The sequence below is a fragment of the Ligilactobacillus saerimneri DSM 16049 genome, assembly GCF_000423265.1.
In the GTDB taxonomy this organism is placed as follows: domain Bacteria; phylum Bacillota; class Bacilli; order Lactobacillales; family Lactobacillaceae; genus Ligilactobacillus; species Ligilactobacillus saerimneri.
On record NZ_AUHQ01000016.1, the window covers coordinates 1 to 45,607 of the forward strand.

Genomic DNA, 45,607 nt, shown 5'->3' on the forward strand with positions numbered 1-45,607 from the left:
AATTGATTCAGATTAACTGGTATCTGAATTCACGGCCACTCAAATGTTTGAACTGGCGAACTCCAATTGAGATCTTTTTGCTTAATCTGCGTCATTAAATTTGTTCAAGTTATTTATTGCAATCTACCATATTGATAATGTTTTTACAGACGTCCCTGTTTTAACAATTCTATTTCATCATGCTTTAATTCCCGGTACTCACCAGAAGTTAAACCCTTAAGCGTAAGGAAACCATATGTTTCTCGCTTCAGCTTCTTAACTGGATGTCCAATTGCTTGAAGCATTTTTTTCACTTGGTGATTTCGACCTTCATGAATTGTCAACGATACAATAGCTGTTTGCTTCTTCATGTCAGTACTCAATACCTTACTTTTAGCTGGGGCTGTCTTGCGCCCATCAATGATTATCCCATGCCGTAACTTTTCTAACTCGTCATTGGTAGGGATTCCCGCAACCTTAGCAACATAGGTCTTGTTGACCTTATACCGTGGATGCATCAACTTATTAGCTAAGTCGCCATCATTGGTCATCAAAAGTAGACCTGAAGTATCATAATCTAGACGTCCTACTGGGTAAAGGCGTTGCTGATAAATATCTTTAAAAAAGTCAGTTACTACTTTCCGCCCCTTATCATCTTTAGCTGCGGAAATGACCCCGCGTGGCTTATAAAACAAGATGTATACTTTTTGTTCGCGCTCAATTAACTGCCCATCGACAAGCACAACGTCCGCACCAGTTACTTTTGTACCTAGTTCCTTGACTACTTGTCCGTTAACTTGTACACGCCCTGCCTTGATCATCCGTTCGCTTTCACGCCGTGATGCCACACCGGCTCTAGCCATTACTTTCTGTAGTCTCTCTGCCATTCTTTTCTCCTTCTGTTTGTTCCAAAGAACTATTGAATAACTTCATAAAATCAGTAGAATTATTCCCCTCAGTCTGTAAAACTTGTTCCTCATCAACTGCTGGTAAATCCCTTAGACTTGTGAGTCCAAAAAAATCTAAAAAATGATCTGTTGTCCCGTACTTAAAAGGTCGTCCGGGAATATTTAATCGTCCCTGTTCGGTAATCAGATCATATAATAATAACTTTTGAATCACACCTGCAGACTGTACTCCACGAATTTCTTCAATTTCCACCCTGGTAACAGGTTGTTTATAGGCAATGATCGCTAATGTCTCCAATGCCGCCTTAGATAAAGTCGTCATTGCTGGCGATTCAAAATATTCTTTAACTACTGTTGCTAAGCTTTTTTTAGTTGCTAGGCGATAGGTTTCTCCCGCAGTTAATAGACACAAGCTTGTGTCAGGATCAGCGGCATACTTCGCCTCTAACGCCGCTAATTGCTCCTTGACTGCTGGCTTCATCATATTGGTGAGTTGGGATAACTGTCCTAACGTTATCCCTTCACTCCCACTCACAAACAGCAAACTCTCAATTTTTGCTTTATTTGATAACATTATTACCCTCACTAGTAATCATAATCGGTTCAAAGTTTGCCGCCTGTTGTACTCCAGCTTCACCTATTTTTACCAACTCCAGCAAAGCCAAGAAAACCGTTACCAGGTGTTCGACAATATTATCTGGAAACAACCCTTCAAAAGCGACAACACGCTCCACCTTCAGACGTTGTCTAATGGTATTCATCTCAGATTTAATATTGTAACGTTCTGGATGTACCTGTGGTTGTGCAAACTTCACGAACTTTTTTCGTTGTAAGATTTTAACAAAGGCTGTTTGTAACTGTTCAACTGTTGTTGACTCTGGGCACAGTTGCCCTAATTGAGCATCAAGAGGTGGCGCAGCCTGTTCACGCGAATAACTAAGTTCTCGTTCAGATGCCAAATCAGCCAACTTAACGCCTATTTCCTGATATAACTGGTGCACTAATAATTGTTGAACCAAATCATTCCGTGGATCCTCCTCATCTACATCAGCAGATGATGCCTCTTGCTCCTGCGGTAATAAAAGCCTACTCTTGATATTCATCAAAGTAGCTGCCATTACCAGATATTCACCTGCAATATCCAGACGTAATTCTTTCATTTGGTGAAGATAATCCATATATTGCGATGTGATCGCTGTCATTTGAATATCATAGATATTCATCTCGTTTTGGCGAATCAAATGTAATAGCAGATCTAATGGTCCTTCAAAACTGGTTAATTTGAAGGTTAACTTCTTTTCGTGGGATTCCAGTTTATTCACTACGCTTCTGCTCCCATTTAGTAACAAACGATGCTGTCTCCATATTACCCATCAATTTTAAATTAGGGAGACGTTCGCTCAAGGCAGTTAACATCTTATAAGTTACCCCTTCATTCCGTTGTGCTGGTGAAACAGCGATCTGCCGCACAATAATAAATTCATCGTTTAATTCGACCCCAATAATCCCTGTGAAATCTTCATCTTCGTTTTTCCACAAAAACAATGCCCGATTATCTTCAGCCTGATACCAGTCGATTTCTTGCTTTAGTCGTGCAAAATCTTTCAAATCTGGGATAAATGACAATAACCCCATCGCAATTTTTTGGTAGTCATTTTTATACTTATACAGCATTTTGACCTCCATACCCCGTTCATTAGTCAATATATAGTAATGTAACATAACTTTGCATCTCGAACCAGTTAAGCTCTGGGATGCGTCTCTTTATAAATCTCTGCTAGTCTCTTATGCGATAAGTGTGTATAGATCTGAGTAGTTGAAATATCAGCATGTCCTAGAAGTTCTTGAACAACCCGCAAATCAGCTCCATTTTCTAAAATATGTGTTGCAAATGAATGTCGCAACGTATGTGGTGTAACATCCTTCGTTATTCCAGCTTGCTGTGTATACTCCTTTATTTTTTTCCAGATTCCCTGCCGACTTAGCTTATTACCATGAAAATTAACAAATACGTATTCACTATTTTTATTCTTCAACAGCTGCGGGCGCGCATCCTGTAAATATTTTTCAACCCAAGCACAAGCAGCATCTCCGATGGGAACGATTCTTTCCTTGTTCCCCTTTCCTAACGTTTGCAGTAATTGCAACGGCAGGTGCAAATCACTGAGTTTGAGATTAACTAACTCGCTTACCCGTAAGCCGGTTGCGTACATCAACTCCAAAAGTGCGCGATCACGCACGCCTAATGTTCGGTTAACATCCGGCATTGCTAATAATTTATCCACTTCATCCGGTGATAATACAGCTGGCAAATGTTTTTGCTTTTTAGGTAAGTCCACTAGTACCATCGGATTAGTGGTAATTTTTTCTTCCTGAATCAAATACTGAAAAAAGCGTCGCAGACTGGTTGTACTCCGAATAATAGAAGAATTAGCCTTTCCTTGTTCTTGTTGCCTTTGCATGTAATCAACCACATTATGATTGGTCACTGCTTCGAAAGTAGTTATTTTTTGCTGTTGTAAATAAGTAGCAAATTCTGCTAAATCATGTCCATAACTAGTTACAGTGTTGGTAGTTAATCCCCGTTCAACCAGTAAATAGTGCAAGTAATCTGCAATAATATCTGTTAGCGCATCATTGTTGCTCATTAAGAATCAACTCGCCTTCACGTTGCTGAACCAATCCAGCTTTCATCAGGTGACCAACACTCCGCTTAAATTGCCCCTTACTAATACCAAAGTAAGCTTTGATAGCAGCAGGAGTACTCTTATCTGTATATGGTAGATGGCCTTGATTTTGCTTTAAGGCAGCCAGTATCATCTGTGCATCTTCACTAATCGCCTCATAAGCCCGGGGTTGAAGTGATAAATTGAGCCGCCCGTCAGCGTGAACATCAATTACCCGTGCCTGAACAACTTGCCCCAAATACGGCTCTTGTTCCCGTTCTCCATGATAAATAAAACCTAAGTAATAATCACTAGTCAACACCAGGGTCCCTGCACGCTTAAGCCGGTATACCGTCGCTGTAACTTCACGATTCATCATCCGTTTATCGGCCTGCACACTTACTTGGCGGATCAAATCATCCGTTGCCAGTTTACCCCAAATACGATCCTTGTCATCAACTGTCAATGCTAACAGTAACCGACTCCCCTTCTGAGGCCATAAATGCCGTAGAAGTGGCAAATCATCACTAGAAATAGCAATATCCTTATCAGGTAAACCAATATCAACAAAGACACCCAAGTCACCATGGCTTCCTACAACTGTCCCCCAAGCATATTGGTCACGCCCAACTTTAGGGACCTGTTTAGTCATCACCAATTGGTGGTGTTCATTTTGATAAGCAAATCCTGAAATAACTGCTCCCGGTCGCGGAACTTTCTTTAGTTCTTTTTTTGCAATTCGAAAAGTATGCCCATCAACCTGGGCGAAAACATAATTATCATTTTCATCCGTCACAGTTGCCCGGACCGTTCGTGCCAAATAATCTTTTAGCATCTTATCCTCCCTATGTAAAGCTCAAATGTAAAAAAGTAACAATATAGTAGGTGATTCCCGCTGCGATAATTGGTCCAGCAGCTACTCCCTTTAAAAAGACTACCCCGATGATAGTCCCTAAAACCAGGGCCACGGTCACTTGCGGTGTATCAGTTAATAGGTTTACTCCATGCCGTGAGAGAATAGCAACGGCAATGCCACATCCCACCGCAATCCATCCCGCTGGTGTTTTCATTGCATGCAAAAGATCAATAAAACGAATCTTTCCCGTTGCAATTGGAATTAATATTGCTATTGAAATTAACGTCACACCCCAGTTAATACCCTTACTTTGAATAAGTGGAAATAGCTTAGAACTTAACGGAGGTAATAACTTAATCCCCAGTACAATAAATGTGGCAATCAATAGGGAATTATTACGGCCAACAAAAGCTATCCCTAATATTGCCAGCAAAAATAACCAACTCTCCATATTTTTCCTCGCAATCATAATACATATGTTTTTATCATACCAAAAATATCCCTTAAAATCAGCTATCCAGTACGGATATAAATAAAAATGGATGGCAGATAAATCTACCATCCATTTATTTTTAGTGTTGCTAATGAGCCAAACTCATTGATTCACTTCTAAAAATTAAAGTGTGTTAGATACACCGTTGTAAACAATACCACGACGACTATCAACAGTGATAGTTTCACCGTTACCGATCAAGCTAGTAGCGTTCTTTGCCCCAACGATAACAGGAATACCCATGGAAATACCTACAACTGCAGCGTGAGAAGTCAAGCCACCGTTTTCAACAACTAAAGCAGCAGACTTTTGAATAGCTGGAGTGTAGTCCTTATCAGTTGTTTCAACAACTAATACGCCACCTTCAACAGCATTTTCGTTAGCTTCTTGTGCTGAATGTGCAATAACTGCCTTACCAATAACAGTTTCATCACCAACACCTTGACCTTCAGCAAGCTTGGAGCCGATTAATTGGATCTTCATGATGTTAGTAGTGCCCTTTTCACCCACAGGTACACCAGCAACGATCAAGATCAAATCGCCTTCCTTAGCGAAACCAGACTTCTTAGCTTCTTCAGTAGCTAATTCGAACATGTCGTCAGTAGAAGCTGGAGTTTCAGCGATAACAGGGTGAACACCCCAGTTAACAGTCAAGCCACGTTGAGTCCGTTCATCGAATGTAACTGCTAAAATGTTAGCATTTGGACGATACTTGGAAATCATCCGTGCAGTGTGACCAGACTTAGTTGCAGCAACAATTGTCTTGATGTTCAAGTTGTCAGCAGCTTCAGCAACAGCACGACCGATGGCTTCAGTAACATCAGTCTTGTCAAAGTCGTTCAAGCTGATCCGTTGGTTGTGACGCAAAGCATTTTCAGCCTTGATGTCGATCCGTGCCATAGTAGCAACAGACTTAACTGGGTAATCACCGTTAGCTGATTCACCAGAAAGCATCGTTGCATCAGTACCATCCCAAACAGCGTTGGCAACGTCAGAAGCTTCGGCACGAGTTGGACGTGGGTTTTCTTGCATAGAGTCTAACATTTGTGTTGCAGTGATAACTGGCTTACCAACAGCATTACACTTTCTGATCAATTCCTTTTGTACCAAAGGAACGTTTTCAGTTGGAATTTCAACACCCATGTCCCCACGAGCAATCATCAAACCATCAGAAACCTTAATGATTTCATCAAAGTTGTTGATACCTTCTTGTGATTCAATCTTAGGGAAGATTTGCACGTGTTCCATGTGCTTTTCTTCTAAGAGTTCACGAATATCTAAAACGTCTTGAGGCTTCCGTACGAATGAAGCAGAAATATAGTTGATTTCGTTGTCCAAACCGAAGCGAATATCACTAGAATCTTTTTCAGTGATACCAGGCAAGTTGATGGAAACGCCAGGAGCATTAACACCCTTACGTGAACCTAAAGTCCCTTCATTAAGAACCTTAACAACTAATTCACGATTAGCTTCGTCCTTTTCTTCAACTTGCATATCAAGCAAACCGTCATCAAATAAAACGTGGCCGCCTACATGAACGTCATCATAAAGACCTTCATATGTAACAGCAATCTTTTCCTTAGTAGTTTCAAGGGATGAGTCCATTGAAATACGTACTACATCACCAATAGCATAAGTTACGTTACCATTAGCTTGCTTAGTAGTCCGAATTTCAGCACCCTTTGTGTCAAGCATCAAACCTACAGTCTTGCCTGTCACTTTTTCAGCTTCATGAACTAACTTCATCCGACCTAAATGTTCTTCGTGGTCCCCGTGTGAGAAGTTAAAACGGAATACGTTAGCACCTGCTTCAATCAATTTAACAATTGTATCAAGATCGGAACTAGCTGGTCCTAATGTACTAACAATTTTGGTTTTCTTCATGAGTAAAACCTCTCCTTTGAAAAATATTAAAGATGACTTTTATGTCGCTCTTTACAAAAAATTAAAAACGTTAATCAAACCGCTGTTTATTTAAAACGTAAACGGTCATTCAAGTCTAACAGAGTTGTATCTGTATGATGTTTGTGATTTTCAAGCGTATCGATAATATCATGTGCTACAAGTTGGTTATCCTTGATACCAATTGCTAAACCACCCTTGCCTTCAAGTAATAACTTGATAGCATAGTCGCCTAAACGAGCAGCTAATACACGGTCCTTAGCAGTTGGTACACCCCCACGTTGAACGTGAGCCAAAGTGATTGCCCGACTATCGAAATCACCGTATTGGTCAAGTTGTTCCTTGAAGTCAGCAGCAGACATCACACCTTCTGCAATGACAATGATACCATAATCCTTGCCGTGCTTACGGTTTTCTTCCAAGTGTTCAGCAATTGCTTTGATATCATATTCACGTTCTGGGATAACAATTGCATCAGCAGCTGTGGCAACCCCAGCCCATAAAGCAATATCGCCGGCACCCCGACCCATCACTTCAACAACGAAATGACGTTGGTGAGAACGAGCAGTATCAGTAACCCGGTCCAATGCATCAACACAAACGTTAACAGCTGTATCGAAACCGATAGTAAAATCAGTCCCTGGAATATCATTATCAATAGTCCCTGGGATCCCGATAGAGTTGAACCCTAACTTAGTTAGCTTTTCAGCACCGTGGTATGAACCATCGCCACCAATCACAACTAAGGCATCAATTCCAAATTTCTTTAACTGTTCGATCCCTTTCAATTGTGTTTCTCTTTCAGCAAATTCAGGGAACCGTGCAGAGTATAGAATTGTACCACCACGGTTAACAATTGTATCTAAATCCTTTAAAGAATTCATGTTAAAGATATTACCTTCAACTAAGCCCTTGTAACCGTAGTTAATCCCGAATGCTTCTAACCCTGCATCCATTGCAGCCCGTGCGATCGCACGAACAGCTGTATTCATACCAGAGGAGTCGCCACCGCTGGTCATAATACCAATGCGTTTCATATTGTCCACCTCAAAAATTATTATTCTCTAATTTCTTTTCTTGTTCAAAAGTAATATTATCACTTTTATACGGAATTGTCTTGTATTTTTTATTCATAGTAAGCAGTTTTTCTGATTTATCTATCATTTATCCTTATTTCAAGACAACATTAGTTTCTCCTAAGATTTCTCTAAGCGCTTTCTGGGTTAAATGACTGGGATTCAACCATAATTTTCGCGCTAAAACTTGTTGCCGTTTACTTTGCTGGTCAACAACAATAACTGGTGTTTTCCCCCTATTTTCCTTCATTTTTGCAAATAAATATTGCCGTTGCTGCAAGCTGAAATCGGCTGGAAGCCGTAAATAATATACTTGTGGAACAACATTAGCTGCTAATTGAATATCATTAGCCACTAGCTTAAGACCATAATGTTGTTCTGCTTTACCTTCTATTAGATACACTTGATTAGCTTGCAAGTTCATCCCGATTCTTCGGAACAAATTAGGGAAAACTGTCACTGAAATATTGCCACTGCTATCACTTGCAGTTAAAAAGGCCATTTTCTCCCCCTTTTTAGTCAGAATTGTTTTAATTTGTTGTACATATAACAAAACCGACTGCTTTTGACCTACTATCAACTCAGTAATTGATACCAATGGATAAAATAAGCCCAAACGTTTGAACTCATCAACTGGATGTGCTGAAAGATAGACACCAAGATAATACTGCTCCTTAGCTAACTTTTCATTCAATGATAGGCGTTGGAAATCGGTCCGTTCTTTAGGACGCAAAGTTTGACTGTCAATTCTTTGCGCCTGAGGACTACTTTTATCGTGAATCATAATACTGCTGTTATCGACCAATTGTTGCAACCGTACTAGGAGCTTTTCACGTAATGGTTCATTACTATCAAATGCTCCACTGTAAATCAGTGGCGTTATTGTCTCAACTTTCTGAAAATTCTGGTCAATTCGGTGGAAAAAGTCATCAAAATCCCGATACTTTCCCCCTGCTTTTCGCTGACTAATGATTTCGGTAATAAAATCACGACGTAACCCCTGAATTGCTCCTAAACCAAAATATACTTGCTGGTTACGAATCACAAAATACATTTGCGATTGATTGATATCTGGCCCGTGCAATGGCACTCGTTGCTTACGCGCGGCAGTCACATATTCACGCATCTTTGGCCCTGAACCAAGTGCTGTATTCATAATTGAGGCATAGAAAGCCTGGGGAAAATGTACTTTAATGTACGCTAACTCAAACGCCATCTTGGAGTATGCCAAGGCGTGGGACTTGTTAAACCCATAATTAGCAAATTGTTCAATATATGAATATACATGTTCTGCTTCAGTGGTTGAGTACCCTTTTTTAGTTGCCCCCTCAATAAATTGGTTTTTCATTTGCGCAATCAAGTCTTTGTTCTTTTTGCTCATTGCACGCCGCAGAATATCCGCCTGACCTAAAGAAAAACCACCCATTGTGGCTGCCACAAGCATTACTTGTTCTTGATAAACAATAATGCCATATGTTTCACGCAAGATTGCTTCCAAACTAGGAGCAGGATAAGTTATAGGTTTTTGCCGGTGCTTACGAGCCACAAATTCTCCAATGTTTTCCATTGGTCCAGGACGATAGAGTGCATTAACAGCAACAACATCCTCAAAACTTGTCGGATGAACTTGACGTAAAACACTCCGAATACCATTCGACTCAAACTGAAAAACTCCGGTCGTAGCTCCCGCTTGGAACAAGTCCAGCGTTTTTTCGTCGTTGAAGTCAATCATATTCAAATCGAAATCAGCTTGGTAATTTCGTTTAACTAATGTCAGAGCATTATCCAAAATGCTCAAGTTCTTCAAACCTAAAAAGTCTATTTTGAGCAAACCTACCTGTTCAACCCCCAGCTTGGTATACTGGGTTAACAAAATACCATCACTGCCCAGTTGCAAAGGAACTGATTGCGTTAGCGGATAATCACTCAAAATCACTCCGGCAGCATGTGTTGAGTAGTGCCGTGGAAGTCCTTCAATCATCATTGCCACCGTATACATCAGTTTATTTTTGTCGGTAGCGTTAACTAAATTTTGTAACGCTTGCGAATGCTGATACGCTGTTTGTAAATCTGTTGCGTTACGTACAGGTACTGCCTTGCTCCACGTTGCTAACTCGTCATTGGTCATTCCCATCACACGTCCAACATCGCGTAAAGCCTGCTTTACCCCGAATGTCCCAAAGGTAATAATTTGTGCAACATGGTTATGCCCATACATTTGATGAACGTGGTCGATTATCAAACTCCGCTTCATATCAGGAATATCCAGATCAATATCCGGCATTTGCGCTCGTTCTTCGTTCAAAAAACGTTCAAACAGCAAATGATAACGTAAAGGATCAACATCCGTAATCCCTAGTGCATAAGCCACCAATGATCCTGCAGCCGACCCCCGGCCGGGACCAACCATAATTTGATTTTGGCGTGCAAAAGCCGTAACTTCCCAAACGATGAGAAAATAATCATCAAAACCCATACGATGAATAGTTGCTAACTCTTGTTCCAAACGTATTTGATATGCTGGGCTTTCTGTATTAGCAATAGCATTTTGGCGTAGCCGTCGGGCTAACCCCTGTTCCGCCTGCTGCCGTAAATATGAAGTGGCTGTTTGTTTATTTGGCACCGGGAAATGTGGCAGTTGTGTTGGAGGAAAAGCAAGTTTCAGCTCTATGTCTTGAATCAACTTATCCGTCTGAGCATATTCACTGGCCAACCCATTAGCCTGATAAATTCGTTGATATTCTGCACTAGTCTTGAGGTAATCCAATCCTGCTGCCCGTTTACTCAGCTGTTCTTTCGTCAATTTTTGATCGTTCTTAACAGCTTGCAAAACTTCAACACTGAAATAATCGGTACTTTTAAGGTAACGTACTTGTGAACATGCCACCGTTTTAATCTCGGCTTGAGCACTTAGCATCCGTGCTTCTGCCAATAAATCTGGATGGACTCGCTCATCTATTCCCAAAAATAATTGCGCACGTGCCGTTATTTTTTGCAAATCTGGTAAAATCTGCCGTGCATACATTAGTTGTGCTCCAGCAAAAATCCCGTCTTCCCGATTAGCATCAGGTAATAAAACGATTGCTAACCCCTGCAAAAAGCCACCGATATCTGCCACAGTTAACTCTCTAGTTGGGGTTTCTTCTTTGGCAATCATTTTCAGTGAAGATAACTCAAGTAAATTCTGATAACCTTGCTTATTTTTGGCTAAAAGCAATAGGCGTTTGTTTCCTACTGGGTCCATTTCTAGTTCAAGTCCAAGTATTGGCTTGATTCCATAACGATGACACTCTTGATAGAAAGCTAACGCTCCATACATGACATTAGTATCGGTCAGCGCTAACGCCTGATATCCCATTTTTTTGGCTGCTTGCACATACTCTTTTATGCGGAGAGTACTTTCCAATAAACTAAAGCAGCTTGTGACTTTTAATGGACTAAACATTTTTTCACTTCCTATCTTACCGAATGTTCTCTCCAACATTAATTATACAAAAACCTGTTCCTTCTTCAAAACAACGCTCTTTTTTGAAAGCGTTATCTAATTATTATAGGGAATTCATCTATCCCTTATTATATACTCACGTTAAACAGCAAACTATCATTGTTATCAAGGCTTAAGATATGCTAAACTAAAGTTAATGTGAGGTGTTTCCACATGGGAAAACAAATTATTATTTTAGCTTGGAGTGTAATTTACGGTGAAGTTATGGGCTATGTTGCCGCTGCTTTAGCCGGATTCACTTTCGACGCCAAAATGTCAGCTATTGTTTCTGGGATTGGCGGTCTTGTTTTGATCAATGCTTTATTAGCATTCGTTAAGGATCCTAAGAAAGCTAAAAACTAAAACATCCTATTCCCAGGTAAACACAAAGCGGGGCAAGATCTTAATGATCTTACCCCGCTATTTTTTACGCTTGATGCTGTGCCGTTAGCTTAGCAATCGCAACAATTACATCACAAGCTTTCGCCATTACTTGTGTAGAAACAAATTCAAACCGTCCGTGCATATTTTCGCCACCGGCAAAGATATTCGGAGTTGGTAAACCCTTAAAGGAGATGATCGAACCATCAGTCCCACCACGAACTGGGAATATAGCTGGTTCAATATCCAACTGCTTCATTGCTTGCTCTGCAATTTCAACTACTGTCATATCTTTAGCAATGACTTCACGCATGTTGTAGTATTCATCCTGAACATCCACAATCACTCGCGGTGTTGGATACTTAGCATTTATTTTTTGTGCAATATCCAGCAGCATCTGTTTACGGTCTTCAAAGGCTTGGCGATCATGATCTCTAATGATATACGTCATTTGCGCCTCTTCAACAGTTCCATTTAAACTTAATAGGTGGAAAAAGCCTTCCCGGCCATCCGTTTTCTCAGGAACCTCATTTGTTGGTAATTGACCATCAAATGCTTCTGCTAATTTAAGTGCATTGATCATAATCCCCTTAGCAGTTCCAGGATGCACATCTTTCCCCAGTAATATAACTTTTGCTTGTGCAGCGTTAAAAGTTTCGTACTGTAATTCACCTAGCGGACCACCATCAATAGTATAAGCAAAGTCTGCACCAAATTCATTAACATCAAAATGTTGTGCTCCCTGCCCAATTTCTTCATCAGGCCCAAAACCAATTCTAATCAGACCGTGCTTAATTTCTGGATGAGCAAGTAAATAAGCTGCTGCTGAAACAATCTCAGCTACACCCGCTTTGTCATCAGCCCCTAACAAAGTCGTTCCATCCGTCGTGATCAGATCATGCCCGGCATAGTTTTTAAGGTTAGGAAATTCTGCTGGATCTAAATGATATTTCCCGTCAGCATCAAGAGGAATAACCGCTTGCCCATCATAATTCTTCACGATTTGTGGGTTAACGTTATGCGCATTAAAGTCTGCTGTATCAATATGAGCGATAAAACCTACAGTCGGGACATTGACATCCGGTGATAGGTTACTTGGGATACTTGCTAAAACATATCCACTTACCGGCGAGATTTTAACGTCGCTTAAACCCAGATCACGTAATTCCTGCGCTAATGTTTTGGCAAATTCTACCTGACTAGGCGTTGAAGGAACTGTATTTGAATCTTCATTTGACCGTGTTTCGGTTTTGACATATTTAATAAACCGTGTCACTAAATCTTGATATTTTTCCATTTTTACCACCTCTGTGATTTATTTAAATAAAGCTAAATGGATCAGTATTAATTTTAGATGAGACAACTTGAATTTGCCAATCATTCTCATCACTCCACTGCTCAAACATGCTTTGAAGATGTGATTTGCAAATGGCCTCAAAATGATGTCCTGGGTCAATTACACTCAGCCCTGAAGCAATAATATCATGTCCTGTATGATAAGTTACATCTGCTGTCACATATACATCAGCCCCTTGCCGCAACGCCTGCGGATAAAAGCGACTGCCACTTCCCCCTAAAACGGCTACTGTCCGTACTAAACGTCCAGGATCTGAAGTCACCAACCGTACATGATCCACTCCTAAGACGTTCTTGCAGAACTTCGCATACTCAGTCACTGTTGTTGCTTCAGCCAATGTACCAATCCGCCCCATTCCGTACGGAGTACCAAAATTTTCTAACCGATATAAATCAAATACTGGTTCTTCATAAGGATGGCTAGCATACATCGCTTGTAAAACTTTATTCTTATCACGTGCTGCGACCACCACTTCAACTTTGACTTCAGATACTGCAGTTGCTTCATTTATATTGCCAATTGTCGGCTGCGCATCTTTTCCTGGCACAAAATATCCGGTTCCTGGTGCCGTATAGGCACAACCTGTATACTCGCCGATACAGCCTGCGCCAGCAGCATTCAAAGCTTGACGAACATGATCTTCTGCCTTTACAGGAACATACACTGCCAGCTTATAGTAATCAGGATACCTCAGGGGCATCAAGGGTTTAGTATGCTCAATTTGCAAGAGTTCTGCAAGCCAGTCATTCATCCCGCCGTTGGCATTATCTAAATTAGTATGTGCCCCGTATACGGTAATATCATGTTTGATTAATTCTGCATACATTTGATTTTGCGGAACACTTAAATCAAATTTTGTTATTGGCTTAAACATTGCGGGATGGTGAGCAAAAATGAAATCTACATCTTCTGCAATCGCTTCAGCAACTACTTCAGGACGCACATCCAATGTCACCATTACTTTATGAACTTCTTGCTCAAGACTTCCTAACTGCAAGCCAATGGGATCTCCCTTTTCTGCCCACGCTGGCGGAGCAAACTGTTCGAATCTTTGTACAATATCTTTGACTTTAATCATCGGTTCCGATCACCTCTGTTATTTTAGTCATCTCTTGTTCAAGTTCTTGAATACGCACACTATAATCCTTTGGTGCTGCTTGAAGTTGAGCAATGATCTTCTGTAATTTTTCCCTTTCTTTTTGCCACTTAGCAATAAAAGCAGCATTTTTATCCTTTAAAAGATACGGGCCAAAGGTCAATTCATCCGCGCTTAACTCCTGACGTTGTGGAACAAACCGCGCTACCAAGATTTCGTAAATATGTCCATCTTCCGCTAATATCTCTTCACTGATAAGTTCATATTGATTAGTCTGCAACCACAGCCGCACATCCTTGGAGCCAACATTGGGTTGTAAAATCAACAATGGATGATTAACGAGCTTGTCCTTGCCTTTTTCCAAAATATTAGCTATTAACGGTCCTCCCATCCCACAGATAGTTATAGTATCAATTTCATCATCTAGGTTAATTGCGGCCAACCCATCTGCCAAACGGGCCTCAACCAAGTCTTGCAATCCTTCTTGAAGGATCTCATGGCGAGCGTTCTCATATGGTCCCTTAACAACTTCACCTGCAATCGCAAATGAGATCTGTTTTTGAAGCGCTAAATAAGCAGGCAAATAAGCATGATCTGACCCAATGTCCGCCAAACGTGCTCCCTGAGGAACATAGTTTGCAACCCGGATTAATCGTTGTGATAACTTATGTGCATCCATCTATATAAGTGTCCTTTCTATACCATCATATTTTCTTTACAATCAAGTATTAATAAAAAAGAGTAGAAAATATTGTTGCATCAATACTCTCCACTCCTTTATCACCGCGATCTTTTATTGTGAAATAAAGTTCAGCCTAAAGTTTTCATTAGCAACGGCTATGACAATCTTATAGGAAATCCTTCAACTGCTTAGAACGTGATGGGTGACGCAATTTTCTCAAAGCTTTAGCCTCAATTTGACGAATCCGTTCCCGAGTAACACCAAAGACTTGGCCGACCTCTTCTAGGGTCCGAGTCCGACCATCATCTAAACCAAAACGCAAACGTAAAACATTTTCTTCACGGTCAGTCAGTGTATCCAACACATTTTCTAATTGTTCTTTGAGCAATTCGTATGCAGCATGGTCAGCAGGACTAGTTGCATCCTGATCTTCAATAAAATCACCTAAATGTGAGTCGTCCTCTTCCCCGATAGGTGTTTCTAAAGAAACTGGTTCCTGTGCGATCTTGAGAATTTCGCGAACTTTTTCTGTTGGCATATTCATTTCCGCCCCAATTTCTTCAGGAACTGGTTCTCTTCCTAAATCTTGGAGTAATTGGCGTTGAATTCGGATCAATTTGTTAATTGTTTCCACCATGTGTACCGGAATCCGAATAGTCCGTGCTTGGTCAGCAATAGCCCGCGTAATGGCTTGTCGAATCCACCATGTTGCATACGTCGAAAACTTAAACCCTTTCCGATAGTCAAACTTTTCGACCGCTTTCATCAACCCCATATTTCCTTCTTGGATCAAATCAAGGAATGACATCCCCCGGCCAACGTAGCGTTTAGCAATCGAAACTACCAGCCGCAAGTTGGCTTCAGCCAACCGTTGCTTGGCTTCTTCATCCCCTTCTTCAATCCGCAGTGCCAACTCAACTTCTTGGTCTGCCGTCAAGAGGTCAACCCGACCAATTTCTTTAAGATACATCCGAACTGGGTCATTGATTTTCACACCCGATGGAGCGGAAACATCCTTTTTCATAGTCTCTTCTTGCTTCTTAGCAACTTTTAGGCTGTGGGCACTTGGTTCACCATTCTCATCAACAACGGAGATCCCAGCATCTTCAACTTTTTCAATTAATTGATCCATTTGATCAGCATCCAGACCCAATGGTGCAGCAATTTTATCACTTAATTCTGAATACTTAACTTGTTTGGTCTTTTTGTACTTTCTAATCAAAGACCGCACTTCTTTTTCATAAATGACTTTGTCAAATTTCTTGTTCTCTTCTTTTGCCAATTAAACTGCCTCCTAGTTTGTTTGTTGCTTCTGTAGAAGCTTTATTAACTTCGCTGTTAATTCTGTTAGTGTTTCAAAATCACCTTGGCGTTCTGCATTTTTGATAGCCATTTGTGTCTGGCCGATCTCCTGATGAAGAGGGACCTCCATAATAATACGTAGACAATCTTCAACTTCTTCCATACTGGTTTCAGAAGTATAATCCGCCATTTCGATTGAAACGATAACTTGGCGTAAATTGTCATCCTGCAAATAATCTAGAAAAGTTGCACTTTCATATTGCTGATAAATGTTGAAATATCCCTCAGCTAGCGTATAGATCAACTGGTATTCTTGGTCTACAAAATTAAATGATGTCATAGCATGTAGTTTGGTCCATACCACATGATCATGCAAAGCGCGATAAAGTAACAAACGCTCAGCTTTCTCAACCTGAGAATACTGCCGATCACTGCCGCTGTCCATAGGGGGAGTGATCCTTACTTCCACGTCTCGTTGCGGAGGTGGATCCGGCGCTCCGACTTGAGAAACAACCTGGTCAAGTTGAGCTCTCAAATCAGCACGTTCCAAATGGAACTCGTCTGCTAAACGATTCAAATATAAATCTTGCTGGATCCGATCATTTGTCTTTGCTAACTCAGGTAATACATCGTGTAAATAATCAACCTGGTCATCCTCATTCCGCATGTTACGCCCTTGACGGTAGAGCTGCATGAAAAAAGCAATTGGACTAACTCGATTCTCTTGGAGAATTTTTGCAAAATGCTCAAGCCCGTACTTATGTAGCGTCTCATCCGGGTCCATCTGGTCAGGCAACATAATCACACCAAGTTCCATCTTACCATATGGTTCTAACAGATCTAAGGTTCGTTTTGTGGCACGCTGACCTGGCTCGTCGCCATCATAGCAAATCAGTAATCGCCGTGCATGGCGCTCAAGCAAGTATATTTGATCTTCTGTGAGGCTTGTTCCCATGGAAGCAACCCCATTTTTTACCCCTGCACGATAAGCAGCCAGCACATCCATGAAACCTTCAAATAAAATAACTTCTTTTTGCCGCCGAATTTCGGCTTTAGCCTTATCAAAGTTAAACAAGATTTTTCGCTTATTAAAAATATCAGTTTCAGGCGAATTTAGGTACTTAGGAACCTGATCATTTTTGACTAAAATTCGACCCGAAAATGCTACTGGTCTACCAAAAGCGTCTCTAATTGGGAACATCACCCGCCCTTTAAAGCGATCGAACAGTTGTCCTTCTTGACTAGTGACGAATAATCCCGATTTATGCAAAAGCTGATAATCATCAAAGGCGCGATCTTTAAGATAAACCTCTAACAAATTCTCATCAGGTGCAAAGCCTATTTTAAACTCACGCAACAATTCATCTGACAATCCCCGAGCATGGACATAGTCTAAAGCTGCTTGTCCTGCCTCTGTTTCCATTAAAATATAATGGTACAAATCAACTGTTGTCTGATACATTTCCAGCAACTTTCTATTAGGTTCAGATACTTGCTGTTTCTGACCTGTATGCCGATACTGGTCATCAATTGTAATATTGGCCGCTTCGGCCACCTGGAAAACTGCTTCTGGAAAAGACAATCCCTGTAATTCCATCAAGAACTTGAAAACGTTTCCTCCGCGTCCACACGAAAAACAATGAAAGATTTGTTTCTTTTCATTAACCGAAAACGAGGGTGTGTTTTCAGAATGAAAAGGACACAACCCAAACCAGTTGCTACCTGAACGATGAAGTTGCACAAATTGACTGACAATATCATATATATTGACACTACTACGAACATTATCGATAACTTCTTCTGGAATCCGTGCCAACACTTCACTTCCTCACCTTTAAGCAATAAAGGGGATAAAATGGGTGTACTACCCCCAATGTTATTAGTCAAATCAAAATTAATTTTAGCTTACTTATTATCTTACTGCAAGTCCTTTACTCAAAAATAAATTTCCCATTGCCTCTTAATTCTTTGCATCCCCAATGAAAACTGCTACAATTTTTATATTCTATTGTTAAGTAAAGGAGTGTTTGCACACAATGTCCGCTCAGGAGAAGCCCATTTGGCAAAGAAATCTCTATGTTCTCTGGGTCAGCGTCTTTCTTGCCGGAATAGCTTTCTCAGAATTCAACCCTTTTCTCCCGCTTTTTATCAGTACATTAGGACACTTTTCGCACCGACTTTTGACTTTTTATTCAGGAATTGTTTATTCTGCTACCTTCATCGTCTCAGCTGCAACTGCCCCATTCTGGGGAAAACTGGCTGATAAAAAAGGGCGGAAACCGATGATTCTGCGTTCTGCTGCGGGGATGGCAGTTGTTATTTTTCTAATGGGTTTAGTTACAAGCGTTTGGCAGCTAATCGCACTGCGCGCCTTTCAAGGCCTTTTTGCTGGTTTAGTCAGCAACTCTATCGCGCTAGTTGCAACTGAAACACCCAAGGCTCATAGCGGTAAGGCGCTAGGTAGTCTCACAGCATCACTTACTGGAGGCACATTACTTGGTCCCCTTCTAGGAGGAACCCTTGCCTCTCTTTTTTCTTATCGAATGACCTTTTTTATCACTGGGGTAATTTTAGCTTCGATCTTTTTTATCATAGCTTTTTTTGTGCATGAGAATGATTTCCATCCCGTTACAGAAAAGAAACTAAATTCTGTTCGTGGTGTTCTCAACGAATTACGTGCTCCCCGGGTAATCATTGGCTTACTTATCACAACTATGATCATCCAGGCTACAAACTACTCTATTAATCCCATCGTTTCATTATACGTAAAGGACTTAATGAACGGTGCACACGGAGTTACCTTCGTTAGTGGGCTTGTTTCCGCTCTTCCTGGTCTAGCAACGATGTTAGTTGCTTCACGCTTTGGCGATTTGGGTGATCATATTGGTACTGCCAAAATCTTGATGCTCGGTTTTGTAATGGCAACAGTCTTTTTCACTGCAACTGCTTTCGTTCATCATGTTTGGCAATTAGCCGTGTTGCGATTCTTAGTCGGTGTTTCTGACGCTACGATGCTTCCCCAGGTTCAAACCCTGCTAACTAAAAATACGCCCGCTAAAATCACCGGACGTATTTTCAGCTGGAATCAAAGTTTTCAGTACCTGGGTAACATCTGCGGGCCACTATTAGGTTCGGTTGTTTCGGGGACATTTGGTTATAGTGGTGTTTTCCTTTTTTCAGCATTACTAGTCGTTTTAAACATGGTTCTGTTCCGGCAAAATGTTTACCGCCACCAAACAAAATAAATTCTAGAAATACAAAAAAGCAACGGTGATGAATACCCGTTGCTTTTTTCTTTACTTAACTTGAACTTCTTCTAGTGAACCGAATGAAGCAGTTAACGCTGCAATTTGTACTAACTGCGCTAAACGATTTTGCTTTACTGCTACATCGTCAACCATGATCATTGTTTCATCAAAATATGCATTAATTGCATCTTTTAGTGAATGTAGAGCATCAAATTGAGCAGCTAATGATTCAGTTGCATACCCAGTAGCTACATGTTCATATCGATCTGCCAACACCCGTTCACTTTCGTTTTCAAATAATGTTGGATCAATCTTTGTACTCATACCATCCTTGGACCCAGCTTTACTTGCTAAACGGGTAACCCGCGTCAAGGCTTCTACTGTATCTTTAAAATCAGTATCATCCTTGTGCGCCATCAGTACTTGTGCAGCTTGATCGACATGCACAAACGAATTGCTCTTATTGGCTAACACAGCCATCAAAATATCACGCCGGTAATCAGTAGTATCAGCTAAGATCTGGTGTAACCGATCGAACAGGAAGCTCCGCACAGCAGTAGCCACTTTAGCTTCTGGTTGAATTTTAGTATACAAATCAGCTCTTTGTGCATACGCTTCTTGAATTGCTTCTTCTAATAACGGACCAGAAACTTCCCAATTATTTGCTAAAGCGATCCGGACAATCCCTGTCGCTTGACGGCGCAAGGCATATGGATCGTTGGACCCACTTGGAATCATTCCTGCAGCAAAGAATGCTTGAATACTATCGATCTTATCAGCAATAGACAAGATGGCCCCCACTTTGGTTTGTGGCAGTTCACCTTCCGCTGAAATTGGCATGTATTGTTCACGAATAGCAGTAGCCACTTGGGAATCTTCTCCCATCAATTTGGCATAGATTTCACCCATGACCCCCTGCAACTCAGAAAATTCACCGACCATTTCAGTGACTAAGTCGAACTTGTAGATCTGAGCTGCTCGGTCTAAAGCAGTAAGCTCTGATTCCATCAAACCTAACTTCTTGCCCAGATAGCCAGCAATCAAGCGTACTCGTTCCATCTTTTGGGCAATAGAACCAATCTTGTCATGGAACATTACATCCTGCAAACGACCAACATAATAAGCACTATCATGCTTTTGATCTTCTGCATAGAAGAAAGCTGCATCTTCAAGCCGTGCTGTCAACACTTTTTCGTTCCCGGCAATCACATTCTCTAAGTGATCGGTGTTCCCGTTACGCACGGAAACAAAGTTTGGCAGCAAATTACCGTTTTGATCTGTAACATAGAAGAAGCGTTGGTGATCTCGCATCGACGTGATGAGAACTTCATCTGGAATTTGAAGATATTGTTCTTTGAACGAACCCGCAAAAACTGTTGGCCATTCTACTAGATTATTGACTTCTTCCAGCAGGTCGTCTTCAACAACAATCTTCCAGTTGTTGGCCTGAGCAAGCTTTTCGATTTGCTGCACAATAGCATTTTTTCTCTCGTGTGCATCAACAATAACCTTTTCTTGGCGCAGTGCTTCCACATAAGCTGCTGGGTTAGCAATCGTTACAGGGTGCCCCAAGAATCGGTGTCCTTGTGATGTCCGACCGGTTGCAATATTCAAAATATTGAATGGAACTACTTCATCATCCAATAAAGCAACCAGCCATTTGATTGGGCGAACATATTCAAAGTCATTGGATCCCCACCGCATCATGGTTGGAAACTTGAGACTCATTGCCACATCCTTCATTCCTTGCAGAACTTCAGCAGCTGCCTTCCCAGGGATAAATTTCTTAGCATAAACATATTCTGTTCCCTTAAGCTCTTTAAAGAATAAGTCATCAACGGTTAACTTTTGGCCACGAGCAAATCCTTGAGCAGCTTTAGTCCAGTTGCCATCTGCATCCAGCGCAATCTTTTTGGATGGTCCTTTAGCTTCTTCTTCAATGTCATCTTGCTTATCAGCCAAACCAACCACTTCAACTGCCAACCGACGCGGAGTTGAATATGTCTTGATTTCTGCAAAGGCTAAGCGCTGTTCTTTAAGAAAAGCCGCCGTCTTAGTTGCTAATTGGTTAACACTAGGAGTAACTACGTGGGCTGGTATTTCTTCCAGGCCAATTTCAAGTAAAAATGTATGTGTCATTTTATTACTTCTCCTCCTTTAACAATTCTGCTCTGAGCTTTTCATCTTTAATTAATGGGAAACCTAATTTCTTACGTTCTGCCACAAATACTTTGGCAACAGAACGAGCCATATTCCGAATTCGGGAAAGATATCCAGCCCGTTCTGTAACTGAAACAGCCCCCCGTGCATCTAACAAGTTAAACGTATGGCTACATTTCAAAATATAATCATATGCTGGGTGCACTAATCCATTTTCCAATTGGCGCTTAGCTTCCTTTTCATACACATCAAACAGTTTCAACAACATGTCCTGGTTACTTTCTTCAAATGAATACTTGGATTGTTCGTATTCAGGTTCTTTGAAGATATCACCGTACTTAACACCATCAGCCCATTCTAGTTCAAAGACATTGTTAACATCTTGAATATATGAAGATAAGCGTTCTAGTCCATATGTTACTTCGGCTGCAACAGGTTTAACTTCTAAACCACCCACTTGTTGGAAATAAGTGAACTGTGTGATTTCCATTCCATCAAGCCACACTTCCCAACCAACACCAGCACAACCCATTGATGGGTTCTCCCAGTTATCTTCAACAAAGCGGATATCATGTTCCAGCGGTTCAATCCCTAAAGCGCGTAAGCTATCTAAGTATAGCTCTTGGATATTACTTGGTGATGGCTTCATTAACACTTGGAATTGGTGGTGCTGATACAAACGGTTAGGATTCTCACCATAACGTCCATCAGCTGGACGCCGTGAAGGTTCAACATATGCCACGTTCCATGGTTCTGGTCCAATTGCCCGCAAAAAAGTATACGGACTCATCGTTCCCGCGCCCTTTTCAGTGTCGTATGATTGCATCAACATACAACCCTGTTGGGCCCAAAATTCTTGCAAAGTCAAAATGGTGTCTTGCAAAGTTAATTTTTTCTTTGTCATTTCAAAGCTCCTTATCTTAAATAATTCGAAACTGACATTTATGACGCCATAAAAAAAGCCTATGCGACACAAATGCCACATAGGGACGATTTCGAAAATCGCGGTTCCACCCTACTTCTAGGATTACCTAGCAACTTAATTCGATAAAGCTCCGAAAGTGCCAATCATTAAGGTCCAGGATCTGCTCTCACCAACCAGACTCGCTTTGCCCTTTACCAAAATGTCCTCTTTCATCATTGCTTCTTTAATATTATAAACCTAAGGATAGTCTAGCCATTATCATTTGTCAATAACTCCAGCCACTTAATTCTTACACATTAATCCGTGGTATTGTTCTTTGTGCGTGGTGCAAGTGGTCGGATGTGAGTTCGCATCAACTTACTCAAAAAACGTTTAGCCGGAATATAGATTCCTACCATGTCATAATAAATCTGGTCCAAAGCATGGTGTAGATCTGCTTTTGTTTCTGGGCGGACTCGAATTGCAGACACCTTATGCAGATTAACCGCAGCTAAACGTTGCATAAAAAGTACAGTTCTTGGCGTTAAATGGAGGCGATTAGGATCTAGTTGCCAATGCCGTTGGCACAAAAGCCCCCCATATTCTTCAGAAAAATCCATTGGTCGATCATTTTGCTGACAAATTACACAATGTTTTAACTCCGGTTGAACCCCAAACAGTTGCAACATTTGTAACTCGATGACGCTAGTTATGATTAAAGGATCTAATCCTTGATTGATCAAAAACAGGGCTTGCTCAATAGTTGCGTACCATTTGATGGCTAATTGGTCATCATCACCAAAAGCCACCCGACTTAATTCCAAAATGTAGGTTGCATATGCATTTAGGGTAATGTCTTCTACAATGTTCTGATACTGTTCAGCATCAGATACGTTAGTGATAAACGATAACCCAGTAGTACTAATATCCCCAATATAGGTTGCCTTCGTGAAGGGAATAATACCTGCTCCCCATTTAAATCCACGTTTACGAACTCCACGCACAAAGAAGGTTTTGAATCCGAATGATGACGTCAGAATACGTACTAGCATATCACGTTCTTTATAATTTTTCCGTGATACTACAATACCTGTAAATGTTTGTCCGCGGAAAAGTGCCATGATACCCTCCATTCCCAAATAAAAAAGGGAAGTTTTTCTGACTTACCCTAATAAACTATCAATAGTCGTCTTGCTTGTACCCGAAAGCTGCTAAATCTGCTTGCTTATCTTTCCAGTTAGGCTGGACTTTAACCCAAAGCTCCAAATAGACTTTGTCTCCTAGCATTCGTTCAATATCTTTTCGAGCCTGAGTCCCGATTTGGCGGAGCATTTTACCGCCTTTTCCGATAATGATGCCCTTTTGACTTTTGCGTTCAACAATTACTGTCGCCTGGACCAAAACTTTTTCATCATCTTCTCGTCTGATTCGTTCAACCACCACTGCAACTGAGTGTGGAACTTCTTCTCGGGTAAATTCCAATACTTTTTCCCGAATTAACTCTCCAGCAATGAACCGCTCAGGGTGGTCAGTAATCTGATCACTTGGATAATACTGTGGTCCTTCTGGTAAATCGGCTATTAACTGTTGAATCAGTTCTGGAACATTATTACCATTCAATGCCGAAATAGGAAAAACATCTTTGTACTCAAGACTATCGCGATAATCATCCATAATTTCAAGTAGATGGTCTGGATGTACTTGATCAATTTTGTTGATAATCAAATAGATCGGTTTCTTAACATCTTTAAGGCGGTTGATAATAAAATCATCACCTCGCCCACGTTTTTGGGTTGCATTAACCATAAACATCACTGCATCCACTTCATTTAAAGTCGATAGAGCAGAATCAACCATAAAGTCCCCTAAACGACTGTGGGGCTTATGGATACCAGGAGTATCAATAAACACAATTTGTGCATCGTCCGTGGTATAAATTCCCTGAATCTTATTCCGGGTGGTTTGTGGTTTGTCGCTCATAATGGCAATTTTATCGCCTACCGCACGATTTAAAAATGTGGATTTACCAACATTAGGACGCCCTACAATAGCAATAAATCCTGAATGAAAATTGTTTTCCAAATTTTTTCCTCCTAAAGTATCTGTATGAGTTTTGGCCCTAAAATTACGATTCCGATAATCGTTGCTAGCCAAGCAGTTAGTAATACTAAACCTGCTGCCATATCTTTAGCTTTTTTGGCTAAGGGATGATAGCGGTCACCTGTTGCCAAATCAACAATATTCTCAATAGTTGAATTTAAAATCTCGGCTCCCAAAACCATGAAAATCACTAATAATAGCCACAAGCCTTCTTGCCATGACAGTCGCAAATAAGTTGTTAGAACTAAAACTACTAAAGCCGACCAACAATGAAAGCGGAAATTTCGTTCTTCTTGGTAAACTGTTACCAGACCCGCCATAGCATGAATCACAGCTTGATAAAAATGACGGTTTTGCCAACGTGAACGTTTTTTTCTATCTTTTAAGGCCATAACCGCTAAGAATCTCCTCTTGCAATCCAAACATTTTCTTTTCGTCTTCCGCCCGCATGTGATCGTAACCATTTAGATGTAAAAAACCATGAACCAAGAGAAAGCCTAGTTCACGATCTTGTGAGTGCCCTAAGTATTCCGCTTGTTCAACGACTTTATCCATTGAAACCATCAAGTCACCTAAACTCTGGGGAATTTCATTTTTTAATTCATCCGGAATAATAATTGGCAATTCATTCGGATCCTCTTCTTCCATTGCAAAACTGATAACATCAGTCGGTTTGTCAACTCCGCGATACTCTTTGTTTATCTGATGAATATGTTCATTATCCATTAGAGTGACCGCTAACTCAATATTATCTGGTAGGTGTAAATAGTCAGCTGCATACCGCAAAATATGATCAGCTAGTTCCATTTGATGAGGAGATACTTGTTTTGTTTCATCATAAATCGTTAATTCCATTTAATTCTCCTTTGTTCCCTGGGCATTTGTGGGGCGAGAATATGCCCGAATGATTTCAGAAACCACAGGATGCCGCACTACATCAGCTGCATCAAAATTAATAAAGGCAATGTGTGGTAACCCTGTTAAAATCCGCTGTGCATCAATTAACCCACTTTGCTTATGTCCCTTAGGCAAGTCAATTTGGGATGGATCACCGTTGACGACCATCTTGGAGCCAAAACCTAAACGTGTTAAAAACATCTTCATTTGGGCCCGTGTTGTATTCTGCGCCTCATCTAAAAGCACAAATGCATTTTCTAAAGTCCGTCCCCGCATATATGCCAAAGGTGCAATTTCGATTGTTCCCCTTTCAATCAAACGTTCCGTATGTTCAACTCCCAAAATAGCATGTAACGCATCATATATTGGACGTAAATATGGATCGACCTTCTCTTTTAGATCACCTGGCAGAAAACCCAACGACTCCCCAGCTTCGACTGCGGGTCGCGTCAGGATCAAACGTTCCACTTGATTTTTCTTTAAGGCCGCCACCGCCATTACAACTGCTAAGTATGTCTTACCAGTCCCTGCCGGCCCAATCCCAAACGTCAAATCGTTACTCTTGATAGCCTGAACATACTGCCGTTGACTATAATTCTTTACCCGAATTGACCGTCGTCTAGCGTCCTTGATTAAAACATCTGTATAAAGGTCTTGAAAGTATTGTAAAGTCCCGCGGTCAGCCATTTTCATTGCTGATACAATGTCAGGACTACTGATGCTGATACCGTTATGTAGCAGTTTCACTAATTCATCGAGTACTCTGCCAGTCTTTTGGACATCTTCTTGGTCACCTGTAATTCTAATCACTTCACCAAAGGGATTGAGAATGACATTATTTCCTTCTTCCAGCAGACGCAAATAATCGTTGTTGATCCCAAATAATACGGCTTGATCATCAATATTATTTAAGCGATATTCAATTTCAAATTGCTTGTCTGTCAAATTGCCGTCTCCTTTGTGCACATTTAGTAAATTATATTATACCATTGCATGTATACTTTAGCATATTATCAGGCACATCGTTTAAAGCTGATAAGCTTTGACAAAGCAATAAACAAAAAAACGTATGTACCCTCGTGGTACACACGTTCTTTAATTCAACTACTAGTCTTATTAGTGTAATAATTCTTTGACAGTTGAGTTAACCAGCTTGCCATCAGCCTTACCCTTAAGTTTCGGCATTACGGCACCCATGACTTTACCAAAATCAGCCTTGGAAGTAGCACCAATTTCTTCAATGGTTGTTTGAACAACTTCCTTAACTTCTTCTGCACTTAATTGTGCTGGCATATACTTTTGAACGATCTTAATCTCGTTCTTAAGCTTTTCTACGGTTTCATCACGTCCAGCTTCTTCGAATTCTTGGAGCGAATCCTTGCGCTGTTTCAACTCATGGGAAAGAACACTAATCTCTTCATCAGCAGAAAGATCATGTCCTAGGTTGATCTCTTCGTTAGCAACCGCAGCTTTCAGCATACGTACTGTGCTCAATGTAGCCTTATCTTTGGCCTTCATTGCAGCAATCATATCTTTTTGTAATGAATCCTTTAAACTCATCACATTAGCCTCCTCTAGAAACTAGAAACGACGCTTGTTCTTACGTTTTCTGGCTGCTTCTGACTTTTTCTTACGCTTTACGCTTGGTTTTTCGTAGAATTCACGTTTGCGGTATTCGCGCAAAGTACCTGTTCTTGAAACGGAACGTTTGAAGCGACGAAGAGCGTCATCAAGAGATTCGTTTTTACGAACGACTGTTTTTGACATTGTGTTTCCCTCCCTCCGAGCTTAAATGTAACCGTTATAAATGCAAAAAATAGCATAAATATCAACAGTTCTTATACATTATAACGAATGCTATATAAGACGTCAATAAACACTTTAGCTAAAATTTACCATTCTCCATTTATCATGATCATTAGCACATTACCCATCATGACTAGGCGATCCAATTACCTAACTCAATTCAAATTCAATAAAGTGTTCTAATAACGTTCTTCCTTTAATTTCTATATTCATGATTACCTCGGGATCTTCCGAAGGAATATATGTTATATCATCAGAATAGAACTGATATAATACCCAGCCTTTTTTATCCTTATAGCTAAGCGAAATCTATCAGTTAAGTTCATCACGAGTCAAATCACCATCCCTATATAGACTCTTCTTAAGATACAACACAGATGTGAATAGATTATTCCCCCACGTATGTGGGGAATACAGTAAACCCCAGCAAACCCCTTGATATCAATGGTTTCTTAAAAGACATTCATACTTTATTCATACTTTGCAAGAAAGACGGCAACAAAAAAATGACCCTCACCAGCTAATTAATAGCCAGTGAGGGTCAGTGTTAATTATCGAGGATTTCTCCTTCTTTAAACTTTTGTTTCCTATTTAAATACGCCCCAGTAGTTAAGCCGTTTGCTACCCTTGGCTTCGCCAGTTGGCAAGTAGCCATACTGACCATTACCGCGTGGCTGTCTGATCCAGACATAGCCACCAGAGTAGCAGTAAGCATCATACTTCACGACCGAGCCACGAGGCAGGGCTGCAATCTTAGTCGATTTGACGGTTGCTCCCCATCTAAGCCAGATCCCCATTGGATCCGTGATGGTAAAACTACCTGTCTCTTTATACCATGTGACACCCAAGTCATCAACCCAGGTGTTTTTTGCCTGAGGGCGTGGCTGTGGGTTTGGCTCTGGGGCTGGTGTCACTTTCCCACTCCCCTTAGCCAAACGCTTCCAGCCTTCGGCATCGGTATTGATGATGTTGCGATCCATATCATCGCCTGTGAACTGCCACATGGTATAGGTGCCCCATGGTGCCGTTTTTACTGGCATGTCAGGCACGGTCCAGGAATGCCAGGTCATACTTGCATACTTGGCCACCCACAGCCCGCAGTCCTTAGCGCAGTTGGCCACTTGTGGGATCACCGACTCAGACACATAGACCAGTGGCCACACGCCTGTCAGGCGGTGGACTTCATCGACAAACCGCCGTGACCAGCTAGAGTCGCCAAAGGCGCCGTTCTGGTATTTTTCCCAGTCCAGCACGAGCACGGCTTCGCCAACCCAGTTCTTGATATTTTTAATGAAAAACTGAGCTTCGGCCACGGGATCCCCACCCCCTGCGTAGTGGTAGGTACCGACTAGCTTGCCTAAGCTTTTAGCTAACTCGTACTGATGATTTGCCTTTGGATTGACATAGGTCGTTCCCTGAGTAGCTTTCACGATCACTACTTGTGCGTGGCTGTCACGGATAATCCGGTCGTCACTGCCACTGTATACGTCCACACCATACATAGTCATACTACTTACCTCCCTTAATTTCATCTTTTACCTGTCTGATCTGGTGTGAGTTATCAGCTAGACCAAACACCCCGAGCATGGTCAGCACAGTGTTGACCAAGTTCATGATGTCAGCTGTGTCGCCGTGGTACTCTAAGCCAAAGATTTTGGCAGTTTGCTGGATCAGGACGATCAACAGAGCCACCAGCGACACGACATTTTGCGAGTTGATTTTTCCATCATCGTCAAAAATATACTTTTTCACCAAGTCGCTCACCTCTTTCTATCAAAGACTTCTTTTTCCAGGTTTTGGACCTTTGTCTTGATCTCCTGGGAGTCAATCAAATGACTTTCTAGGCTCTCACCCAGCGCCTTGACTTCTACCATCCGTGCGTGGCTATCTCGCTCCAAGCCTTCGATGGTTTTTGCCAAGTTCTGGATCGCCATCCTAAGCGGGATCATTGTCCGGTCTAAGGTGCGATTTAAGATCCACCCCATAGCCCCGATGACTGCGCTTAAAATCGTTACCATCCCCACCCATTCATCGATAAAAAGTCCAAAGATTTGATGACGCATATAGTCACCTACTTTCGCTTAATATCTAGGTAGCAGTCGATAGTGATCATCCCGCCATTTAAAAAATCTTGTGGCTCGTCCACATTCAGCTTGCCACCGTTATCTAAATAAATTCTTACCGCGGTTGTTCCGCCTGCATTTTTACGCTCACCAATCGGTGCTAAAAATGATCGGTCCAAGTCAATACTATACGTTGCCCCTCTGAAAGTAACTTCTCCAGGAATAATCGCAATGGGGTGTGTATTGCCGTAAGATGTTGTACCTGTTTGCTTAGGCTGTACGTCACCACTTAGCCACGCTCCACCCTGTGTGACAACAATTTTTAGCGGGTTATCTCCGCTGTGCGCTAGCTTCCAATCACTAGACAGTGGCACGATGATTTCTTTGCGTTCTTCCAAATTCAAGGCTTGCTCTGCCATATCGAAATTTTTGTTTATTTTATCTACGCCAGGCTCGTCGCCTTTGGCGATATCAGTGAATTTAATCATTGATTATATCCCTCCCAAGTATCAATGCTTGCTGTGTTGTTGTCATTGCCAGCAAGCGCCTTTTCAGTGTCGATATTTTCTCCTAAATCAAACGTCAGCGTCTTATATCCATCGATCAAACGCCAGGCGTCAATCTCGAAAACAGGCTTTCCATTAAGAGCTTCGCTCCGTGGTAAGTGGATAACGCAAGTATCCATATCTGGATAATCAACCATGCACTGCACACTCCTATTGTGGTAGCCACCAAAACTGCCCGCTGGACCAGTACCAAACCCGTTTGGCTCCGTCCCAAAGGCATACTCGACATAGCTAACCGCTACTTCAGGCTTCCTATTTTGGTTATGCTTGAGTGTCACGGTAAAGCCCATCGGTACGTATTGCGATACGATACTTTCAATCCGCTCCAAACGCCCATCAACAGTGGGAAAGCTGCCATAGATCTGACTATCCCGCGCCAGGATGACCTCACTGTCTTTCGTGGCGTTGGCTACCACTAACTGAAACTGCTTTTCTAGGTCGGACTGCCGACCTTCCACATCTGACTGGCGCAACAGCAAGTCAGCTTTTACAGTATTAATCGCGTTTTTAAAGTCTTCTTGACCGTTAAGCGCGTAGATGAAAGCCATCGCATTAAAAAGCGCCCACTGAGCTAAAGCTTCGCGGACGTCCTTACCTTTTTTCTTCTCCCGTAGCCACGTGGCTACTTTTTGAGCTGATTTATCGACATCACCGATCGACATCATGGTCTGGAGCTCTTTTATATCCTCGTCCGTGATCGGCGTGTCATCTCTATAAGCCATACTTTACCTCCTCTCATAAATAAAGCTGTTTAAATCTGTCGCTCGGGTCCGTGTTCATATCGACATTGCCTGCGATCCCCTTAACCGCACCTTTGCTAGTGTATTGGTGTAAGTCGTAAGGATGCGACGGCTTCTGGCTCCCTGCCAGAGTCCCGTCGTTGATCCCATAAGATGGAATCCAAATTGCACCAGGACGAGCAACGTTAAGGCTAAAGGTGTCATACAAGTGATTGGCGATATAGAGCACGATCTGGCTATCAGGGATCCCCAGCGAGTTCAATTTATTCATATAAGCTTCCACACCACCGCGCATAGCACTGGCACTTCCGCTCATCTCGATACTTTCAATATCCAAGGCATAAAAAACGGGTTGCTGCTTACCAGCCACAACCCTTTGCACCCGATCATAAAAGTCCTGAGCTTCGACCTGGGCGTCAGCAGTCGACACCGCGCGAAAGTAAGCATATACAGCATAGCGTCCGCCGGCATTGATCACTCCCTGGATATTTTCCATATACTTCAGATCCTGATGGCTTGACCCATCTTGAACTCGAATAATGCTGAGCGTGGTATCATCTGCAATTACCGCCGGCCAATCAATCGACCCTTGCCACTCAGACACGTCAATAATTTTGCCGATGTGGGTTGGCCGTGGGTTCGTTTGATTTTTCAGCGCTTCGACCTGCTTTTGCAAGTCGGCGATGATCTTTTTTACTTCTTCACTCTCTGCATCTAAGTCAGCAAAGTGGTGCTCAAAGTCGATGATACTTTGCCGGTCGGTTTGACTGGCTAAGATCTCTTTTTTGGCTTGTAAAGTCAGTTCTTCCTGGCTCAGCATTCGGTCGCCAATGGTCAAAGTTGACCGTGTGACATCAACGATGTCGATCGTCTGCCCAACTGCGCGCAGATATTCGTCCACGCCCATGACGGGGTTTATCACACGATAGTAAGTGCCACACTCGAAGTCATCAACAGTTTTGTCGATCAAAGCCAGGTCGATTGCTTCGACTTGGTACTGAACTGTGGCTGTCTTTTGACTAGCCAAAAACTCCCGCCCTTTACGGATCAGGTTGTTTGCGTCGGTCACATCATCCCAGGTCTGTACCCCTGACTGGATACCAAACTCACGAATTTTAGCTTCATCACGGAGCCATTTATTACCACCGTTGACACTAGCAATCGTCAGGCGTGGCTGACTGGCGTCTGTCCCAGCGTTTTCTTGGCTCTGGGTTTGCTGAGTTTTTCCTAGCGGTTTTAAGACTGTGATGATCTCGCTAGCGTCCACCGATTGCTTTAGACTGCGGATGTTTCGTGTGAGTGCGATAGTCTGCTTACCATACTTCACTGGTGCCTTTACATAGTCGAGATAAAGGTCGTCCCCACGTCGTGTCAGCTGAAGTTCGCCACCCATCCGCTTGATCAGTTTATCTGTGATCGTGTCAAAGGTACTCGTTTCTTCAGCTGTATACCGATAGATCGAGTTGTTTGGATCCGTCACTGTGACAGTCCCGACCGTAAATCGTTTATACGGCTCAACCTGGCTGTTATGGACATCAATCAGGCGCTTAAAAAAATCAGCGGGGCTGATGTTTTGCCATTTACCGTAGTTCTGATAGCTATCGTGCAAATAAGCCAGTTCGCCTTCACAAGTAACATCTTTGGTCAGCTTCCCGTTCGTGTCCATGGAGCTGTCAACTTTCAGCACCCGCCCACGAAAGAGCACTGTGCCATCTTTGGTAACTTCGACCATTGAAGTAAAGGGATGACAGCTGTCGTAAGCGGGGTTTTCAGGCGTGCATGTAAACTCAAACTTTTCGATTGAGTTTACTGCTTTCGTGATCTTGGCTTCAGTCAGCTTGACCGTGTCGACGTACGCACTGTGGATGACAATCGGCTGACCGTCTAGCTGTCGTAAAGTCACTTGGTACATCTTAGATCAGCTCCTTATAAAAGATAAAATCAATCCGCCCTGACCCCCACACGGTGACAGCATTTTTGCCTTTAAAAAGCGGGATCCCTTTACTTTTACCTGCTGGCACAGTAAAGATTTTTCCGCCGATCGAGATCGTCATCGGGGCGGTGCAATCCACGACAATGTCAGCTGTGGACGCTCCCACATTATAGAGTGAGAGAGTGACCATACCGTCGACTTGGTAGGTGACATCCTGTGCGATATCGAAGTCAAAGTCGAAAGTGTCCCAGTCGTCATCACCCTCGGGTATAGACGAGATCCTAAAAGGATAGCACGTCCACTCAACCGTGAGCGTGCCCCAATGTAGCATTTCATCGTATTCTGGTGGCTTTTGCACCTCAGCCAAGTAGTAGTAGCGGTGCATGACATCGTCAAAGAGTGGCGTTTTTGTCGCTGGATCCATAAGCCAGTTGACGACCTGCGTCCATAGACGATAGAGCCCTTCCTTATCATACTGATCGGCTTGCAAGTGAAATTTTTGCGTATACTTGCGCTCTTTATACACCTGGTCGCCGTAGATCGTAGAAAGATCAAGCTGGTGGTTAGCAAATGGCAAGTCGACTAAAACTTTATTTTTTTCAGGCATCTCTACCTTTTTATTTTCAAGGGCGATTAAGCCAAACTCACTGGAGTGATGACCATTGAAAAATACCCCATACTTAGAATCGAACATCTGTAGCCAACCCCCTCTCTACTGCGGACTGTCGCCGAGCGGACTCGGCTGACTGATAAAGTGCGTTTTCCCGATTGAAACTCGACCCGTCAACCACAGCGGTGGTTTGGATCGGACGTTGACCAAGGCGGTCGACTGCGTCAATTAAAATTTGCTGGTACTCCAGCATTTTCTTGTTGTCATCTGCCACTGTGGACGTGATATCTAGCTTAGACATCAGTGCCTTACTGGATAAATCCACACTGGACGTCACGTCCAGCTGGTCGCTGATGTCCTGACCCATGTTGAGCACGTTCGACTTCACGTCTGCAAAGCCTGTGATTAACCCGGCATTCAGCCCTTGCATAATCGCCTTACCAGCTGGGATCAGTAAGCGTCTGTCGTAGCTGATAGGTCCTTTGTGGTCCTTGATCCACTTAGCGATGCCAGAGATAAAGTGTTTCCCGGCATTCCAGGCCGACTGCAATCCACCTAAGAAACCTTTAATAATAGCACTACCTGCACTGGCTAGGTTGATGTTTCTCAGCGAGTTAAATGTGGATTTAATCCCACCGATAAAGCCTTTTACACTGCCAGCTACTGCACCTACACCACTACCAAAGGCGTTAAATGTCGCTTTGGCGCCATTGATTGCGCCTTTGATGACGTTGGCCACCACAGTGATGACGGCTTTCAGCCCGTTCCAGGCACCACTGACGATACCTTTCATGATACCTGCGGCAACGCCTAGAGCGCCAAAAACAGTCTTAACTCCGCCGATTATGCTGATGATGAAATTGCCAGCGATTGAAATTGCAGCCTGAATAGCATTCCAAGCTGTCGTAACAACTCTTTGCATTACACCACCGACTGCCGACAATCCACTAAAAGCACCGATCACAGTCCCGACCACTTGTGCCACGAAGTTAATCACGGGCGAAAGAGCTGAGAAAGCCATGACGATCAGCTGGATAATCGGTGTTAAAAATTGGATAACCACGCTTAAAGCGTCAAACGCAAATTTCACAGCGGCAAGTGCACCAGCAAAAAATCCGCCTAAAAATGATCCTAGCGCTTGAAACACCGGCATTAATGCCGCACTCAGCACTGAGATTAGTGGCTGTGCGGCGTTCCACAGCGATACAAACGAGTTGACCACTCCGTCGATAGCTGGGCCGACGATACTCATCATGATTGAAAATCCAGACTGGATAGCTGGGATGATCGAGCTAATCAGCGTCTGAATGCCACTAAAATCCATCCGAGCAATGCCACTGACGATCGCGTCAATGACCGGTGTAATGGCGCTAACGATCGAACTGAAAAAGCCAGGGATCTGACCAAAGGCTGTTTGCAAACCAGTGATAACTGGCTGGACAGCCGTTACAATCCCTTGAAATTTCGCTGTTAGCCCTGAAAAATCAATATCCACTCCGAGCCCTGAAAAAAGCGATTGAAAGCCAGACGCAATTTGCGGACCTGCTGCAGCTAAAAACGTCGTAATTGCACTAGGCAATCCGGATAAAATATTCCCCACCATTGGCAAAAAATTACCAAAGAAAAAGGTCGACGTGGTTTCTGCTAAGGCATTAAGCGACGGCTCAATGTCTTTGCCAAGTGCTAGGTTACCCAGCACATCTTGAAAAGCCGCTTTCATTGCGTTCATCGAGCCACTAAGCGTGGTCGACGCTTCCTTTGCGGTCGTCCCAGTGATACCCAGGCTCTCTTGCACAGCGTGGATGGCTTTTACGGTGTCCGCAAAGTCCCCAACGGTATAGTGCTCGCCGGTTAGCTTCTCAGCGTCTGCCATCAATCGTTCCATTTCAGACTTAGTCCCGCCATAGCCTAGCTTCAAGTTGTCCAGCATAGCGTAGTTGCCACGTGCCAGAGATTGGTACGTTTGCTGGATCAAGTCCATGTCCGTACCCATTTTGTTGGCATTGTCAGACATGTCAACCATGGCTGTGTTTGCTAAGTCGGCCGCCTTTTTGGTGTTACCACCCAATGAAGATACCAATGACGCCGCAAACGAGGTCACATTTTCCATGTAGGCATTAGCAGATACCCCTGAGGTCTTATAGGCCTGTGCAGCGTATTGCTTAACCCGATTTGCACTACCTTTAAATAAAGTTTCAACCCCGCCGAGGGATTGCTGCAAAGCAGACCCTTCAGAGATCGACGCAGCGAAGAACTTACCGATCTGAGCGGCTGCAATCGCGGCACTTACTGCCGCAACCATCCTGCCCCCTAAGCTCATACCAGCGCCTGCCCCTGCGGACGCGGCTTCTGGTTCGATTTGGTTTTTAATCATGCCACTAATGCCCCGTGCGGACGGCATGATTTGTACATACGCTTGACCGAGCTCAGTCGCCATAAGCCTCACCTCCTAAAATGGCTTCCTTTGCAGTTTCAAAGTCCTCGCCAGTTTCAAACGCGACATTTTCTTTCTTAGCAGTTACCTTCATCAGACTATCGACGATATACGGTGGCTGATTACGTCCACGCTGCCCATCTTTGGTCTTGAACCAGATCAAAGTGGACAGTCTGTCCGCAATCCCTGCCAGTAGCATGGTGTCGAATCCCAGCGGATTATCACTGAGTGCCATCTTGACGCGGGATGTTTCCCGTAGTCCATACACAAAAACAGCCACCCTACGAGCGGGTAGCTGTTTGTAGTCGTAGATGTGATAGGTTTCTGCCAAGTCGCAAATCATTGCGTCCTCATCGCGTTTGATAATGCTGGCGAGAAAAATTATTTTTTTACCTGAGCTTTAAAGATGTCTTCAACTTCTCGGGTCATCTTGCTTACTGGGATATGCCCTTGCTTATCGCGGACGTGGTTTTTGAGCTTGATGGTTTGCTTTGGCCCCAGGATCCGCTTTAAGACCTTAGGGAAAAGCAACGGATTTTCATCGAGCTCGCCCAAAAGTTCCACGGTTTCGTAGTCGTCTAGTGTAGCTTCATCGATTTCATAGAAAAAGCCTGTTTTTGTCTTACCTTTAATCATCGATTAAGCCCCCTTTTTGATGTATTCATAGTGCGTGTTACCGTCACTATCTGGCATGGCTTGCATGGTGATTTCATAACCGACTGGGTCGCCGTCTGAATAAGTGATGTCCCCGATTTCAGACACTTTGGCTACTGGTAAAACTACACGCTTCAGCACGCCACCGTTGAGGATAGTTTCTACTACGATCGAGTGAGATGGTAACTCTTTGGAGTTAGCCTTGATGACGATCCCATCTTCAAGGGTACCAGTGACATTGTCAGCCCCGTACACTTCCTTTAAAACATCCACATTCAGGGCTTCAATCAGCGTATAGCTGAAAGTATCTTCCTTTTCGGTTTGCGTAGTTAAAACGGTGTCCCCACCCCACGCCTTCACGCTGTCAGAGTCTGGACTGTTAGTATTGGACAAGCCATCGTCTGAGATATACCCCAGAGCTTTAAAAGCTTCATTTAAGGGTGTGACTGCGTCTTTTGGTAGCTCTGTCCCGAGCGGAGCGGAGTAAACCGCACCGCCGACTTTAGGCTTTGCTGCCGTGACATTTTTTACATCTGCCATAGATAAATACCTCCTAATAGTACTTGATGTCGTAAACCGCTTGATAGCGGTATTCTTTCGTTGTTGTGTCCGTGAAATTGTAGTCGGAGTTAAGCTCCACGCTGATGATTTCAGGGAGGATAACCATTCCTTCGACTACATTTTTCAGGATTTCATTAAGCTCGGCCGCCTGATACAGCGAGGGAGCGTAACTCTGAAAAGCGAAAGTCGCTGTCTGCAAATGGTTCCGCTTGCCTCCGCCCGTTTTTTCATACAGCACGAACTTGTCAGGCATATTCGCCTGACGTTCTAAAAAAGACGGCACATCTAAGTGGCCGTCTAAGTATTTTTTAATAGTTAGCTCAATCACCTAATGCACCGCCTTTAATAGTGTGTTATTTTTCTTGTTTTCGATCTTAGCTTTTTTAGTCGCTGCGTAAACCATGGCGTTAGCCCGGTTGGCACCGACGTAGATGTCTTGCTTATACCCACTGCCACACCGTGCCTGGATAGCGGACGCTTTGCCCGTCAGGATCGCTTGCATGGCTGAACTCCGCATCAACTCACGGACGCCCGCCTGATTGAGTTTGAATTTAAAGTTATTCATACTGCTCCACCATCACTTTCGTATTCCATGCCAGTGGGATTAAGTCATCAATGCCCTTAGTCGGGTAACCAAAAACGCGCCAGCGCTGACCAAAAAAGCGGACTTCCTTGTCTTTCCAGTCGTGCGAATCGCCTTTCGGGATCGCCAGAGTGTAGACCGCCTTTTTACCGGTCAAATTAAGCTGGGTTGTCACATCGTCTGATGTGGACGGAGTCACCAGTACATTATCCACGGAGATTTCTTCCGTGCGATAAATTGGCGCGCCAAAGGCGTCTTTACCGTCTGGAATGTGATCGATTAGCGTGACGGTGATACCTTTAATCATGCTCATAAAAGTCCACCACCCCATACCGCTGGCGTTTTAAACCTAGGCGCTTGAGTTCGCTATCCTTGATGAAAAGCCCACCCCCAGGCACCAAGAAAGAGCCAGTATAAGAGTACCCGAGAGCACTCTCTGTGACCTGCGTCATTGGCTCCTGATCCGTGGACGTCATCAAGGTGCGAGCGACCACATCGACTGTCACGGACTTGGCCACCGACGCCAGACTCACACTTTCAGCGATCATCTGATCTAAGTCTTTGCCGACCTTTTCAGCTTCCACACGGAGAGAGTCAGATACTACCGCTAGTAAATCGGTCGCCCGCTCTTCTTCGGACGGCTTTAAAGGTCGCCACAGCTTCGCTAAATCGTCAACCGTCGCAAAGTCTGCCATGGTATCACCTCCTAGAGTAGATCTAGTAGCTCTTGCTTTTTAGCTTTGGCTGGGTAGTCAATTCCCAGCTTGTCGAGCTCAGCCTTGATGTCAGCCACGCTCTTAGCTGTCCAGTCAATGGCATCGACTGGCACCCAGTCACCATAAATGATGCAATCAGTGATGATGATAGCGCCAGTTTTTTTGTCCTGATATCTCATCACTTAGCACCCCTTTTAGGCTTGAACTTCCACACGTGCAAAGGCATCAGTGTCTAAGATACCCCAGCCGATAAATGCTTCGGCACGCAAGCAAACTTCATTGAATGCCTTAAGGTCGCGACCTACTCCGTCTGGGTCCCCGTATTCGATAACTTCGAGAGGGATGTTACCTGCGTAGCCCCACTTAAAGGCATTTTGGAAATCGCCAACGATTGCATGGTCAGTCTTGGCTGTGCCACCCTTAACAGTAAGGTTGCGGTTAATGCCCAAGTTCATGCCGTAAAAATTATCAGGGGTTTGGCCAAACTTAAATTCTGGGTAAAGTGGTGTCTTGTTAGTATTTTCGTCCCCAACCTTCATAGCTGCCAAAGCTTGACCGCCTTCTGGGGATAAAGCTAAGCCGTTTACTACGCCACCCTTGGCAGTTACCATCCGGATTGCTGTTTCGATATTTTCGTCAATCTTTGCAGCATCATACTTTTCGGCATTGCCAGTAATTTGGCCGTCAAAAGAGTTAGTAGCCTTGAAAGAGGCGTCAGTCAACGACTTTGGTTCTAAGCCGTGTAATGCTGCAATGTCAAAGGCTTCGGCGATCTTCTTGGCAAACCCATCACTGAAGGCTTGCAAGTATTGAATTTGCTTTTCTTCAGTAGCGAGTTTAAATTCATCAGATACACGAGCTTGGTAAACGAATTTCAACGGCTTGATAACCTTAGATGTGAGTGTTGCCTTCCCGGCTGACTTTTGTTCGCCTTCGCCAACGATTTGCGCGTTACCTTCTAAGTTAAAAACAAATTGCTCAGTGCCATTAAATGGAATTGGTGTTTGACCTGATAACTTAGCTAAGACGGACGTGCCTTGTACCTTGTTAAAAAGTTCAGTGACTAATTCTGGTGTAAAAAGCGTACCTGCTTGTAATGCGTTATTTGCCATAATATTTATTCTCCTTTATTTAATCCTTCTAGCATGTCACGGTAGGCTGCTTGTGTCCCCGTGACTGGTTTTTCTTCAACAGATTTCAATGGTGCGACTGGTTCCTTTGGTGCTAAGTACCCGGCCAATCGCTCAGCGTCTGCTTTAAGCTCTTCTTCATTGTCGCCAGCCAAACGGTCAGCCAAATCAAACGGCAAACCACTCTGTAAGGCAATTTTTGTCCGCAACTGGGATTGTTCATACCCCTTAACCTTACCTTGTAAGTCTGCGATTGTTTGGTCTTTACCTTTGGCTTCTTCCAACGCTGATTTGCTTTCAGCTAGACGCGCGTTAAGTTCCTCATTTTGAGTTTTGAGTTGGTCGTAGTCAGTCAGCTTTGCCTCATACTTTTCTTTTTGGCGATTAAGCCGATCCTTGATGATTGCATCCAACTCTTCTTGTGTTTCGATTGCTTTAAATGGCATCTAAAAAACATCCTTTCTCCGCATTTCCCGTGCGTTCGGTAATTTAATATATAATTTTTTGCTTGTGCTTAGGCTTGCTATTAAAGCATGCCCAGTGTGCCAGTAAGGCACTGTCCATAAGACTGATATCCATATCATCAAACTGGGAGCGATACCCAAAGCCACCGTTTGACCCGATTGCCCGCTTATCGCAGTTAGTCACGACCTTAGTCAGTGATGGCTGGTCATTGTGGCAAAGTGTTTGCTGGTAAATCGCCTGGCTCCATAGGGAGTTAGCAACGATGATCTCGCGGACGGTCGGGAGAATCGGCCGTTTGAGCCTGTAATCTTTCATCTCGTCCGCCAGGATTTTTTGCCCATTAGCGCCGTCAATGACGACCTTGGCCACGTCAGCTTGCCTGATAAAGTCGATAATCCAGGAATTGCCATTGCGAACGGGCTGGCAGTCCAGCGTTTCGATAAAGATACGCTCGTCAGCAGTCCTGACAGCCACACTCATAGCCACATTGGTATTATCGTTGCCGTACTTAATGCCCACATAAAGAGGCCCAGCGAACTGTGGCAGTTCCTGGACCTTTAAGGCTGACCATTCACCTTCCGTGATGGCTGATTTCTGATTGTACTTTGGCCAATACCCCAGACGCTGGATATTGTGGTCTAGCTTATCTTTCCCAAGCTCGGCTTTTATCTTCCGCTCAGTCAAGTGGTAGCCGAGAGATGGATTTGAGTTATACCAAGCGTCCACATCGTGGATTTCTTTTTGCTCAGTAACCGACCACTCTGCCCAGCCAAAGTACTCAGGGTGATTAGTCAGCACATCATCACGGTAGTCGGTAAAGACTGTCCCGCTGGAGGTTGGTGTGGGTGGTGTCCCACACATGATGGTTTGCGGATTGTCTGAGTCCGTGACAGTGTACTTTAAGGCTGCTTCCTGGTCGGTGGTGTACTCTTGCGCTTCATCGATAATCATCAGGTCAAAGCCTTCACCCAGCCCGCCAGATGATGTTCGCGTGCGAAACTGGATAACGCCACCCGATTTAAAAAGCTCAATCCGTTCTTGGCCCTTCGCCTTAATCGAATTGAAATCATCGCCGTTTTTGTAGCCTGATTTTTCTAAGTATCGCTTCACTTTTTCAAAGGACGAATGTGACGTCGAGATCAGGTGCGCTGTGTGGAGGACATTTAAGCCCTGCTCCAACGCCCAGATTTCTTTCATATAGATGACTTCGGTTTTTCCGTTCCGCCGTGGTATAGCGTAGCCAAATTTTTGGTGTACCCACAAACCGTCATCATCCACAGCCATGATCGGATCCAGTAAGTTTTTCTGCCATTCATAGCAAGAAAGACCGGACCGTTCATAGTACGCCACCGCTTCGTCGCTCAGCGTTTTTTGATATGGAATTATTACCGATTGAGTCGGAGTTTGTCTGCCAATTCTTTTTTGATTAGCCATACTTTGCTCCTTTCAATCTTTTAAAAGATTAGTGAATCAATCGCATCACCTCCTTAAATTAGGGTATAAAAATAGCACTGGCCAATTTTTATGGCTAGTGCTGTTGACTATCTTCTAACTCTATTATCTTTTATAGGTAACTGTTTATAGTCCCCATGGATCTTGAATGCTCGCGGAGAATATAAGTAAGCTTCTCCACTTTCATCAATTACACCAATGCAATCTATTCTCGGATCATAACTAGTTGCAATGTACGTTTTTCCTTTGTCAAAAGCTAAACAAGTTTCACCAAGAAAAGTAACTTCCAGTGTTTTCATTTATTTCACCATTCTTTTAGTTTAAACTCTATTTTTCCAACATTTTCGCATTGATACCAATGGACCTCAAATTCACCTATATCATTACCTTCTAAATCTTGTAAAAATGCCCAACCCTTTACTTTTTGCCAGTTTCTTTTAATGCTTCCGGGGTTCTCTCTTACCAAACGAGCTATATCTCTTATTGGTGCTCTAACACCTTTGCCAGCAATCACCTCAACGTTTGTGATCGTTGATCCCGGTCTGATCTTATATGTTTCTTCTAGGTCTAACGGATTTCTTTTCACACCATAATACTTTTTGACATAAACATCCCGAGCTTTGGCACTCAGAGACTTAGGCAGTTGAATATCTTCAAGTGGTAAAGTATCGCGACGTTTCTCCTCTTTTAGAATATCATGGATCGATGTTTTTCGCCATTGTTTGCTCCACACATCCTGCCGTGCTTTCTTTTTTTCTGGATAGTACTCCGTCACACACCGACAGTTTTCATGCCGATGAAAGACTTCATTTGGTGTCCCTTTTGGATAATCGTAAGTTCCTTCCAAACCACGGCACCAGTCACACGCTTTACCTTTAACCTGGCGCTTAATGACTGCCTTCATACCGGCGTCACTGTGAAACTTTGCATTTTTCTTGATAGCTTCATCCACAACTGACTGCGTGAAATTAACCATCGGATCGCCTAAGACCCACTGCACGTCCGTAAAATCATCGGCACTGCTCAGCTTATTGACAAACCCCTTTACCCGGTCCTGGTCAAAGTCAGGACGCTGGGCCCGCAGTTTCAATCCTACCTGACGATTAAGTCTAGCCTGCACGCCCTCTGTATAATCAGAGACGAGAGAGTAATTATTTTTCAATGTTTCGTTAAGCACCCGGTCGGCAATGTTGAAATACATCTTACCATCAGGCAAAGTCTCTGCTGTGATGTGGACGTTAAGCACCTTAGATAGTATCTCTCCGACCTCCACAGCGTAGGCGTGGGCGTCTTTATAAGTTGCTTGGCCGTCTTCCAGCAATTTTAAAAGCGCCTGGATCTTTTTGGAGTCCACGCGCTGTTTTTCAAAGTCTTTTTTGATTGCCTCTAAAAGCTCAGGTACGATATCAGTCATGCTTACCACCTAGCCCTGTGTAGTCGCGGACCATGCTTTCATCAACCAACCCTGGCACGGCTTGATTGAGCTTGATTGCTGCGTCCCCGATTAATCCTAAGGCACTGGCATCAGCTTCAAACAGTGGTTCCCACTTTGGCACGGTGTCCATAAAGCGGGTCCGCTCATACTGAAAGCCGTCACGCAAGCAAGCTGACACATAAGCCACATTTAAGAGCCCAGAGCCAATGCTGCGCTGGGCTTTTTTACCTGCCAGGCGCAATCCTTCGTGGCTTGCCTTGATGGCTTCCACGCTGGACGGATTGTCCGACACGAAACCGAGGTCGTCTAAGGTAAGCCCCATCTCGCCTGCGAAGCCAGCAGCAGCTGTCCGCAGTTGCTCCGTAAATGGCGACATGCTAGGCGTGGTAAACTGCCCGAGGACTGGCTTGTCGCCGTCATCGTCCTTAGTAAACTGGAGCATGCTTGAAATCGTTGCCCGCCAGCTGTCCATTGGTTCGGCATCCTGGGAGAGCCCAACCACGTACTTTTGCGGGAATGAGTAAAACTCGGCTGTGATGTCAGCCCGCTCCATCGTCCGCTTAGCATATTTTTGATAGTACATCGCTGAGCGTGTAATGCGTGACCGTCCAAATGGTCGGACGGCATCGGGTCTATGGATGACTGGCACCAACAGCGGACGTCCGGTCGGGTTGCTGATACTGTACGAATCGCCACGCTTCGGGTAGTAAACGGTTTGATCTGGTAAAAAGTATGCTTCCAGATCAGGATTGCCGTAGTCGTCACGCGATAAAACGGCGTAGCCCTCAGTCAGTAAGCCTGTGATCGGGTCGATCACACCCGTGGCGTTGCTGGCTTCGATTACCTGGAGACGAGGGAGTCCTGTTTCATCGGCCGAGATATAGACGAAACAGCATGACGCAATCAGGGCCGACAACACCGTACTGTCAAAAAAGATGTCCGGGTTGTTAGCATGAAAAATTTCATTTACTTCGAAATCATCATGCTCAAACTCGCGAAAAACAAGGCGATCTGCCAGGGCATCCACACCCTTAGCACACCAGCCTAAAACTGCCGTATAGCGTAAGCGGATTGACGGCGGGATGGTTATCCCGACATCAGGCTCTCTGTGCTGCATGGCGTAGTGCTTATAGCGCAGATTAACGCGCTGACGCTTGCTAGCCAGCTTGCTTTTAAGATAATCCATACCTTTATACGCCATTTTATCAACTCCTTTCAATTGGCGCGCGAAAAAATGTGCAGTGACGGCGTGAAGGACGGGGCAAAGCCCCGGGGGGTGGGTACCCCCCTCCCTTTTTCGACCGATCAACCGCGATAATTTTTCCACGAAATTGTCTGTGGCAAATTCCTATTCCCGATAATCTCTGGCTTGCCACTGTTTTTATCATTTTTATTGTTAAATAGTTTGTCTGACTTCTGGCGATTGCACTGCCAGTGAGCCAGCTGTAGGTTGTCTATCGCTGATGGATGACCACCTTTGCTGATTGGAATTATGTGATCAATGACTGGACTCAATGGATCTGGTGGCTTGAGTTTCTTGTCGACTGGCTTGCCACAGATACCACAGAGAGTAGCAGTCATTAGTATTCTTTTCTTGTTCTTATCGAAAGCAGTACGATGCTTCCCGACCCTATCCGCCCGGCGCATTGAATCACCTCCCCGGGGGTATTTAATTGTTTTTAATCATATACAGACGCTCATACTTCGATGTCTGTTGTCCACGACCCAAAGTGCCGTGGGCCTTTTTAAACTCGAAAGCAATTTCAAAACGTGGGTCTGTAATCACATAGCTTGAAACAATTACAATATTTTTCTTTGCCATCTCCACACACCAATCGTAAAACGACTGATGATCGAACTTAAAATTGTATAAGTTCTTTGTATTCTCATACGGTGGGTCAAGATAAAAAATAGCATTCTCTACATTTGAGAATGCTTTGTAATCGTGATTGGTAACTTCCAGTTGTTGCAGACGTTCCAGTTGTTGCAGACGTTCCAGTTGTTCTAATCTGGTGGCCGTCTTGTATGTTTCTGTTCGTTTATAACCACCAAAAACGTCATGCTCTTTTATAATTCTAGTCGCAAGATTATATTTTTCATCAGACCATTTTTCGCCATATAAATAACTCCTTGAGGTGTTGCCAAAGGAATTGATCAACAATTTCAGTCTGTCATCTACCGTTTCGTTTTTCTTATCGCGGATGATAAAAAAATCATCTCGAGAAACAATTAATGTTTTGAGCCACTCGCGGTCTTGCGAAACAACTCGCATAAACATTTCTGTGATATTGCTGTCTAAGTCATTGTAATGTACTGGAATTCCATTCAATAACAGCTCTGCAGTAATTGCACCACCGCCACCAAAAACATCATAAACTGGTAAGCCAGTCCCAAAGTTTTGTTTAATTATTTCTACAATTTTTTTAGATATTTTTTTCTTGCTTCCTATATAAGGGAGCCCAATTGGTTTCCCTTTCCTGATCTTTTTTTCATCCAATTTCAAAAAATGACTCATAAAATCTCCTCAATAAAAAAGCCTACCCGTTGCCGTGGGTAGGCATGTATATGATTAGCTGGAGGCTTAATTTTATGAGCAAGCCAACTCAGTGTACATCATGGTACACACACTATCTTAAAGAATGATCTGAGTAGAAAGATCTTACCAATCTTTCTACACTACCAATATAACTTATTTCTCTGCACGAAATCTGCACAAATTCTGCACGGATTTATAATTGACTTAATCGTTCCTCAATCATCGCTTTTAATTCTAACAGATCATTTTTGCTGGCAAGCTCTCTGACGTATTTTTTAGCATAGGAACGATATTGGTACAGACGTTTCTTTTCCTTGTTTTTGTCGTCCCATTTTTTGTTAGCTTTCTTTTTTGCATCACTTAATTTGGTCGTCATCTTTTAGTACATCCTTTAACTCTTGATTGCGTTTTTTAACTTTCTTATATCGCGCT

Annotated in this window: 50 protein-coding genes and 1 pseudogene; 3 read left to right on the plus strand and 48 right to left on the minus strand. The window is 43.2% G+C overall.

The genetic code is table 11. The features are described 5' to 3' along the window. Positions 1-98: pseudogene (locus G541_RS10390) on the plus strand (IS30 family transposase); the annotation flags it as partial. A gap of 45 nt (positions 99-143) precedes the next feature. Here G541_RS10390 and G541_RS0105270 read toward each other — a convergent pair. From G541_RS0105270 to G541_RS0105320, 10 genes are all read right to left on the minus strand, one after another. Continuing rightward, positions 144-866: a pseudouridine synthase gene (locus G541_RS0105270; RefSeq protein WP_027826749.1), complete on the minus strand. Its 723-nt coding sequence runs from the start codon at positions 864-866 to the stop codon at positions 144-146. Next, positions 835-1,461, minus strand: a complete 627-nt coding sequence (gene scpB / locus G541_RS0105275; RefSeq protein WP_027826750.1) for an SMC-Scp complex subunit ScpB — start codon at positions 1,459-1,461, stop codon at positions 835-837. The genes G541_RS0105270 and scpB overlap by 32 nt, the downstream gene beginning before the upstream one ends. Continuing rightward, a complete protein-coding gene (locus G541_RS0105280; RefSeq protein WP_235806356.1) occupies positions 1,448-2,209 on the minus strand; it encodes a segregation and condensation protein A in 762 nt (253 codons plus the stop codon). The genes scpB and G541_RS0105280 overlap by 14 nt, the downstream gene beginning before the upstream one ends. Next, positions 2,202-2,561, minus strand: a complete 360-nt coding sequence (locus tag G541_RS0105285; protein ID WP_027826752.1) for a GNAT family N-acetyltransferase — start codon at positions 2,559-2,561, stop codon at positions 2,202-2,204. The genes G541_RS0105280 and G541_RS0105285 overlap by 8 nt, the downstream gene beginning before the upstream one ends. Positions 2,562-2,629: 68 nt before the next feature. Further along, entirely contained in the window at positions 2,630-3,535 is a 906-nt protein-coding gene (gene xerD / locus G541_RS0105290; protein WP_009554549.1) for a site-specific tyrosine recombinase XerD, read from the minus strand. Beyond that, entirely contained in the window at positions 3,522-4,388 is an 867-nt protein-coding gene (locus G541_RS0105295; protein ID WP_009554551.1) for a CvfB family protein, read from the minus strand. Before G541_RS0105295 ends, xerD begins: the two co-directional genes overlap by 14 nt. Positions 4,389-4,398: 10 nt before the next feature. Next, entirely contained in the window at positions 4,399-4,860 is a 462-nt protein-coding gene (locus tag G541_RS0105300; RefSeq protein WP_009554553.1) for a DUF441 domain-containing protein, read from the minus strand. A gap of 165 nt (positions 4,861-5,025) precedes the next feature. Then, positions 5,026-6,786: a pyruvate kinase gene (gene pyk, locus G541_RS0105305; RefSeq protein WP_009554555.1), complete on the minus strand. Its 1,761-nt coding sequence runs from the start codon at positions 6,784-6,786 to the stop codon at positions 5,026-5,028. A gap of 86 nt (positions 6,787-6,872) precedes the next feature. Continuing rightward, the gene (gene pfkA / locus G541_RS0105310; RefSeq protein ID WP_009554557.1) at positions 6,873-7,841 is read right to left on the minus strand and encodes a 6-phosphofructokinase; all 969 of its coding nucleotides are present in this window, start codon (positions 7,839-7,841) and stop codon (positions 6,873-6,875) included. A gap of 133 nt (positions 7,842-7,974) precedes the next feature. Further along, complete coding sequence (locus G541_RS0105320; protein WP_027826754.1) at positions 7,975-11,325, minus strand: DNA polymerase III subunit alpha; 3,351 nt, start codon at positions 11,323-11,325, stop codon at positions 7,975-7,977. Positions 11,326-11,538: 213 nt separating this feature from the next. Here G541_RS0105320 and G541_RS0105325 point away from each other — a divergent pair, with 213 nt between their 5' ends. Beyond that, positions 11,539-11,727, plus strand: a complete 189-nt coding sequence (locus G541_RS0105325; RefSeq protein WP_009554561.1) for a DUF2929 family protein — start codon at positions 11,539-11,541, stop codon at positions 11,725-11,727. Between the two features lie 64 nt (positions 11,728-11,791). Here G541_RS0105325 and pepT read toward each other — a convergent pair whose 3' ends face one another. The 5 genes from pepT to dnaG form a co-directional block, all read right to left on the minus strand. Further along, positions 11,792-13,042, minus strand: a complete 1,251-nt coding sequence (pepT, locus tag G541_RS0105330) for a peptidase T (protein WP_027826755.1) — start codon at positions 13,040-13,042, stop codon at positions 11,792-11,794. Between the two features lie 22 nt (positions 13,043-13,064). Continuing rightward, positions 13,065-14,180 (minus strand): Nif3-like dinuclear metal center hexameric protein, encoded by a 1,116-nt coding sequence (locus tag G541_RS0105335; protein ID WP_009554565.1) that lies wholly within the window; start codon positions 14,178-14,180, stop codon positions 13,065-13,067. After that, the gene (locus tag G541_RS0105340) at positions 14,173-14,877 is read right to left on the minus strand and encodes a tRNA (adenine(22)-N(1))-methyltransferase (RefSeq protein ID WP_027826756.1); all 705 of its coding nucleotides are present in this window, start codon (positions 14,875-14,877) and stop codon (positions 14,173-14,175) included. The genes G541_RS0105335 and G541_RS0105340 overlap by 8 nt, the downstream gene beginning before the upstream one ends. A 169-nt stretch (positions 14,878-15,046) precedes the next feature. Then, positions 15,047-16,162, minus strand: a complete 1,116-nt coding sequence (rpoD, locus tag G541_RS0105345; RefSeq protein WP_009554569.1) for an RNA polymerase sigma factor RpoD — start codon at positions 16,160-16,162, stop codon at positions 15,047-15,049. Positions 16,163-16,174: 12 nt separating this feature from the next. Then, a complete protein-coding gene (gene dnaG / locus G541_RS0105350; protein ID WP_081654786.1) occupies positions 16,175-18,001 on the minus strand; it encodes a DNA primase in 1,827 nt (608 codons plus the stop codon). A 217-nt stretch (positions 18,002-18,218) separates the two neighbouring features. On the opposite strand from dnaG, the gene G541_RS0105355 reads away from it, so the two are divergent. Continuing rightward, positions 18,219-19,427 carry an MFS transporter gene (locus tag G541_RS0105355; protein WP_027826759.1) on the plus strand — a complete coding sequence of 403 codons (1,209 nt, stop codon included), beginning with the start codon at positions 18,219-18,221 and terminating at the stop codon, positions 19,425-19,427. A gap of 51 nt (positions 19,428-19,478) precedes the next feature. On the opposite strand, the gene glyS is transcribed toward G541_RS0105355, so the two are convergent. From glyS to G541_RS0105525, 33 genes are all read right to left on the minus strand, one after another. Further along, a complete protein-coding gene (gene glyS, locus G541_RS0105360) occupies positions 19,479-21,569 on the minus strand; it encodes a glycine--tRNA ligase subunit beta (RefSeq protein WP_027826760.1) in 2,091 nt (696 codons plus the stop codon). 4 nt (positions 21,570-21,573) lie between these two features. Beyond that, entirely contained in the window at positions 21,574-22,494 is a 921-nt protein-coding gene (gene glyQ / locus G541_RS0105365) for a glycine--tRNA ligase subunit alpha (protein WP_009554579.1), read from the minus strand. Positions 22,495-22,811: 317 nt separating this feature from the next. After that, complete coding sequence (gene recO / locus G541_RS0105370) at positions 22,812-23,615, minus strand: DNA repair protein RecO (RefSeq protein WP_009554582.1); 804 nt, start codon at positions 23,613-23,615, stop codon at positions 22,812-22,814. 58 nt (positions 23,616-23,673) lie between these two features. Beyond that, positions 23,674-24,576 (minus strand): GTPase Era, encoded by a 903-nt coding sequence (era, locus tag G541_RS0105375; protein ID WP_027826761.1) that lies wholly within the window; start codon positions 24,574-24,576, stop codon positions 23,674-23,676. A gap of 11 nt (positions 24,577-24,587) precedes the next feature. After that, the gene (locus tag G541_RS0105380; protein WP_027826762.1) at positions 24,588-24,986 is read right to left on the minus strand and encodes a diacylglycerol kinase family protein; all 399 of its coding nucleotides are present in this window, start codon (positions 24,984-24,986) and stop codon (positions 24,588-24,590) included. Next, positions 24,970-25,449: an rRNA maturation RNase YbeY gene (gene ybeY / locus G541_RS0105385; protein WP_009554588.1), complete on the minus strand. Its 480-nt coding sequence runs from the start codon at positions 25,447-25,449 to the stop codon at positions 24,970-24,972. Before ybeY ends, G541_RS0105380 begins: the two co-directional genes overlap by 17 nt. Next, positions 25,450-26,436, minus strand: a complete 987-nt coding sequence (locus tag G541_RS0105390; protein ID WP_009554590.1) for a PhoH family protein — start codon at positions 26,434-26,436, stop codon at positions 25,450-25,452. It abuts the gene before it with no gap. Between the two features lie 171 nt (positions 26,437-26,607). Beyond that, positions 26,608-27,051 (minus strand): GatB/YqeY domain-containing protein, encoded by a 444-nt coding sequence (locus tag G541_RS0105395; RefSeq protein WP_027826763.1) that lies wholly within the window; start codon positions 27,049-27,051, stop codon positions 26,608-26,610. A gap of 21 nt (positions 27,052-27,072) precedes the next feature. Continuing rightward, positions 27,073-27,258 carry a 30S ribosomal protein S21 gene (gene rpsU / locus G541_RS0105400; RefSeq protein ID WP_009554594.1) on the minus strand — a complete coding sequence of 62 codons (186 nt, stop codon included), beginning with the start codon at positions 27,256-27,258 and terminating at the stop codon, positions 27,073-27,075. A 626-nt stretch (positions 27,259-27,884) separates the two neighbouring features. After that, complete coding sequence (locus G541_RS0105405) at positions 27,885-28,805, minus strand: GH25 family lysozyme (RefSeq protein ID WP_027826764.1); 921 nt, start codon at positions 28,803-28,805, stop codon at positions 27,885-27,887. Between the two features lies 1 nt (position 28,806). Next, positions 28,807-29,049: a phage holin gene (locus G541_RS09415; RefSeq protein ID WP_155824504.1), complete on the minus strand. Its 243-nt coding sequence runs from the start codon at positions 29,047-29,049 to the stop codon at positions 28,807-28,809. A gap of 8 nt (positions 29,050-29,057) precedes the next feature. Continuing rightward, entirely contained in the window at positions 29,058-29,360 is a 303-nt protein-coding gene (locus G541_RS0105415; protein WP_027826765.1) for a hypothetical protein, read from the minus strand. Positions 29,361-29,368: 8 nt separating this feature from the next. Beyond that, positions 29,369-29,848 carry a hypothetical protein gene (locus tag G541_RS0105420; RefSeq protein ID WP_027826766.1) on the minus strand — a complete coding sequence of 160 codons (480 nt, stop codon included), beginning with the start codon at positions 29,846-29,848 and terminating at the stop codon, positions 29,369-29,371. Then, positions 29,845-30,648: a hypothetical protein gene (locus G541_RS0105425; protein ID WP_027826767.1), complete on the minus strand. Its 804-nt coding sequence runs from the start codon at positions 30,646-30,648 to the stop codon at positions 29,845-29,847. The genes G541_RS0105420 and G541_RS0105425 overlap by 4 nt, the downstream gene beginning before the upstream one ends. A gap of 13 nt (positions 30,649-30,661) precedes the next feature. Further along, entirely contained in the window at positions 30,662-32,578 is a 1,917-nt protein-coding gene (locus tag G541_RS10625) for a phage tail spike protein (protein ID WP_081654787.1), read from the minus strand. Between the two features lies 1 nt (position 32,579). Continuing rightward, positions 32,580-33,293, minus strand: coding sequence for a hypothetical protein (locus G541_RS0105435; RefSeq protein ID WP_027826768.1), 714 nt, complete (start codon positions 33,291-33,293; stop codon positions 32,580-32,582). After that, positions 33,280-35,646 (minus strand): phage tail protein, encoded by a 2,367-nt coding sequence (locus G541_RS0105440; protein WP_027826769.1) that lies wholly within the window; start codon positions 35,644-35,646, stop codon positions 33,280-33,282. Before G541_RS0105440 ends, G541_RS0105435 begins: the two co-directional genes overlap by 14 nt. Next, on the minus strand, positions 35,636-36,010 hold the full coding sequence (locus G541_RS0105445) for a DUF5361 domain-containing protein (protein ID WP_027826770.1): 375 nt from the start codon (positions 36,008-36,010) through the stop codon (positions 35,636-35,638). The genes G541_RS0105440 and G541_RS0105445 overlap by 11 nt, the downstream gene beginning before the upstream one ends. Positions 36,011-36,024: 14 nt before the next feature. Then, positions 36,025-36,279, minus strand: a complete 255-nt coding sequence (locus G541_RS0105450; RefSeq protein ID WP_027826771.1) for a hypothetical protein — start codon at positions 36,277-36,279, stop codon at positions 36,025-36,027. A gap of 3 nt (positions 36,280-36,282) precedes the next feature. Continuing rightward, entirely contained in the window at positions 36,283-36,837 is a 555-nt protein-coding gene (locus tag G541_RS0105455; RefSeq protein WP_027826772.1) for a phage tail tube protein, read from the minus strand. 13 nt (positions 36,838-36,850) lie between these two features. Beyond that, entirely contained in the window at positions 36,851-37,186 is a 336-nt protein-coding gene (locus G541_RS0105460) for a hypothetical protein (RefSeq protein ID WP_027826773.1), read from the minus strand. Further along, on the minus strand, positions 37,187-37,423 hold the full coding sequence (locus G541_RS0105465; protein WP_027826774.1) for a hypothetical protein: 237 nt from the start codon (positions 37,421-37,423) through the stop codon (positions 37,187-37,189). Further along, entirely contained in the window at positions 37,416-37,754 is a 339-nt protein-coding gene (locus G541_RS0105470) for a hypothetical protein (protein WP_027826775.1), read from the minus strand. Before G541_RS0105470 ends, G541_RS0105465 begins: the two co-directional genes overlap by 8 nt. Further along, entirely contained in the window at positions 37,741-38,136 is a 396-nt protein-coding gene (locus G541_RS0105475) for a phage Gp19/Gp15/Gp42 family protein (protein ID WP_027826776.1), read from the minus strand. The genes G541_RS0105470 and G541_RS0105475 overlap by 14 nt, the downstream gene beginning before the upstream one ends. Positions 38,137-38,147: 11 nt before the next feature. Continuing rightward, positions 38,148-38,336: a HeH/LEM domain-containing protein gene (locus G541_RS0105480; RefSeq protein WP_027826777.1), complete on the minus strand. Its 189-nt coding sequence runs from the start codon at positions 38,334-38,336 to the stop codon at positions 38,148-38,150. Positions 38,337-38,351: 15 nt separating this feature from the next. Further along, complete coding sequence (locus tag G541_RS0105485) at positions 38,352-39,269, minus strand: phage major capsid protein (RefSeq protein WP_027826778.1); 918 nt, start codon at positions 39,267-39,269, stop codon at positions 38,352-38,354. A 5-nt stretch (positions 39,270-39,274) separates the two neighbouring features. Beyond that, the gene (locus tag G541_RS0105490) at positions 39,275-39,733 is read right to left on the minus strand and encodes a capsid assembly scaffolding protein Gp46 family protein (RefSeq protein ID WP_027826779.1); all 459 of its coding nucleotides are present in this window, start codon (positions 39,731-39,733) and stop codon (positions 39,275-39,277) included. Between the two features lie 43 nt (positions 39,734-39,776). Further along, positions 39,777-41,186, minus strand: coding sequence for a terminase (locus G541_RS0105495; RefSeq protein WP_027826780.1), 1,410 nt, complete (start codon positions 41,184-41,186; stop codon positions 39,777-39,779). A 322-nt stretch (positions 41,187-41,508) separates the two neighbouring features. After that, a complete protein-coding gene (locus G541_RS10565; RefSeq protein WP_202805142.1) occupies positions 41,509-42,618 on the minus strand; it encodes a hypothetical protein in 1,110 nt (369 codons plus the stop codon). Next, positions 42,611-43,840 carry a phage portal protein gene (locus tag G541_RS0105510; protein WP_027826782.1) on the minus strand — a complete coding sequence of 410 codons (1,230 nt, stop codon included), beginning with the start codon at positions 43,838-43,840 and terminating at the stop codon, positions 42,611-42,613. Before G541_RS0105510 ends, G541_RS10565 begins: the two co-directional genes overlap by 8 nt. 104 nt (positions 43,841-43,944) lie before the next feature. Next, on the minus strand, positions 43,945-44,286 hold the full coding sequence (locus tag G541_RS0105515) for an HNH endonuclease (RefSeq protein ID WP_027826783.1): 342 nt from the start codon (positions 44,284-44,286) through the stop codon (positions 43,945-43,947). Between the two features lie 22 nt (positions 44,287-44,308). Next, on the minus strand, positions 44,309-45,154 hold the full coding sequence (locus tag G541_RS0105520) for a DNA adenine methylase (protein WP_027826784.1): 846 nt from the start codon (positions 45,152-45,154) through the stop codon (positions 44,309-44,311). Positions 45,155-45,368: 214 nt separating this feature from the next. Further along, positions 45,369-45,551: a hypothetical protein gene (locus tag G541_RS0105525; protein WP_027826062.1), complete on the minus strand. Its 183-nt coding sequence runs from the start codon at positions 45,549-45,551 to the stop codon at positions 45,369-45,371. Positions 45,552-45,607 lie beyond the last annotated feature (56 nt).

Coding starts and splice junctions, on each gene's coding strand:
- G541_RS0105270 (WP_027826749.1), bottom strand. CDS start 866: ATGGCAGAGAGACTACAGAAAGTAATGGCTAGAGCCGGTGTGGCATCA.
- scpB (WP_027826750.1), bottom strand. CDS start 1,461: ATGTTATCAAATAAAGCAAAAATTGAGAGTTTGCTGTTTGTGAGTGGG.
- G541_RS0105285 (WP_027826752.1), bottom strand. CDS start 2,561: ATGCTGTATAAGTATAAAAATGACTACCAAAAAATTGCGATGGGGTTA.
- xerD (WP_009554549.1), bottom strand. CDS start 3,535: ATGAGCAACAATGATGCGCTAACAGATATTATTGCAGATTACTTGCAC.
- G541_RS0105295 (WP_009554551.1), bottom strand. CDS start 4,388: ATGCTAAAAGATTATTTGGCACGAACGGTCCGGGCAACTGTGACGGAT.
- G541_RS0105300 (WP_009554553.1), bottom strand. CDS start 4,860: ATGGAGAGTTGGTTATTTTTGCTGGCAATATTAGGGATAGCTTTTGTT.
- pyk (WP_009554555.1), bottom strand. CDS start 6,786: ATGAAGAAAACCAAAATTGTTAGTACATTAGGACCAGCTAGTTCCGAT.
- pfkA (WP_009554557.1), bottom strand. CDS start 7,841: ATGAAACGCATTGGTATTATGACCAGCGGTGGCGACTCCTCTGGTATG.
- G541_RS0105320 (WP_027826754.1), bottom strand. CDS start 11,325: ATGTTTAGTCCATTAAAAGTCACAAGCTGCTTTAGTTTATTGGAAAGT.
- G541_RS0105325 (WP_009554561.1), top strand. CDS start 11,539: ATGGGAAAACAAATTATTATTTTAGCTTGGAGTGTAATTTACGGTGAA.
- pepT (WP_027826755.1), bottom strand. CDS start 13,042: ATGGAAAAATATCAAGATTTAGTGACACGGTTTATTAAATATGTCAAA.
- G541_RS0105335 (WP_009554565.1), bottom strand. CDS start 14,180: ATGATTAAAGTCAAAGATATTGTACAAAGATTCGAACAGTTTGCTCCG.
- G541_RS0105340 (WP_027826756.1), bottom strand. CDS start 14,877: ATGGATGCACATAAGTTATCACAACGATTAATCCGGGTTGCAAACTAT.
- G541_RS0105355 (WP_027826759.1), top strand. CDS start 18,219: ATGTCCGCTCAGGAGAAGCCCATTTGGCAAAGAAATCTCTATGTTCTC.
- glyS (WP_027826760.1), bottom strand. CDS start 21,569: ATGACACATACATTTTTACTTGAAATTGGCCTGGAAGAAATACCAGCC.
- glyQ (WP_009554579.1), bottom strand. CDS start 22,494: ATGACAAAGAAAAAATTAACTTTGCAAGACACCATTTTGACTTTGCAA.
- recO (WP_009554582.1), bottom strand. CDS start 23,615: ATGGCACTTTTCCGCGGACAAACATTTACAGGTATTGTAGTATCACGG.
- G541_RS0105380 (WP_027826762.1), bottom strand. CDS start 24,986: ATGGCCTTAAAAGATAGAAAAAAACGTTCACGTTGGCAAAACCGTCAT.
- ybeY (WP_009554588.1), bottom strand. CDS start 25,449: ATGGAATTAACGATTTATGATGAAACAAAACAAGTATCTCCTCATCAA.
- G541_RS0105395 (WP_027826763.1), bottom strand. CDS start 27,051: ATGAGTTTAAAGGATTCATTACAAAAAGATATGATTGCTGCAATGAAG.
- rpsU (WP_009554594.1), bottom strand. CDS start 27,258: ATGTCAAAAACAGTCGTTCGTAAAAACGAATCTCTTGATGACGCTCTT.
- G541_RS0105405 (WP_027826764.1), bottom strand. CDS start 28,805: ATGACTATGTATGGTGTGGACGTATACAGTGGCAGTGACGACCGGATT.
- G541_RS0105415 (WP_027826765.1), bottom strand. CDS start 29,360: ATGCGTCATCAAATCTTTGGACTTTTTATCGATGAATGGGTGGGGATG.
- G541_RS0105420 (WP_027826766.1), bottom strand. CDS start 29,848: ATGATTAAATTCACTGATATCGCCAAAGGCGACGAGCCTGGCGTAGAT.
- G541_RS0105425 (WP_027826767.1), bottom strand. CDS start 30,648: ATGGCTTATAGAGATGACACGCCGATCACGGACGAGGATATAAAAGAG.
- G541_RS10625 (WP_081654787.1), bottom strand. CDS start 32,578: ATGTACCAAGTGACTTTACGACAGCTAGACGGTCAGCCGATTGTCATC.
- G541_RS0105435 (WP_027826768.1), bottom strand. CDS start 33,293: ATGTTCGATTCTAAGTATGGGGTATTTTTCAATGGTCATCACTCCAGT.
- G541_RS0105440 (WP_027826769.1), bottom strand. CDS start 35,646: ATGGCGACTGAGCTCGGTCAAGCGTATGTACAAATCATGCCGTCCGCA.
- G541_RS0105450 (WP_027826771.1), bottom strand. CDS start 36,279: ATGATTAAAGGTAAGACAAAAACAGGCTTTTTCTATGAAATCGATGAA.
- G541_RS0105455 (WP_027826772.1), bottom strand. CDS start 36,837: ATGGCAGATGTAAAAAATGTCACGGCAGCAAAGCCTAAAGTCGGCGGT.
- G541_RS0105465 (WP_027826774.1), bottom strand. CDS start 37,423: ATGAATAACTTTAAATTCAAACTCAATCAGGCGGGCGTCCGTGAGTTG.
- G541_RS0105470 (WP_027826775.1), bottom strand. CDS start 37,754: ATGAGCATGATTAAAGGTATCACCGTCACGCTAATCGATCACATTCCA.
- G541_RS0105475 (WP_027826776.1), bottom strand. CDS start 38,136: ATGGCAGACTTTGCGACGGTTGACGATTTAGCGAAGCTGTGGCGACCT.
- G541_RS0105480 (WP_027826777.1), bottom strand. CDS start 38,336: ATGAGATATCAGGACAAAAAAACTGGCGCTATCATCATCACTGATTGC.
- G541_RS0105485 (WP_027826778.1), bottom strand. CDS start 39,269: ATGGCAAATAACGCATTACAAGCAGGTACGCTTTTTACACCAGAATTA.
- G541_RS0105490 (WP_027826779.1), bottom strand. CDS start 39,733: ATGCCATTTAAAGCAATCGAAACACAAGAAGAGTTGGATGCAATCATC.
- G541_RS0105495 (WP_027826780.1), bottom strand. CDS start 41,186: ATGGCTAATCAAAAAAGAATTGGCAGACAAACTCCGACTCAATCGGTA.
- G541_RS10565 (WP_202805142.1), bottom strand. CDS start 42,618: ATGACTGATATCGTACCTGAGCTTTTAGAGGCAATCAAAAAAGACTTT.
- G541_RS0105510 (WP_027826782.1), bottom strand. CDS start 43,840: ATGGCGTATAAAGGTATGGATTATCTTAAAAGCAAGCTGGCTAGCAAG.
- G541_RS0105515 (WP_027826783.1), bottom strand. CDS start 44,286: ATGCGCCGGGCGGATAGGGTCGGGAAGCATCGTACTGCTTTCGATAAG.
- G541_RS0105520 (WP_027826784.1), bottom strand. CDS start 45,154: ATGAGTCATTTTTTGAAATTGGATGAAAAAAAGATCAGGAAAGGGAAA.
- G541_RS0105525 (WP_027826062.1), bottom strand. CDS start 45,551: ATGACGACCAAATTAAGTGATGCAAAAAAGAAAGCTAACAAAAAATGG.